This window comes from Paenibacillus sp. NPDC057934, from assembly GCF_042887565.1.
Taxonomy (GTDB): domain Bacteria; phylum Bacillota; class Bacilli; order Paenibacillales; family Paenibacillaceae; genus Paenibacillus_AQ.
Genome location: NZ_JBHVPB010000013.1, coordinates 115,343 through 173,013 on the forward strand (window position 1 = coordinate 115,343; position 57,671 = coordinate 173,013).

A 57,671-nucleotide genomic window follows, 5' to 3' on the forward strand; every position below is an offset into this window, starting at 1 on the left:
TTTACGTGTCAGTACTAACATCAGGACTCACCGCCTTCATCAGTTTGTGCAGAATCTGACCATAAAGGATGTCTAGTTGTGTATGCTGTGTTCTGAAGTACTATCTGCTTTGCCTTGCTATCGACTGTATTAAAAATAAGTGGAGCCAGCAGATTCACTGACACCTTAAGTCGATCACTATGCCAAGTAACTATACAGCGCACAGAGATCTGTTCTTCGTCCTCCACTTTAATCTCTTTCATAATATCCTCTGGAAGAACGAACTCGTAATCTGGATAGAACTCGAAGGGATTAACTGTAATAAAGGTTACTTCTGGTTGGTCTACTGCGCTTAGCAAGCTAAATGTATCGTTGTATTCCTTCAGTGAAAATTCCTTTAATTGTTCAAATCCGGGCAAGCCTTTGGAGAAAAAATATATTTGAATTATTTGTCCTTGTGTCATAATCTCATCCTCCTCGGAATACTAACAAAAGAAGCTATGGACTGCTAACTTGTCCATAGCTTCTCATCATGATTTCAAAGAATCAAGCCTATCTCATAAAATCCATCAAAGATGGCTGTAAAATTTGTGCGGATGATTTCAAGGCTGCCTCATATATAGTTTGTGCGGTTGTAGCCTTAATCATCAGACTCGCAATATCCGCATCCTCGGTCTTTGATTGTAGCGTGGTCAGATTCAGCTCCTGATCATTTAAGCGCGCTTGGACTAGTTCCACGCGATTTGTTCGCGCACCTACTTCAGATAAGCTAGCCTGCATTTTGACAGTTCTAGATTCTATTTTGCCGGATTGGGCAGCTATACCACTATAATTCCCACTTCCAAGTGCAGTTATCAAATCATCCATTAATTTGAAGACATTATCACTGTCCGTTGAGCCACCAAAAAACTCGCTCCCGGATGTACTTACCTGAAAGGTTGACTGATCGCCAATAGCATATTTCACTGCTCCTTGGTCTGTATCAATCTGCGCAAAGTTTGTTACAGTACCCGACAACTGGTAGGGAGGCTGATCATAATTTTGACCATTAAAAATATACTTCCCACGGATTTGGCTATTCCCTATGTTACCCAACTGTTCTTTTAATTGCTCCACTTCCAGTTTTATCGCATCTAGACCGGACTGAGGTACTGTTTCACTTGATGCCTGTACGGTCAGTTCCTTCAACCGTTTCATCACTTCGGAAGCTTGCTGCATCGTTGTATCTGTAAAATCAAGCCAACTCACAGCTGCATCCACATTCGTTTTAAACTGCTCATTAGATGCTAATTCAGCTCTGTAACGAAGAGCATACGTAACCCCAACCGGATCATCAGAAGGCTTGTTGATTTTACGACCAGTAGAGACTTGATTTTCTATATTGCTCATATTGCTATAATTCTTGTTTAGATTGTTGAGTGTCTGCATACTCATCATACCTTGGGTAACCCGTATAGACATATCATTGACCTCCTTTACTTAGATTAGAGACCTACCCGACCAGTTCCGTTGATAAGCTTATTAAGCATTTCATCAAAGGCAGTCATAAACCGAGATGCTGCACTATAGGCATGTTGAAATTTTATAAGGTCGGACATTTCTTCATCAAGCGATACTCCACTAACGGACTGCCTGCTCAGTTCAACCTGTTCGGTTAGTTCCTGTGCATTTTTGCTTTGACGCTCCGCTTCCTGGGTCTGAACACCCAACTGTCCTACAATCGATCTGAAGTAGTCATCTACAGTACCTGGTGCAGACAATGCAGTTCCAAAATCAAACTTGGCCATCTTTAACCCACTCATAATTAATGCCATATCGTTGTTACCGATGATCACCTTCTCATTAGGCGCACCAGGATTCTCAACTCGCATCGAAGTGGAGATTTTATTAGGATCCTTCTGAATATCTGGATTTAATGTAATGTTCCCTGCTGTAATTGGGCCACCATCCTTAGATGTGAAGAGAGGCAATCCCTTCTCAGGGGTAGCACCACTAACCGTATATCCTAATTGAAGGAGTCCGTTAATCCCTTTAACAGTCACCTTAGTATCACTTGCCAGCGTTCTGCCAGCGCCAGAATAGGTAACTCCGTTCAAAACCGTACCTTCTGGGAGAACTGATCCGGCAGGAAGTACTACTTCTACGTCCCCGTTCGCTATTGAATCAGCCAGCTGGTTCATTTGATTCTTATAGTCTGTAACATATTTATCTCTAGACATGAACATTCCAGCTACTTCACCGCCTGATAGCGTCCCACTATCATAGGCTGCTTTCAGTCCGTCAGCTGTCACAGGAGTTACTTCATTGCCTGTAACGACTAACTGCCCACCCAGTGTCACCTGATACCCATCGCTGAGCTGGTTAACCTGAACATTGGCGATTTTCGAGAGCTTGTCAATGGCTAGATCCCGCTGATCACGCAAATCATTCGGGTTTTGACCTAATCCTTCCAGCTTGATAATATTCGAATTAAGATCGGCTACCGTCTGCAATAATGAATTGGTTTCAGAAACCTTTAAAGTAATGTTACTAGTAAGGTCTGAAGTTAAAGCATCCAATTGTGTATTAACCTGGTTCATAGCGTCTGTAAGCGCCTGAGTAGTCTCTTTTACAATTTTACGGTTGGTAATATTCTCAGGATCCTTACTCAAGTCAGACCAAGCATTCCAAAAGTTATCTAGCACTTTGCGGAGGCCAGTATCGGAAGGCTCATTCATTATAGATTCAAGTTTCTGTAAAGAATCGTGACGGATATTCCAATTACCAAGATTAGAATTTTCATTGCGGTACTGATCATCCAAAAAACTTTGTCTTACACGCTCAATGGATTTGAATTCAACACCTGTACCCATTTGTCCGGCTGCAGTTGTGCGTAAAAACCCATAAGCCTCCATAGGGAGAGAAGCATTCATTTTTACAATTTGTCTGGAATACCCCTCTGTGTTAGCATTAGAGATATTATGCCCAGTTGTATTTAGTGCAGCTGTATGGGTATTCAGGCTTCGCTTAGCGGTTTCTATACTATGAAATGTCGAGGTCATCTTTTATTCCTCCATAATTAGGCACGGGTATCAAACAGTCCAGAGCGCTGTACTCCACCTGATTTTTCTGCCGGATGATGATAAGTTGCTTCGGTCTCTGAATAATAGGACATGCTTTCAATTGAAAAATCAATATAAGAGAGCGATTGTTGGATCAATTGTTGATTAAGCGCATTGGCCTCTTTCAACTGCTGAAGTGTTCCAGCAAGTTTCCTCTGAATATGTAACAGCCTTTGCTTCTCATCCAGATCGAACACAAGTCGCGACAGTTCGGACAGATTGAGGTTAAGATTCGAACGAATGCCTGCGCCCTGCAAAAATGCATAAATCGCTTGCGCACGTTCTTCTTCTAACTGCTCAATTGTTTTCATCTGCTTGGATTCCTTATTAATAATTTGAATCAGCATCTCAATCTTATTCTCCATAATTGCCTGCTTCTTGGTAGCGGCCAAATCCAGCATCTGGATATGCACCTCGTTCAGCCGCTCCAGCAGTTCGATCAATGTTGTCAATGCCATGGATGAATTCACCTAATTCTCGGAGGATTGCTTAAAATAGGGGGCGAGTTTCTCTGCGAGTTTGGCTGCGTCTACTTGATAAGTTCCAGCGGAGACCTGCTGTTTCAAGCTTTCAATCTTAACGGCGCGGTCAGCATCTACCTTACCGCTGTTCTGAGCCTGCAAGAGCTTCAAGGCTTCATCAGAAAAGGTAGCCTCATCCTTGCGCGAATTTTTCTTCATTTGTTCCTGCCTTTGCGATTCGGCACTCCGTTGATAGGGGTTAATCGCGTTAATTCGTCCGGTCTCGTTAATTTTCATAACTGCCACCTTCTTTCTAAAATAAAAAAGCCGATAATCTTTACTAAGTTTATCGGCGTGTGTTGAAACATTCTTTATAGCTGCAAACGTTTTTTTGCAGATTTAAGGCTAACGGAGCTTATCTATAGCGCGGTATGCACCCTCTTGAGAATGACCGGAATCTGCAGCGGCGCTTTCCTTGGCGGCATTAGTGAGATCCTTCCGCAGACGATTGCGGCAACTGTCACACATATGGCCTTCCCTAATCAGGGTTCCGCATACTTCGCATGGATACACCATATTGGGTGCGTTAGCTATGGAAATCCTACCTTCCCGAATAAAGCGGGTAATCTCTTTAATGGAAATCCCCGTGGCATCGGACAATTCCTGAATGTTAGTTCCTCTATTCTCTCGCAAGTAAATTACGCAGATCTCATATTCATGCTCCAGTTCCTTGATACAGGGCTGGCATAGCTCCATGAGATTCTTGACGTATAACCGGCCGCACCTTGGACAATTGTCGAGATTCATAAAAAGCAGCCGCTCCTCCCATACATTTTGTGCAAACATTACAATTCTTATGCTCCTAGATTACATGATTGAAGAGCATTCGTCCATCTCTTGCAATGGATATACAAAGAATTAGTTCCCTAGGAGCGGGCCAGAGTCAAACTGCGGATCTCCACAGCTACGCCACACTCGTCTGCAAGACGCTGCAGGGGCTCAGCACAGGCACGTAATGTGCTTCCTGTAGTGTAAATATCATCTACTATAATGACGCGCAGAGGAGCACCTTGGTTACGTCGTGTCTGTAGCCAGTCAGTGAATCTATCCGTCATCCCAGAATCAATGGCAAAGGCATGCTTCATGTCCGATAGCCGTTCGGCCCGGCTCTTAAAGCTCTGCTTTCCCGTATGATGAGTGCGAAGGAGCAAGGCAAGCTGTGGGATTCCCCTGCGCGTGGACAATACATGACCTAAACGTTCTGCCTGGTTAAAACCCCGCTCCTCCAGTCTGGCCCCACTGACCGGAACGGGAACCAGCAGATCCGCTCGCCACGGGTCTCCTCCTTTATAGCCTAGAAAAGAAAAGAGAGAGGTCCTTCTCTGTTCCCTTAGCTGAGACTGTCTTTCTCTATCCTGCTCCGCCTTCAGCAAACCATAAGCCCTGTCTAACATTAAGCCGAGGAGAATAGTGTATTTCTCATTCCCTCTATATTTATATTGCCCTATCAATTCACGCATCACCTCGTTATAAGCCACGGCACTACGGTTGCAAATCAGTGAGGTAGGTTCATTAGTTCGCGTACAATCCGGGCAGCCTACATGCCTTCCGCATGTGGTGCAGCGGGGAACCTGTATCCACGGTATCGTGACAGCACAGTTTGAACAGACTTCGGGCAAAGGCGACGGTCCCTGACTGTTCTTCCCGCAGATCAGACACCTGGTTAAGGGAGGCGCTAGCAACTGTTCTGCTTTTCTCAACCATCGTGATAGCATACTCATTAGAAACCCTCCTTATGAAGGTAACCCTTTTGACGAGCAATTCGGTTCATGGTACGAATCTGGTTGATGGCCCCCCGCTGCGAACGGTTCCACTGCGGAGAGATGAGGAAGGCCCTGCCCGCTGGATCATCCTTGGAACGCCCAGCTCGGCCGGCCATTTGAACAAGTGAAGCCTCATCAAAAAGAGAACTGTCCGCATCTAAGATAAACACATCGCTCCGCGGTACAGTTACCCCTCGCTCAAGGATCGTTGTCGTCACCAGTAGAGAAATGCTACGGTCACGAAATGCCGTCACTTTTTCCCCTCTTGCTACGTCCTGAGACGAGGTCCCTTCTATTGCCACACCTGGGAAGCGGCGACGCAGAAGCAGCAGCAAACCTTCGATGTGGGCTATACGGGATACAAATAAAAAAATCTGCGCGCTGCGGTCCAGCGATATTTGTAGCTCTTGAATCAGCTTCTTCGGCAAAGCGCCCCGTTTCAGACAGATTCTCACCGGGTCCGCAGCCAAATGCCGCGGTACAGGCAAAGGATGCCCGTGGAAACGAACCGGAACCCTGGCATGGGCCAGCTTCCCTGATTTGACTTGACGCTGCATGTCCATCGGCGGCGTGGCGGACAGGTAGATGAAACATCCGTCCGGCTTGCACGCCTGCCCTGCCGCATAGGCCAGCATCGGATCGTTATGGTAGGGATAGGCATCTAGCTCATCTATGATAACGAGATCGAAGCTGTGATAGAAGCGCAGCAGCTGATGGGTCGTCGCCAATGTCATCCGGGCGCCCACCCAGCGCTCTGCGCTGCCGCCGTACAGTACGGCGAGGCTCTCCGCCGGGAAAGCCCGTCCTAGCCGCGGCGCCAGTTCCAGTACAACGTCGCGCCGCGGTGTTGCTACGAGCGCCCGGCCTCCGGCGCCGAGCACGGCCTCCAAAAGCGGAAAAATCATCTCCGTTTTTCCCGCTCCTGTCACTGCCCAGAGCAGGAAACGCTCTGGGCTCGGGACGGCGGAGCGCTGCCGCCGCTCCGCCAGAAAAGCCAGCGCAGCTCCGGCGGCTCCCGCCTGGGCCGCGCTAAGCCCCCACCGGCGTGCCGCCACGGTGGGGTCAGAGCTGGCCGTGCATTGCACGGCCGGGGTCGCTGCGCTGCGCAGCAGCAGCGTACAAGCCCGGCTGCGACCAAGTGCGAGGCAGGCCTCGCAGTAGGCGCAGCCCGAGAGCCCGCACGCAGCACAGGGTGTGCGGGCAGTGGCAGCGCTGCCGCAGCGACGGCAGCGTGGGAGGGCGCGGCGCGAGGCGAAGCCGCGCTGGAAGCCTAGGTGCGGCGGACAGGCCGCGGCCGCACGCAGAGCGCCAGCGACCAACGGGAGCTGGCGTAGCCCTTGACGCGCGGCTCCGCCACGCGCGGCCTCACCCACACCAACAGCGGCTTCAATGCTCAGCCGCCCTTGCAAATGCGCCAGCTGGGCAGCGCGGCGCCAATGACCGCTTAATTCCGGGCTTTGATCCAGCAGCAGTGCTTCCAGCTCCGCTTCAAGCAGGGATCGCCCGGACACTGCATTTACCAACTGCTCTGCTTGGCTAGCCAGCAGGGCCAGATTCTCGATTCTTCCCCCAAGGAAAGTCACCTCTTCTCTGTCACTCCGATCTCTAAAGTTGCTATTCCATTCAAGAGCATCTGTCAATCTCCAGCTGTCACCCTCACATTTCCAAATCGAAATTCCGTCTACCAAACGCTTTGAGTGCCCTATGACACCGTCTTCCCCATCTGCCTTTAGTTCAGGCTGAAGAATATCCTTTATGTATTTACTCCACTCCTTGCTGCCCCAAGTGTGCATATGTTTTTCCGACCGGAATCGGTCATGAAGGAGTACCGCCCAAGCCAGGGGCATTTCCAGCGAGAGCAGAACCAGACGCTCCACCGCTTCGGCATGACTCCACTCTCCAGCTTTCTTCTCCTGATCTTGCCACCAATAAAAATCCACAACTGGCGCCAGAGAAATCCACATCCTCCATGTACCATTGCAATCCACAGCATAAATTGCAGCTTTCATCACAATCCCTCCTCAATGAGCTGACCCCATATAATCAGGAGATTCAACTGCCAATACTGAATTGCAGCACAGCAATGGCCTTCTATCTCCATCCTTTCTTTTCCAGATTCCATGACACAAGACATACAAAAAAGCACACTCCCCTATTTACCGGAGAGTGTGCTTCACCCATTACTTACATAGTTATTTAAATATCGCCATGCTTTGATTTTGATCCCCTACTTCCATCCACCTGCATCATAGGCCACCGGACGGTTTGCCCCGACAACCGCAAATCCAGTATAATTCCCTGCGATTTCGACATTTCTTCCTGGCCGAGAGCAGGCACAGCGGTTGCCATGTCAAGGGAGCAGCCGCTCCTGGCCATCCTGGATACGATCCCCATTGTTGTATCACTGGAGTTATCGTCCATCACAAGCACTCGTAAGGGCTTTCCTGTAAGAAAAGCATGAAACGTCAATGCCCGAATATACCATTCCACCACAGATTCGTGATTTCGAGTGATAAGAATATATTGAATCCACTTTCCGGATTCCCGTGCCTGACGGGACTTCTCCCGGATATGCAGCACGTGAACAAGGGCTACTGCGGATGAATAAACCGCTGCAATCCATATTAATTGAGCTACCATGGAGATGCACCTCCTCTGTATACCGACAATATATGCCGCTACTTAGGGGTCGGTGACAGCCCACATCATTTCATGTTACAAGCCGGATTCTCGGACGCTGCTGCCCCCTGGTTAATCATCCCTCATCTTTGCAGACAACAACCAGGGGGCAAAGACAGGCGTAACAGTTTCTTATTCTTCCGATCACCTTGGTATACAGACACCAGACTACCGGACATTTAAAATACTATGTAACGTAAGTCCCAGATACGTAACTACTCCAAAACGCTCTATTAAAACATCAGATAATTTACAAAGTTACCCAACCGTACTTGATCGAGTTAATTACAGCCTGCGTGCGATCATCCACTTCCATCTTCTGCAGAATACTACTGACATGGTTCTTGACGGTTTTCTCACTGATAAAGAGATATTCACCAATCATTTTATTGCTCTTGCCCTCTGCCATCAGACGCAGTACTTCGGCTTCACGACGGGTCAGCGGATTATTGTCTCCGGCAACGAATTTGACACCAGCTTCCTTCACCGTTGTCTCTGCCATTGCACCCGTTTCGTTCAGATAAGTCATGCGACGAAGTTGATTGATCAGCTTCCCAGTCACCTTTGGATGGATAAAAGCATGGCCGCCGCATACCGATCGGATAGCATTGATCAGTGATTCTGCTTCCATATCCTTCAACAGGTACCCGTTGGCACCTTTACGCAGCGTCTCAAACACATAGCTCTCATCATCATGAATGGATAAAATAATAACCTTTACATCAGGGAACATCTCCCGGAGCTTTTGCGTAGCCTCCACGCCGTTCTCAACTGGCATATTGATATCCATCAAGACAATATCCGGCTTGGTGACATTGCAAAATTCCAGGACCTGAATGCCATCGCCGCATTCTCCGATGACCTCGATATCTTCCTCCATGTTCAAAATCCTTTTGAGTCCTTCACGAAAAAGCTGATGATCATCCGCCAAAAGCACTTTTATAGACATTTTTTCAGAGCTCTGGTTCTCCATTGTATTACTCCTTTCCCTTCTCCACATTCGTCGGAATGTGAATTACGATTGTTGTGCCCTGGTTCTCGGCTGATTCAATTTCCATTCTTCCTTCCAGAAGCTCCACGCGTTCGCGCATTCCCAGCAAGCCGAAGCTTTCCCGGCTGCCCTGTTCTGTCTTCATTTTTTGCACATTGAACCCCAATCCATTATCTCTTACCACAATCTTCATTAACTGTGCCTGATAGGTGATCTCCACCAATACATAGCTAGGGTAGGCATGCTTTGCAGCATTGGACAGTGCTTCCTGGACAAGGCGATATACCGCCGCTTCCATGGCTGAAGAAAGGCGATATTCCTTGCCTCTGGTCTCAAAAGAGGTGCGGATCTTCGTCTTCTCCTCAAAATCATGCACATATTTCCGTAATGTCGGAATTAGTCCCAAATCGTCGAGCGCCATCGGACGAAGGTTAAAAATAACCTTGCGCATTTCCTCCAGGCTGTAACGAACCTGCCCTTTCAAGTCTATTACTTCGTCCTGCACCAGCCCAAATTCCTGCTTTACCAGCATTCTTTCAACAATTTCCGTCCTAAGGACTAGATTCGCCAGCATTTGAGCGGGACCGTCATGAATTTCCCGGGCAATTCTCTTCCGTTCCTCTTCTTGGGCCAGAATAATTTTGAGTCCAATGATCTGGCGATTCTTCGCCGATTCGACAATTCGGGTCACTTGTCCCAGTTCCCCAGACAAATATTCTAGGACTACACTCATTTGTGAACCAATCGATTCCGCACGTTCCACCGAATTTTCGACACTGCGGACACGCAATTGCAATTCATCACGACGGGTTCGCAGATAAGCCTCGCGCTCGCGTGTCATCATCAGCTCAAGCTGAAGTTCCGTTGCTTTTTCATAGGCAATGCGTATATCCTTCTCCGAATAACGGACAAAATCACGGCTGACTTCCGTCAGCCGGATACGGGAGCGGTGGTATTGCAGTTCCAGCTTATCTACCTTTTGCAATGTTTCATCCGTTTCTTCCATCACACGCTGCAGTTCTTTAGTGAGGGCAACAAGCTCGTCACGCGCTACCTGCAGGATTTCATATATCTGATACTTGCTGCTCTCCATCACGTCGATGGTGTTCTTGATGACGCGATCTATCGCATCGGCTTGAAATTCCACGGATGCTTGCCCCATTTCTATCGGATCGTTGTTAAAGGCTTGCCTTTATATTAACATATCACGATTCGATAGTTACGGTCTTCGTGTTCTGTTCCCATTTTACGGTTAATCCCAATTGTTCAGAAACCAATCTGAGCGGTACTAAAGTCCTGCCTTGTAGGAGTAAAGGAGCTACTTCAGCAATTTGACGTTTTCCGTTCAAGACATATTCCTTCTTGCCCAGCGTCAGATCGAGTACCTTCGACCCGCGCAGTACAAGAATTCTTTTGGTAACCGGATCCCACGTTGCAGTCCCTCCAAAGGCATCCAGTACGTAACGAATCGGCACATAGGTACTGTTGTCTTTAACAATCGGGGCCACATCTATCGGCTTTTTCTGACTGTTCACAGTAACTGTTTTGGAACCGATGACCATTGACGCTGTACCTTTCGGAAGACCCGCCTCACTTGATAGCGACGGCATCGTAAAAGTAATATTGTCAAAAGCTACCGTTCCTGTCTTCGACCGCTCATCCTGTCCCTCTTCTACATTCACAACATAGAGACGTTTAAGTGTCGCCGGGAATTTGATACCTGAACCTGTTAGATCGATGTTCAGACTCTTCCATCCCGTCCAATCAATCACCTTAGCCAGATCGACATATACGGTTGCACCGCTGTTATCCACGATTTCTGCTCGCATCCAATTTAGGCTCTTGTCACCCATGACATCCACAGACATCGAGGTAGCTGTAGCAGGGATTGCTTTGCCATTCGTTCCATTAAACTGTGCGTAAGCATACATTTTACCGCTGCCAGCAGTCATATCATAGCTCATGGACAACACCTTCGAGCCTACGCGATCAGGTCCTCCGTCCGTAACGACTGCCGTTCCCTTCACACCGGAAGCATTAGTGGTGAACGCGATTGGATAATTCACATTCTCAAAATCCTCCCAAGGCGTAGCCGCCGCCTTCGATAGCACAACAGCGGTACTGAAACCATCATATCGGGCAATTGCATAACCGGTAGTGACGCCTTCATCTACAGAAGCTACCGTCAGCTTACCATCCTGTACACTGCCTTTGAAACCAACAAATTCCCACTTCAATGCAGAAGCTGGAACTGCCACGGACGCCCCACTCTTTGTAACGGCTGTTACTGGAACCGAGACCGAAGCTCCGGCTGTTAGTGGCGCTGTTGCGGTTCCTATGGATAAGCTATTCAGGTCAATCCCACCCAGTACCGTCACCTTGGTATCTGCGCTTGCCCCACCGCTGGCTGCCGTCAATGTGACGGTTCCGGGCTTCACGGCTGTAACTTCACCTGCTTTGACAGTCACGCTGTCGCCACTGGATTTCCATGTAGGATTTCCAGCTGCAACGTCAATCGGGTTGTAATAAGTGTCATACCCCTTCAAAGAGTAAGTCGCCTTCTGACCGATCAACAATGTAGTATTACCACTAATCTTAATGCCTTTTATTTCACCCTGCGGAGCAGAGGTGTACACGCCGAGTCCATTAACGACACTTCTCTGCTCTGTACCATACTCTGTATTAAAAGTCAGTGTAGTGGAAGTTTCGGCAAGCGGACGGTCAACCATGGTTGTAGAACCGCCACCATCCAGATTAAGCCCTTTCCAGACTCCAATATTAGTCATGAAGGACTGAAGTTCGCTGAGTGACATTCCGGTGCTGTTGTTGTTCTTCTCTACAGCTATCACATACACATAACGACCATCCTGGGAATAACCCAGTGCCGTACGAGCACGGGTACCGTCAATGCTGCTCGTAGAGCGGGAGAACGACGATGCCTTCCCGTTATTTACGAGAATCGTATGTCCACCGATCATCGTTTGCAGCGTGCTCGGATCTAAAGCCTGCTGTGTTGTTTTGGAAATAAGTGAATAAGTGCTGGTTACGGGTTGACCAACCGTCAAATGATCCATCATAAACTTGGCTGCTTGTCCGTGTCCACGCAGAATAAAAGCACCCTTGGGGACAGCCATCGGCAGGGCAGCATTTTCAGAGAGTTTAGTAACTATACCGTTCTCTACCAGTGCCTCTGTCGGAGTAGTAGAACTATTCTTGGGCCGATCCAACGCCGTCCATACATCAGTATATATGTACAAGGCATTCGCATGGCTGTAGGTAGAAGTGCCGCCTTCCGGATTATAGGCCCCTTTGTTGACACCTGAGAGTGGGAATTGACTTCCATCCCCCGAGGATACCGTACCTTGGAAACTGAACTCATCAATGATCGGTTTCCGGTCTTTCGTCACGGCAAAAGCGTACATGCCATCCAACTGGGAAGGCGTGGACACCAGCACTCCACCAGATACTTGCCCACCAATAGGAGAACCCTCTCCTCCAGTATTGAAGTAATCTCCGTTTACCGCTGCGACTGCGCCCGTCTCCTTCGCCATACCCCCAGTACTTTGACGAGTGGTCAGCGTACCGCCCTTACCTGTCATGACATCCAGGGAAACATAAGGATTACTCAGGTCGACGCGGATCACATCTGCCAATCCGGTGGCGCTTTTTCCCGAGCGTACAGCTGTATATTTATACTTCATCATAACGGCTCCAGAGGTAATAACATCCTCACTGAGCTTGTTGACTGTTAGTGCCGTTGCCGCAGCTGCAATAGAAGCATTGTTCGCTGTCCATGGACTCATAAATTCACTACCGATTACCGGCATGATCCAAAGCACGCCTGCCAATGAGGCGGCGACCCATCTTTTTGCAGTCGTTGTTCTTCTCTCCTGCACAGACTCGTTACGTTGCTTACCCGTGAAAGCATTGTTCATTTCAGAATAACTCTCCCATCTCTTATTCTACTCTTCAATTCTATTCACAAAGTCTGGAAATCCATGTCCTATTTTCCTAGTATACATCAATAATAGACTTGATTTAGCCCGAAAAGTTGCGAAAATTGCGAGATTAAGAGCTTTCACAGTGGCAAATGTTCGTGCAGTGACGAACGGTTTCATGCTTGTGCCTACAAAAAAAGCCCGACTCTATGAGTCGGGCTTGAAACAAATTCTACCTCTTCTTCATCAATATTCAGTTATTACAAATATCCCACTTTGCTCAGCATCCGCTGTAGCATAACCGCACCTTCCGCACGAGTAGCATTACCCTGTGGCAGGAATGTACCCCCTGGCATGCCGAGAATAATGCCAGACTGAACTGCTTTGGCCACAAATTCGGCACTCATATTCTGAATTTTGGCCTTATCTTTGAAGATGCTCAGCGCTCCTGAAGGAGTACCCGTAAGCGTAATATAATTTCCAGTGTACTCCATAGCACGAATCATCATAATAGCCATTTGCTCGCGGGTAATATTGTCATTCGGCCGGAAAGTAGCATCTGTATTCCCGTTAATAATACCTGCTTTAGCTGCAGCACCAATATAATCGCCTGTTTGCGTAGATGGCTGAACATCACGGAAGCGTCCTGCGGCATCACGGTCTCCTTGCAATCCTAGTCCTCTGCTTAGCATCACCGCGAATTCGGCTCGTGTAATCTTCTGCCCTGGCTTGAAAGTAGAGCCATAGCTGTTATCGATGATGTTCTTTGCTGCAAGTTCTGCAACAACACTGTTGCTCCAATGATTGCCCATATCAGTAAAGGTACGTGTGGACAAAAACGTTCCCACAACTAGGTTACCTGGGGTAAGGGCACGGAGCAGCGTATAGTTTCCGGACTTGCTGACTTTAGTAGGCAGATACACGGCATCATAGTACGTCAGATCCAAGCGAGCCGCCGAAGTTTGGGCACTGTTTAAAGATGCTGTCGTACGGACTGTATACTCCCCTTTTACATTGACGGGCTGTGAATTGGCAAAGTTACTGCCTGTTACAGCTGTCATTCGAACATCCATCAAACCTGTGATCGGCTGCAATCCTTGGCCTTGAAGTTTTTGTTCAAACGGTGCGAAGGTTCCGCCTGGAACGCTCTCCATCCGTAGCACCAACGAGACGCTGCTGGCATCTGCGATCAAGGTGGTAACAAGATTGTTCATATCAATATCATTAAGTGCAATACTGTAGAGGTTCTCACCGAAACGAATAATGAGCTTAGCATTTTTGTTCCGGTTTACCGCATCAAGCAAAGGTTTCAGCGGAACAGATACATACGCTGAACGTTCAGTAGCAGGCACCTCAAAAGCAAGAATTGGACTTCCTGCCTTATCCAGATACTCGTAACTAGCAGCTACACGATCGGATGTCAGGCTGTATCTTTTAACAGATTGGTTATACAAAGAACGTTCATCGGCAACAGATGCAGAATCGCTTTTTAAGAGAGCATATTCCACACCGAACTCACTCGCCGCGAGTGTCCCCAGGTAAGCTGGACGATTACCATTTCCTGACGTAGTCCCTGTCAGATTCTGCACAGTCAATCCATTAAAGGAAGCAAGGCTATTCCCATTAAGGTCTTTGATCAATCCTGAACCAATCATGTAGGACATATCAACCTTCTGTCCGCTTTTTACAACCGTTGAGAGAACAAGTTTCAATGTTGTACCGGACAAGGCATAGCTTTGCACGCCTACAGTACTACCATCAACTCTCACTCCGAACTGATTATTATACAAGGTAGATGAAGCCTGCATATTCTTATTGAACGTCACAATAAGCTCATCCGCATTAACTGTCGCACTGGTAACCTCACTCACTGCGGTGGTTGATGACACCGTCACTGGCTGCAGGTTAATATAGGCTGCACGATTACCGTTCAGGTCGCTGATTCCCGATGTTCCTGGCACATATGAAATCGTCGCGTCTTTGTTTACTGCCAAAGCACTCTGTAGCGTCAAAATGACCTGTGAGCCGCTGACAGCTACATTGGTTACATAGTTAGGCGTATTTCCTACAAGCACTGAAAACTGACTGTTCATCGGCAGGTTTGTGGTAGAGAGCCCTTCATTATAGCTTAGCGTAATTTTATTTCCGGCACCCGTGGCACTTTGGAATTCTGGAGGAATGGTGTCATTGGTATTCCGAATAAAGAACTCGCTGAAGTCCGCTATATTTTGTCCAAATTGGTTTTGTAAAGGATACGAGGACGCATTATACGATACCCGGACTACCGTACCATTCCCTGCGTCACTGTTCACTGTCAGATATACAGTATTCCCGCTAGAGCTGATAGAACTAATTCCAAGCGAATATCCATCTGCTGTTACTGCGAACTGGCTATATGCGTAGGAATTTACTGGTTTAAGGGTATCATTAAAATTAAGCACCACTGACCGACCGGAGATTCTTCCGTCCTTTGGTGTCGGCATCGAAGATTCAACGGTATTCGTTACCTCTCTAGAAGAAAACGTACTTGCGGCATTCCCACTGGTGTCCTGTATAGTCCGCAATCCGCCGGAATACGTGATTCTAACAACCTGACCCACAGCAACGCCGGTGCTTAGGACTACAAATACACTGTCACCCTGAATATAGACACTATCAATAGGCCGTTTCTCATCATTTACGGTCACCGCAAAACTAGAGGTCAGTAGCGCAGCCGAAGAATTCAATGATTTATTGTATCTCAGCCGAATTGTCCGGTTATTTTCTAGCTGTGCGCCTGATAGCTGTGGCGCTGTTTTATCAATAACTGCAGTACGGAAGCTCCAAGAGCTCTTCCCGCTTAAACCATCATATAGAATTTTGGAATCTGTTGCATCGATAAAAGCACCTTTGGAGATATCAATATAGTAGGTCGTATCTCCATCCAATGTTGCTGCTGGCGTGATGAGATACTCTCTGGCCGTAGTGCCTTTAGTAACGGAAGCTGGAACTTTAACTCCGCTACTTTTAAATAAGGTGACACCATTCGCTATAGAACTATTGAAATTGACATCTCGGCTAAACGTAATTGCAAATGTTTTGTTGATCGGGACACCCTCACTGCGATCAGACGGATTTAGTGACGATACACTAGGTCCTGCCTGGGAGACTGTCGTAAACTTCCAAGTATATGGACCCGAAGCCGGAAACAAATTACCATCCTGATCGTAAAAAGAACCCTGAGGTATTGTGACTGTATAAGCAGTACCGTTCAGCAGTGGAGATGCTGTAGAAGCCGGATACAGCGTAATCACATTGCTCCCACCACCAGTGACCCCAGTAGAATTTACATCAAGCCATCTGGTGTTGCCATCAATGACCCCACCAGCAGCCACAATAATCACTCCGGACACTGGCTTCATCGGACGGTCAAAGGTAAGTGCAAGAGATCCGGTGGTAGATATTTCTCCCGCGTTGTTCGCCGGAAAAGGAGTCACCGGGAAGTCTGCTACTGCCTTGGTTGAAAATGCCCATGCACTGCCGTTCGAGATGCCTATGAACGTTCTGGAATCATCATCCTTGAACGCATAAGCATCAATTAATACATAATAATTCGCCCCAACCTTCAGCTTATTAGCCAGGTTTAAAGTGACTGAAGTAGCGTCCGCACTGCTCTGTATATCTACACCAGGTTCACCGTCCACCATCCTAAAGCTTTGAACGGTCGAATTGTCGGCTGAGGAGATCAGTTTCACAGAGCCACCGCCCGGTATCAGCTTCTTATTAAGCTTCAAACTGATCTGCGCCAAGGTGCCAGCATCTACTCTTGTATTATTGGCAGGAGAGAACGCACTGACTGTAATCTCATTATTGACCTCGGGAGCGGTTGTAAAATCCCATACAGTAAGTCCCGACTCATTGCCATCAGCGTCTTTAAATACGCCTTTTGGTATAGTAACTGTATAGGTTTTATTCGGGGCCAGTAGTTGTCCAGCTCCCCATTTAAGCTCGTAATCCTTGGAAGTACCTATTAATCCGTAACTGCCTATAGGAATCGTTACAAAAGGCGTACTGGCGCCTTTAGGGGTGATGCTAATTTCACCAGATTGGGGATTCACCAACCGGTCAAAGCTCAATCTAAGTGTAGTGGCTACATTTACAAAAGCTACTCCCTGTCCCGGGGAGACATTAATACCGAATTCAGAAGCAGCATACACTGCCGAACTCCCGATCCCGATTGATGTACTGACCGATCCTAATAACAACTCTCCTGCTAAAAAGAATGCCGTCCACATGGAGATTTTCTTTTTCATTCTTCGATAACTCCTCTCAAGCCGTACTTCACATTTTATCGTAGCGCATATACTCTTATATTTCGGTTGAAGGGCTTCCAAAGTTTAGTAGAGCTGTTTCAAGAAGCTCCTACATCTTCAACTCTTGTGCTGACAAAAAAACACCCCTAAATCTCCACTTCAATCGAAGTAGCAATTTAGAGGTGTTATATGATCAAAATATAATTGCTTGCAACAAATAGATTGCTAGGCCCATATCCAAATTCTGACTTAGATACCCGACAGAGATCTCAGCAATTCAGCCTTGTCTACGCGTTCCCAAGGAAGATCAACATCTGTACGTCCAAAGTGTCCATAAGCTGCTGTTTGTCTATAGATCGGCTTACGCAGATCTAGCATGGAGATTATACCGGCAGGACGAAGATCAAAGTTATCGCTGATCAGCTTCGACAGCTTTTCCTCACTGATTTTACCTGTACCGTATGTATCTACATTAATCGAAACAGGATTCGCTACACCAATGGCATAAGCCAGCTGGATTTCACATTTGTCGGCAAGACCAGCCGCTACAAGGTTTTTGGCTACATAACGTGCTGCATACGCTGCAGAACGGTCTACTTTAGTTGGATCTTTACCGGAGAATGCGCCACCGCCATGACGTGCATATCCGCCATAGGTATCGACGATGATCTTACGTCCAGTCAGGCCGGCATCACCTTGTGGTCCACCAATTACAAAGCGGCCCGTAGGATTGATGAAATATTTTGTCTCCCCGTCAAGCAACTCAGCAGGAACCACAGGCAGAATTACATGCTCCTTGATATCTGCTTGAATCTGCTCCAACGTGATTTCTTCCGCATGCTGTGTAGATACAACAATTGCGTCTACGCGTACAGGCTTCTCATCCTGGTATTCAATAGTAACCTGAGTCTTACCATCGGGACGCAAATAATCCAACGTACCATTCTTGCGCACCTCAGACAAACGACGAGCAATCCTGTGAGATAAAGCGATTGGAAGTGGCATCAGCTCTGGCGTCTCATTGGTTGCAAAGCCAAACATAAGTCCCTGATCTCCAGCACCAATGTTGGCAGTTTCTTCAGCAACCTGTGCAGGATCACGGTTCTCCAGAGCAGCATTAACCCCCTGGGCGATATCTGCTGACTGCTCGTTCAGAGAGGTCAGCACGGCACTAGTATTATAGTCAAAACCATACTTGGCATCTGTGTAACCAATTTCTTTAATAGTGTTGCGCACAATCGCCGGAATATCTACATATTCCGACTTGGTGCTGATTTCACCAATTACCAAAACTAGTCCAGTGGCTACAGCCACCTCGCAGGCAACACGGGCGTTTGGATCATTAGCCAAAAAAGCGTCAAGTACAGCATCAGAAATCTGATCGCAGATTTTATCCGGGTGCCCTTCCGTTACTGATTCAGAAGTAAATAAGTGGCGTCCTTTGATAGACATGAACATCAACCTCCTATACGAATGATATGAATATTTTAACAGATAAATAGTCCAAAAGAATATATTAGAAAGCAACTAAAATGTGTATGTCTTCAAAAAAATGAACCTTTTCCACAGGGAAAAGGTCGATTGCTTTCCTCAGAAGTCATATTATCTTATTTAAAAGAAGCTGTCAATTCCACCCGGTTTCGTTGGTACCTGGTAATTTATAATTAAAACAATGATTCTTGCGCTTGCTGGATGAGTCTCTTCGTAATTTCTCCGCCAACAGAGCCGTTATCTCTGGAAGTTAGATGACCCAGGTATTGACTTCGTGAAGATGCGTTTGTGAAGCCCAGTTCAGAAGCAAACTCCGTATCCGCTCCACCACCATAGGATGGCCCATATAATCCAAATTCCGCTGCAATTTCATATTGCATTTGCTTTAGCATTGTCCGACTTTCAGGTACGACTTTACGATTATTACGTGCCATGTACTGCACCTCCTGCATATTGTAAGAATACAGGTCTATTGTGCGCATACAGACATACCTTCAACCGGCTTAATGTTTGTTAATCCAGGAAAAGAGTGCCGCTTGAAACAAACGTTGTATGTTTAATTTTTAAGTGACGGATTGTAATATGAAGTGCGACACCTAAGAAAACAAAAGGCCCATGATCGAATTCGTGTAAAATGGAAGTTACCACACCACCATGATTACAGGAGAATCCAACATGAGCTACTCCCTTCTTAGCATAGTTGAGCGCGGACAACTAGAGATCTTATATCGACTAGGTTGGTCGGCTCGGGCAATCAGCCGCCAACTCGGACGTCATCATGCCACCATTTCCCGCGAGATCAAACGGTCTTGCTCTCAAGAATCGTATGAATCATTATCCTCAAAAAAAGCCTATAAGCAGCGCAGAGCAGCCAGCATACCTAACGGAAAGTTCACTCCTGAGCTTGCTGAGGAACTCCAAGAGAAGCTAAAGCAAACTTGGTCCCCCGAGCAAATAGCTGAGAAGCGAAGACGGGAGGGAAAGGTGTTCGCATGCTTCAAGACCATCTATAGATGGCTCTATGCAGGCCTTCTTGCAACAGTGGAAGTCAAGCACCTTCGTCATAAAGGAAAGCGTCGTAACCCACTGGAAACCCGTGGTCGATTTCTGGTTGGAACCCCAATAAGCGAGCGTCCCAAGGAGGTTCGCAAACGAGAAACCTTTGGTCATTGGGAGCTAGATACCGTTGTTTCGAGCCGAGGAAAGAGCCGCGCTTGTGCGGCTACTTTTATCGAACGTAAGACAAGGATGTACATGGCGCTAAAGATGCCAGACCGTACGGCCCACTCCATGGAGATAGCCTTTGGTGTGGCTGCCAGCCAGTACCCACCAGCCGCTTTTCAGAGTGCTACAACCGATCGCGGGAAAGAGTTTGCCTCTTATGCTGCATTGGAAAACGTTCACGATTTGAAAGTCTATTTCGCGGATCCTTACTCTTCCTGGCAGCGAGGTTCTAATGAAAACGGCAACGGTCTTTTGCGAGAATTCTTTCCTAAAGGACACGACTTCGCAGAGGTTACGGATGAGGAATTGGCCGACGCCATTCGCCTGATTAACGACCGTCCTCGAAGGTGTCTAGGTTGGATGACCGCTAATGAATCTTTCATGGCCGAAGTGTCGCACTTAGCTTGACAAACCGTCAAGTATAATCGTTTCTATTCATGGGCATAATTTAAGAAGAAATAACAGTTAACGTTGATTCTTTATTATTTCAAAGTATATCCACCACGAACCATAACTACAAGCCCCAGTGTTTGACCTTCCTGAACAGCAATGCCTCGTCCATCGCGGGGGAAGGATAATAAATGGTTGGTGGGAGCTGACACTCCATTACCTAAATCTTTACCATCCGTTAGATCAGCAACGCCATTAGCATCCTGTGAAAAGATAACCGCCTTACCTGCACGTACGATAAATTCTGCACCAGCCGAAGCAATTAAGCTTTGACCAGGCTTTACATCGACAATTACGGACTCGTTACTTGTTGTGTTAGCTGGGTTCGATGTTGCTGTAGGCTGTATAGGCGCTTGGGTTGCAGTAGCTGTGGGAGCAACAGTCGCGGTAGGTGCTACACCTATACCACCTTGCAAAGCTTTTTGAATCTGCTGGTCTACATAACTCTTTGTCACTACTGGATCATCTGCTGTTCCAGGCTGTGAGCCCACACCGGCTCCTTCGGCAGTAATATTCATCACCGATCCGGCCCATATTCCGCCAATCAATATCAGCGCTGCAAGTGAAGCTTTCCATACTGGTTTCATCAATGTCCTCCTTCATTAGATCTGAAATGGCTATAAAAAAAGCATAGCCTCCGAAGAGGCTATGCTTTGCTTCAGTAATCGGAGATTACTTAGCGGAAATTTCAGTACCGTCTTTGATGAGGTTGCCATCTTTGTCGTGTACTTGAGCTTTTTCAGCAATCTTAACGATGATTCTGTTAACTACATTGGAGTTCAAATCCAGTTCGGAATCTTTAGCTGCATCTGGATCAATAGCCTTCTTGGAGAAGGTAATAGACCATTTGCCTTTGTCAGTTCCGTTCTTAATTGGAGTTACAGTGTAGTAATCTTTGGAAACCACTTTGGAACCTACTACATCGTTATTGATGTAGAAATCCAAAGATTGGTTAGTCAAATCTACAACTTCTTTAGAGAATCCAAGGATCAACTCGAAAGAGTTTCCAGTGGAAACTACTGCGGAAGTCAGAAGTGGGCTAACTCTGCTAGTCAGTTTACCTTTCTCGCTAACCGCTTCAATAGCGTTACCAGCTACGTCAGTAATGCCGTTTACAACCAATTTGTAGTCTTCCTTAGTTTCAGTAATGGAAGAACTTGGAATATGGATGATTGCACGAGCATACTTCGGTTTTTCTGCGCTACCCGCTACCTCATAACCCTTATCATCAAGGATTTTAATTGTTACATAAGAACCGCTTGGCAATGCTTTGTCATTCAATGTGTAGCTGTTAGAATCCAACAGAGACGCATTGTTAAGACCACTATCAACATCCTTCAGATCAACAGTGATAGTAGCATCACCGTAAACGGCTTTACTTACTTCCACGCTGTCATAGAATTTGATGCCTCGACCAAACAATTCAGGAGCTTTGGTATCAGTAGTAACTGAACCGATAGATACAGTCAGTACAGTTGCAGCAAGTTTGTTACCAGAGAAAGACTTATCTTTGAAGAGTCCTTCTGGCAGACGCACTGTGTAATCACCAGCATCTACGTTTACAGCAGTAAATGTGTAAGATTTGCCGCTACCTGCAGGCGTACCAGAAATCACTTTAGGTTCACCAGTTTTATTGTTGATCAGAGTCACGACACCTGATTCAAAATTAACATCTTTAGAGAACTTCAAGTTCAGACCTTTAACACTACCTGAAGTTGTGTAAGTGATAGCTGTAACTGTAGGAGCTACAGTATCCTTAGTGAAAGTGATCGGTTGGCTAGAAGCAGTTCCTAAAGTATTACCCAATGTATCCTTAACAGTTGCTCCGAACACAATAGTTCCAGCAAATGTACCGGAGTTAGGGAAGCTAGTCAATGGAGTTTGCAGGGTAAATTTCTTACCGTTGTCACTAGTAACAACTGTAAATGTACCTTGGCTTTCGCCTACAGTGTTAAGCAGACGAACATTACCTACTAGCGAAGCACGATCAACGTTTTTGTCGAATTCAACTTCAACAAATTTGTCGCTGATAGCTGTTACGCTCTTAACAACTGGAGCAGCAACGTCAGATACTACAGTTACTGTAGTTTTGATTGGGTTAGGGTTAGCTACGTTACCAGCATAGTCAGTAACATTCAGCAAGGATACATCGTAAGTCTTGCCGCTATCCAAAGATACTCCGCTCAGTTTGAACTCAGTGTAAGTATCATTTTGTACAGTTACAGCAGAAGATGAACCATTAACAGTAGCAATAATACCAGTAGTTTTAACCGGCTCGCTGAAAGTTACATATACATCTTTAGTTGTTGCTTTAGCACTAGAAACAATAGATGCAACAGTTGGAGCTACTGTATCAGCTACGTTCAACAAGTTAGTGAATGCAGGAAGCTTCTCACCAGCAGTTGTCTTAACAGCGTCAGTTACAACTACTGTGTAGTCACCTTTAAGAGCTTTAACGCCTGGCAGAGTGATTGTAGCTTCTGTTTTGTCAGCGTTGAAGTGAACTACTGCATTAGAAACTTCGTCGTCTTTGCTTCCAACTTTAGTTACTTTTACAACACCATCAATTACTCTTCCACCGTCAGCAACAGTGTCAGCATCGATCGAACGGTTGAATTTAACAACTACTTGCTTAGCGTTTGGCGCAGTTACGGAAACAACCTTAGGTGCAGCCAAAGTTACTTTAGCAGTGTAGTCTTTATCTTGGTATTTGAAGTTGATTGTTGTTTCAGTACCTGCAACAAGTGCAGTTGTCAGCTCAACAGTTGTAGTTGCTTTGTCAGAGAACGTTACAACTACTTTAGTTGGGCTCAGAGCTTCAGCAGAAGCAACTGTCAGTACTGGAGTGCTGCTCAGTTGGTCAACCGCGTAAGCTGTTTCTACTACCAAAGAGCGAGTAGCGTTAGCTTTGAAGTTGGTGTTTTGAGCAACCAGACCTTTGTTGATGATCGCTTGAGCATAACCTTTAGCCCATGCAGATGCAGAGTTGTCAGTTGTAGCTGGAGCTTCCAGCTTCAATGCACGGAACAATACAGTTGCTACTTCTTCAACAGTTACTTTACCGTTGTAGTCGAAGATACCTTTAACAGTATCTTTACCTTCCATCAGCTTAGCTGCAGTAACAGCTTCAACGAAAGGAACTGACCAGTTAGTTGCATTGTAACCTTTGTCTTTGTAAGACAATTTGTTAGTTACTTCTGGAAGGTCGAACAATTTAGTAACGATCTTAGCGAACTCAGCGCGAGTAAGATCATATTCTAGGTGAGCTTTACCATCTGGGTACCCGTTAAGAATACCTTTTGCTGCCAAAGCGTCAAATTTTTGTTGCGGAGTTGCTGCTGCGTCACCAAACGCTACAGAGGCAAACATCGAGAATGCCATTGCTGTAGATAATGCTACGGATAAAATTTTCTTCATAACCTTTTTTTCTCCTCCTTGGACGTTCATGAACTCAGAATTTTCTTTAGTTGGGTAGCTCATGTTACTCATTAGCCGATGCACCCCCTTTCCCGAGTTGAGCAAATTAAGTATAAATAATGTCTGTGACGGGTATCACAGAAACTGGTAAACAAGTCAAAGGCATGATAATACTAGATTCCTAATTCTACCTAAGTATTATACAATGTGCCTCAAGTCACGTAAAGCTAATTTTTCCATTTGGATAAATTGCTTTGTGATCGAACACGGTCTTCAGTGCTCTGTGTAAGTGACTCTACACCTTAAACGCAGAAGGTTTGGAAAAGTTGCGGTTTCTAAAAAATATTTTCGAAATTTTCTTTCCGTCCCACCCCAATAGAAGCTACATATGTATGTATTACTAACTATTGCTAATGATGGGTGGCTACGGAAAACAGTATAACATAGCGCGTTTCAAGACGTCATTAAGCAATATTTACTAAGATATACTGTCGAAAACCCCTCCATTAGTTGTAGGGAAGAAATTCAAGCGAATAACAAATAGGGTGTCTAACAAAGTCACTGTGGACTGGCTAGACACCCTATAGCGCATAAGCGCCCTGTTCTATACATAAGCTTATCGAATCTTCATGGAGAGCTGAATCAGCTCTTGGCGTTTCTCTGGGCTAGAGTTCACATTATCATACATGGCATCAATGGCTACACGGTTCTCACGGTAACTCTTCTCATGCTTAATTGTAGAGTGAGACCATTCAATCAGGGCATTCTCGGCAATAACAAGTTCGTTATATGCATCATGGAAGCCAGTAGCCTGTACAAGCTCTTCCATCACTTCCTGGGTGATCTCCTGAAGCGCACGCTTGGCTGCAATTTCCTTCTCCAATACCTTAGCTCTATTCTCAAACATATTCTTGGCTTTCATGTAATCCAGTTGAGCTTTTGATAAAATCGGTTTCATCGATGGCTTTCACCTTTCAGAAAATAATATTTTCTACGCTATTGTATCGTAAATGGGAGCAGATTACAAAGTGAACGTAGCTGGTAAGTTAAGCTATTCTCCAGAAAAACGCAGTATTACTGCAAAATTCATGAACACCACTTAATTATGTGGGCTTAAGCATGGTCTGTCAAACTCCAAATATGGAAAAATAAAACGACCAATTCGCAAATACCTTCGCGGAATTGGCCGTTTCGTTACAGAATGATTTTAGTTAAAAGTCTTCGGGAAGATGCTTGTGCTCTTTTTCAGGAGCTCTACGGCAATTTTCCCAGCTTCGGCACGGGTTAGCTTACCCTTTGGATTAAAATTATAGGTAGGTTTCTTCTGCCCCGTTATAGTCACTGGTGTCCCTTCCATAATCTTGGCTTTCGATACAGCCTCAATAGCTGGTCGCGTATAGAAGTCCATATTACTGGTATCACCGAATGATTTGGAGAGGCTTGCTAAAAGCTTGTTATCGTTCATAGACATTTTTAGTTTCAGGGCACGCGCAATCATCACAGCACCTTGCTCGCGGGTCAGCGGCTGATCTGGTCCAAAGAAACCATCGCTCAGCCCTGTGACGATCCCCGCTCTGGCTGCTGTTTCAATATGCTTGAAGTCCCAGGTCGTTGATACGGCCTCTGGTACAATGTCAAAGAATGTCTGTTGGTTTGGATTAAAACTTAGTGGAATATTCAAACCTTTCACCAGTAGGGTTGCGAACTCCCCACGAGTTGTCGTGTCATCGGCTCCAAAGGCATCCGCACGAAGATTCGTCATGATCCCCTTTGAGTATAATCCATTCAGTATATTTCTCGCCCACGGATGATTAGTAATGTCCGTAAAGCCACGACGTAGCTTCATCACTGTGTAATAACCAAATTCATCGAATGGAACCGTAACGGTATGATTCTTGGTATCCACTTCCCCGCCAACATTCTCCCACTTTCCAGAGTCTGTGTAGCGGAATACTGTTATAGTAGACCCCACTTCATCCACAACGCTTGGGCTAAAGCTCAGTTTGAGCTCACCGCGCTGGGAAGGAACGATTTTACGAGTTTGGCTATACTGCGTAAAGTATCCCTCTATGGAGTACGGAGCAATCCCGTTTGTAGCCGGTACATAATTTGCTGTTCCTTTTGTACCTACTTCCCCTAGACCACCATTAAGCCAATAAATATCTGACACTCTTGAAAAGTTGTTCGTACTAGCTGTCGAAGTGAAGCGAAGCACTAGCTCCTGAGGAATTACAAGCGGGCTCTTTCCTTCAGGTGTTCTGGCGTCCGCAGCGCTGACGTTGATGATATTCCCGTAATCATTGACACGTTCAACGACACCATCAACTGGATCTACAATCCCGAACAACAATTTTGTATCTGGATAGTACTTGGCTGCCCCTGTACTGGCAAAGCCTTTCATAAGGGTTCCTTTAGGAAAGGAAAGCTCAAGTCCCTTGTTGAAAACGCTATATTTTGTTGCAACCTTTTCAGCCATGTACTGCGTGTCGACTTGGGTCGCACTTGCATAATAAACCTGAATGGTGTCATTGATGGTTGTGCCATTACGTACAATCTGAATCTTAATAGACGTAGATTTGTCAGGCTTGAGACCAACATAATCATAGGTGAAACGGTTCTGAAGATCATTCCGTTTCACTGCTTCGAATTTGTCGATCACCACCTTGGTAGCACCCTCGGCTTCAATATCAAAGCGGACAAAGTTTTTGTTCACTATGATTTTATCTCCCACTGTCGGCACTGGCGCTAGAACCCGGTACGGTAATACTTCGCGAACTACTTCAAGACGTTGTGTCGTTCTGGCACCTGTCTTGTTAATCAGTTCAAGAGAATAAACATGACTTCCAGGCGCTTCAAACTTGATGTCACGCAAGCGCAGAAGGAAATCTTTGTCACTACCATAGTAATCGTATATAAGTCCTGTTGTATCAGTCTCCGGAAACAGTGATTTGGGCTCATCTTTAAGCATGTCAGCTTTGCCTACCGATGTAAAAATCAATTCCGAACCCCGATAGAGATTCAAGATCGATGCCCCGCCACCTCGCAGAACGAGATCATATTTCTCTTGATTTGTAGTATATTTCTCATCCTTGTAAACAAACTCAGGCGGGAGCGCCAGAATTTTATTACGTTCAGTCTCATTAGACAAGGAGTTAGTTGTAAATGGTGTACGTCCTTCTCCTAACGAAGGATGAAACTGAGTAAGATTGGATACATTGGTATCAATGATATAGATACGCAGTTCTTTTGTAATTGTACGTTGATTTCCTCCACTGTTAGATACGCCAGTAAATACAATCTTATTCTCACCGTATACCAAAGGTCCCGACTGCGTAATAGGTAAGGTGAACTTGAATGTTGGGTTAGCTAGACTAATATTGCTCAGATCAAATTTTAAATCTGGTGGTAAGGAGGCACTATCGATACCATTGATCTGTACTTGAGCACTTTGAATGTTCTCAAACCCAAGATATTCACCTTCAAATGTAAGTTTGTTATTAGTATTGGAATTAAACTCATAAGTCTGTCCATCTTGTATATTATTTACATAAATATAATTCTTAGATACATAAGAGATATCAGCATTAAAGAAGGATTGAGATCCTGTATATTTAAATTGCACCTTTTGCTGTCCGTTAGCAAACTTGGTAATGTGATATACATATTCGTTTTGCCCTAGGTTAGCCACTGGAACTGGAGCTACATTTAATGGCGCTTTGCTCAAAGGCAAGTAATTAGCTGTTAGAGTAGCTGGATCTGTAACTGCTCTGTTAGTTTTAACAAGAATATAAAAATTGTCCTTTTCCATTTGCTGACCATTTAAAGGAAGCTTGGAGATATTGGTGAGGTCCCCGGTCCCCGTATAACCTGGCAAATAGGAAATATCGTTGATTACTGTCTCATTGAGCAAATACTTATAAGAATTCACCAACGAAGTACTGTATTGATCATAATCAAGAGCCAAAGTAAAGTCATTGGTGCCTGCGGTAATATTCAATTCAACCTCGGTTTTAAATTCAACCAGTTTATAAGCTGGAGTGACACCATTCGGTCCAGGAATGACGACTTCACTCGCAACATTTTGGATTGGAAGAACAACAGCATTGGTTGTTCCTTTATTAATAGTAAACTTAGCCCCTGTTAAAAAAGGAGTGGCGCTATAGGGCACAAGAATCTGCCCTTTCAGAGCTGCCTTTGTGTCAGGTGCGGTCAACGTAGGCGTATTATTCAAAAGGTTATATTCCACACCGTCATGAACAATATTCAATGAAGCATACGGCTGGTTTTTGTCAAAGAAATAGATCGTCCGGTCAATATTTATAGAATCCGAAGCATTTTGTACGGTGATTTTGATTTTGCTGAGTCCCGGCTTGATGGTCAGCGCAGGAGTGAAGAACGTGCCATCCTCAAGAAGTGATGTCTGCAGCACAGGTCCATCATTAACTGCTACACTTACTTTTGTAGCATTGGCTACTTTACCTTGAATGGTAATAGAAGAAACAGGAACTACTACCTGTGTACCTTCATTCAGATCCAAGGCTGCCGGACCACCCAAAACTTTAAGGGATGTTATAAACGGCACTTTGTCATAAAGTACATAAAAGGACTCGGAGCGCTGCAGGTTACCCTGGTTTCCCGAGAACGTAATTTTGTTATAGCCAGGATATAGAACAACTCCACTTGTTGTAAAACGGTTGTTTGGACTGTTGGTGTCAGGAGTGACAGTACCGGTGGTCAAGCGCGTAGGGTCTGTAACCCATTTCCCGGTTGTGTCTTGCGTAAGCTGTTCAACTACAACCTTCATCGTAGTCGATGTAACTTGTGAGTAGGTACCTGTAATCGTTAGCGTCTGATTGCTTGTTTTATAGGCGCTGGTACGGCTGATTAAACCCTCTGGATCGGTAGTATCAGCAGGTGTTCTCACAACGTCCTGTTTCAGGGAAATCGTGTTCCGCAGCAGGAGATCATCCGGACTAAAGTAAGTCGTGGATGCTGTTGCTGCTGTCGCAACGGGTGTGTACCGACCTGGGAACATGGTAACGAGCAAAGCCGCCAGCAGCAGCCATACGAATGGTCTCTTAAAGCGTTGCATGTGCATATCTCTCCTTTGAATAGGGGTTCTGGTAAAGCATCACTCTGTTCTTTATCGGTTCATGTAAGTGATATTTTTAGCAAAACAGTAAAAAACTCACCCAGAATCGGATGAGTTTTATCGTTTAGAAGAAATATTTACAATTTCATTATAATTCTTAATCAGGACTTGGAACTTCTCTCCGGATCAAGCTTCACACGCATTCTTAAGATAAAGTTAAGCAGTGGACGTTTGGTCTTACCCACCAATCCGGTAATCTCGGCGCCGATCTGCAGGAAGAACAGCATTACACAGATTACAACAAAGGTAACCCAGTTGGCCTCATACAGAGCTGCGGAGGATTGGATGACTGCCAGAATTCCGAAGAAGGTGGCAATACCGTAGATGATCAGCACCGTCTGGCGATGGCTGAACCCAAGTTCACGCAGGCAGTGATGCAGATGGCCTTTATCAGGTGCGAAGATCGGCTTCTTCTGTAGCTTCCGCCGCACAATCGCGAAGAAGGTATCCGACAGCGGCACTCCGATAATCAACAGCGGAGTAATGAACGAGACGACAGCAATCTGCTTAAACCCGAGCAGGGCCAGAAGCGCCAGGCTGAACCCCAGGAATAGGGAACCCGCATCTCCCATAAAAATTTTGGCCGGATGGAAATTAAAGAACAGGAAGCCAACAATACTGCCGAGAAGCAGAAGGCACAGGAGCGCAACCATAATGTTACCCATGATAAATGCCATTGCGGCAATGGTAGCTATTGCAATCCCGGACACACCCGCAGCGAGCCCGTCCAATCCGTCAATCAGATTCACGGCGTTGGTTACCCCTACAATCCAGAAGATTGTCAGTGGAATAGCAATCCAGCTTTCCAATGAGGAATACGTATTATTAAAAGGAATGTTTACAAAGTCAACAGTAATTCCGAAGCCGAATACAACGATACAGGCTGCGGCAATCTGGCCCAGTAGCTTCACCTTTGCCGATAATTCGAAACGGTCATCCAATCCTCCAAGAAGAACGATCAGTCCGCCGCCACTCAGCAATGCTTTGATGAAGTTGGCCTCCCGCGTAGTAAATTCATACGGTATGAACGGTAATACGGCAAGCAAGCCTACCACAAACGCCAGAAAAATACCTAATCCGCCAAGGCGAGGCATAATCTTCGTATGCACTTTGCGGGCATTCGGCACATCCGTTGCACCGATTTTGATGGCGAACCTCTTCACCAACGGTGTCAGACACAACGCTAGGCCCATGCACACGATAAATCCGGCGATGTATATGATTAACATTTGATCAGTCAACCCCCATTTCTCTACCGCATTGAATTATACGCTGTTACAAAAGAGATTTCCAATTCCGTTTCTAGGCTAATTATCCTAATTTATCGGCGAAAATCATCATTTTACTTCACTTTTGTTACTTTATCTTTCTCGCGCATCACTTTTATTGCGAATTTCGGCAGGGCAAGCATCCTCTTGTACCGAGTAGGCTCTTTGAGAAGACGGTATAGCCACTCGATACGCATTTTTTGGAAAGCTACAGGCGCCCGGCGGCTTTTACCGGAAATAACATCGAAGCTTCCTCCAACTCCCATCATGATCGGTACAGCCAGCCTTGATTTGTACTTGGCAATCCAGGGCTCCTGACTATCTGCGCCACGGGCGACAAACAGCATGTCCGGAGTGGCTTCGAGAATGTCAGCAATAACACCATCGTCTTCGGCGAGACCAAAGAACCCGTCACGGTAACCCACGATGACAATTCCGGGATACCGTGATTGTAACCGGCTGGCTGTCTCCTGAATCACTTCAGCAGTAGATCCCAAGAGATACACTTTCCAGTTATATTTTTCCCCAGCATGCAGCAATTCATGTAACAGGTCAAAACCCGCGACACGCTCAGCTACAGGCTGACGACAGTAATTGGCTGCCCAGACCACGCCTGTACCGTCAGGTACAACCAATTCTGCCGATTGCATAATCTTCATATAGGCCGGATCATCCAACGCTGCCATAACCATAATTGGATTGGCGGTAATGACCTGGTGAGGCTTACGGGCTTGCACAGCCTCAGTCAAATAGGAGACTGTTGCGGCCATGTCTACTTTGGATACCTGAATACCGAAAATGGGCACTGTAGGTATCACACTGTCTGCTTTCACTTTATATCACCCTTCGCGGTGTAAATATTCTGCAATGTGCCGGGCCGGCGACTCGGCGTCACTGACGAGAGAAGCAATAAGTGACTCCCGTTCCAGCCTCCAGTCACTTCCATTCTTCAATAGTTCAAGAACCTGAGCAGCCACCTTTTCGCTATCCAGCGAGACCGTTGCTCCGACTGGCTTGCAATTGATTCTATCCAGAAAGTGATCGATCTTGGGATCATAGGAAATGCCAATCAGCGGCACACGTCTACCTGCTGCGTAGATGAGGCTGTGCAGTCGCATTCCAATCAGTACATCACACCCTTCAACCTCTCGCAGCATTTGTAGCGGATGGAGCGCATCCTCACAAATACTGATTTTACTGCCCTGCAGTGCCACATCTTTAAGCTGATCCATGACATAACGGGAAGCCTCATTGTCAGATGGATGGTGGAAGGGTAGGAATTTGAAATGCAGCGGTGTTTTTTCAGCAGCCTTCAGTAAGCCACTCGCAATCGCATTCAACTCCGCACGGTTTCCTTCCCAGTAACGAACCGATATTCCGACTACTGGTAAAGAAATGTCGCTTCCTACATAGGCATCTTCAGTGTAGGCAGAGGCCCTCTTAGCAGTATGGGCAAACTTTGCTGCCGTTACGATAGTAGCCTGGCTGTCTGGCTCCTCAGGCAAAGACAATGCCATAACCGGATCTGGCACAACCTCAACAGTCTTCCCTCCAAGCCCCATCGTGTGCAGAAGCTGGCGGGACTGCTCGTCCCGCACAGAGATATAAGCACATTTGCGAAAAACTGATTTGATCAAAGGATGGAACAGCTTACGGTTAACCGGGCCAATGCCCTGGGCATAAATAAAGGTCGGCTTCCCCATCCACTGGGCAAGCTTGATAATACCCAGATAATAAGGAATGGTCTTACTACCGGTCACATCCTGGAGTAAGCTTCCTCCACCACTAATTAGACCGGAGCTTTCCGAGATCGCCTTCCGTACCTCTTGCAGTTTCATCCGGTGTACCGACTTCACTCCATAATTGGCCGTCGTCCATTCAGGATCGATGGACAAAACCAGAGGTTCAATAGATACGCCCGTAGCTGCCGACTGCTTCTGCAATGCATTCAGAATGGATTGCAGAACAGCTTCATCCCCGCTGTTCTGGAAGCCGTAATAACCTGAAATAACTATCGTTTGAGGAGTGGCGACCATCTTTTCCAACACCCTTCCCCAATTTGCCAAACAATAACAGCGATAATCCCAATGATCAATCCGAGTCCAAGACCGAGCAGACCACGAACCAGCGAGATCAGAGCCGGTGAATGGATGTGAGCAAAAGTATCGACCATAGAAAGTTGTGCAATAACAGCCACGATCATAATGAAGGCTGCATTCCGATATTTAAAGGCTAGGAATGCCCCAAGAATAAACAACGGGTGCCCAAGCATGAATTCCTTATTCCGTGGACGTACACCTACAGTGTTCTCCAGGAATGTACGGAATACCTTCTCAATTGGAGTTACACTGCCGCTGTTACCGGTACGACTCAAGTAATACATACCAACAATGCCAATAACACCGGCTGCTATTACCCAAAGTAGTGTGATCGGTGTACGCAGCAGCTTACCTGTTTTGTTAAAAGCAAACTCTCCCCGATATAGGAGCACATACAACGCCACCAGTCCAATCGGCGCAGTGTGCAGCAAGCTAACCCCGCGGAACTGATTCAATACCAGGCTGTAGGTGATGTTGTTAAGCAGAGCAATCATGAAGGGCACCGCACTCAGGGAAATCAACGCTGTCTTCACATACAAGACCAGACTGTGTGTCAGGCGCCGCTGAGGACTCATCACAGCATAGGTGCTGCTATTCTTGCTTAATTTGCTTCCAGTTTCGCTGCTGCGGACTGGAGGCCCCATTTGATTGATTTTACGGATGGCAAGCACAGTAGCCACGGTTGGCGCACTGATAGCCGCAGCAAGTGCCAAAGCCTGCTCGAACAGCTCAGGACGCAAGAGTCTCAATCCCGCGCCTGCTACCAGCCCCAGTGCCCAGACAGGGAGCGTAAGCCATGGCACAAAGTACGAGACCATCAGAGCGACCAGCGCCAGGGCGCCAATCACAGCCACCAGCTTGAGGTAACGCTGATAAGTCGAGTGCTGAACATCAAACGCTGTTGCCTGTCCTAATGTAAAACCATTATCCTTGATTTTATCAACTGCGCCTCCAGGCTCGCTGAGGCTCTTAATTAGATTATCTAACGTATCCGAGATCTGTGCCTTGGACGTATCTCTTGTGGAGATCGTATTCAGGTACAGCATACGGATATTGCGATCCTTGGTGGCCAAGGAGAACCGATCAGCAATAACATCGGGCTTCAAGGATGAATCGGCCTCACTGAGTGAATACAGACGCGTCACATTATAATCGAGCATATAAGCAAGTTTATTGAAGCCCTTCTGCTGTTTCTTTATATTCTCGATGGCCGCAATTCCAATTCCATGTTTCTTAAGAAGGTCCGCAAAGGCTGTGAGACTATGCAATTCCTCATCATCTTTAAAGCCTTTGACAGACTCCCCTTCGAAAAGAATCCGTTTTACGCCAAGCTCTGCATATTGATCCACCAGCTTTTTAACGGAAGCTTCATTGTACGGTAAGGAATCTACAAGCCGGGGTACGATGTTGAATCCCTTAGTACGAAGCATATCGAGGGTAATCGGGTCCGGTTGAATAGGCTTCATCGCAGCATTCTCAATCGGAGTTTCGATAATGAGCCCTTCCTGGCCGCGGAAGCTCCAGTCTCTTGTAGCAATCCCCAGTTCCGTGAACTTATCACGTAGCAGAGGTGCCAGAGCATCGTGATTCTTTGCGCTTGTAAAAAGAATATACGTATAGTTTTGATTTTCAGGGATAATCGTATCCGTCAGGTTGGCGATATCCGCTGCTCCCCACATCATCAAACGACGAGCCCGGCGAAAATCATCCAGCGTGCTTTCATAGATAGCCATGCTTTGCACGCCTGCTTCCTTCAGGCGATCCAGCTGTTCCGAAATATAATCCTGCGGATTTGATCGGTAGCTGGAGACTGCCACCAGATCCCGGTAATCAAATACAAATTCCACCGTCTTCGATGATTTCTCCGTTACCAGGCGATCGTAGACAACAGGAAGGGCAGCTATAAGGCCGACCACAACTATTATCCACAGCCACTTTCTCGAAGAAATGTTCCATCGCTGCCATTTTTGCTGCACCAAAAGTACCTCCTCTTTCACTTGAAAGACCTCTCTTCACAAATCAAAAGCCCGGCGTACCGGGCAAAGCTTCATGGAGGCTTAAGCATAACAGTACCTGTTATCCGGCCTAAGCCCCCGCTTTACCACATTATACCCGGGCTTTGATCACCAGGAGAAATCCAATTTCTTGTTTTATTTCCTATTTCCCATCCACACGAGTCATAACCTGTTCCGACAGAGCTGCTATCTTATCCTTAGCATTCTGTAGCGATTCGCCCCGCACTGCAAAATAAACCTTGATTTTCGGCTCTGTGCCGGAAGGACGCAGGCAGAACCAGGAACCATCAGCCAGCATATATTTAAGAACGTTTTCCTTCGGCAGTCCATTCAGACCGAGAGAGAAATCGAGAATTTCACTGACAGCCGAGCCAGCAATTTCTTGCGGCGGGTTACTGCGCCAGTCACTCATAATTCCCTGGATTTGTGCTACACCGTCTTTCCCTTTCAATGTGCGTGATTCCAGGCTTTCCAGGAAGTAGCCAAACTGCTCGTACAGCTCTTGAAGGACATCGTACAATGTTTTTCCTTGTGCTTTATAGTAAGCTCCAGCTTCTGCGATCAGCATAGCCGCTAGAACCGCGTCTTTGTCGCGCGCATAGTTGCCGGCCAGGTATCCATAGCTCTCTTCGTAGCCGAACAGATAGGTGTACTCGCCAGATGCTTCGAACTGGGTCATTTTTTCCCCAATATATTTGAACCCTGTCAATGTATTGAAAATAGTCGCGCCATAGTGTGCGGCAACAGCAGCTCCCATTTCACTCGTTACAACGGTTTTGATCACTGCACCGTTCTTCGGAAGCTTGCCCTGCTCCTGCAGACGGCTCAGATAATAATGAATCATGAGCGCGCCGGACTGGTTGCCGGACAACACGACGAACTTACCTTCGTTGTCACGAACTACAGCACCCATACGATCCGCGTCAGGGTCTGTTCCAATCAGCAAATCGGCGTTCAGTTCTTCACCCAGCTTGATCGCCAGCGTAAAGGCTTCGCGCTCCTCCGGATTAGGCGATTTCACCGTGGTGAACTCGGCGTCCGGTTGCTCCTGCTCTGGTACTACATGCACTTGCGTAAATCCGATTTTCTCCAGTACACGGCGGACAGGATGGTTGCCTGTACCATGCAGAGGTGTATATACGATTTTGAAATCACTGCCAAGCTTGGCTGCAATCTCCTCACGCGCTACACTGACCGCAGCGACGGTATCGGTGAAGGCTTCGTCTTCCTTCTCGCCCAGCCAATGTAGTAAACCTTGGCTTTCAGCCTCTTCTTGGGAGATACGTTTCACGGTATCGAAGGAGTCTACCTCCATTATGTAGGAAATGACCTTCTCCGCTTCATGCGGGACAAGCTGTCCGCCTTCAGAATTGTATACCTTATAACCATTATATTCGGGAGGGTTATGACTAGCCGTAATTACTACACCACCGGTTGCCTGTAAGTGGCGAACACTGAAAGACAACTGTGGAGTAGAGCGCAGGGAAGGATACAAGTATGCTTCAATCCCGTTGCCTGCCAGCACCAGTGCTGCCTCTAAGGAAAACTCCGGCGAGAAATGACGGGAGTCATGGGCAATTACGACGGAAGGATGGCCTTCTCCGGTGTGCTGCTCTAGGATATACTTAGCGAACCCTTGAGTCGCTCTGCCTACTGTGTAACGGTTAATCCGGTTACTACCCGCACCAATAACGCCGCGCAAACCGCCAGTACCAAATTCCAGATCTCTGTAAAAGCGTTCCTCAAGCTCCTGTGGGTCGTTCTCCAGCGCACGCAGCTCCGCCTTTGTAGATTCATCCACAGAAGGATCTTGCAACCAGTGTTCTAGCGTTTCTGCAGCTTTCGGGCTTAATTGGGTCATATGAGTCTCTCCTTCTCCATATATCATTTATAGGGTATCAATTCAGTGCAAACATAATTTCTCCGGATGCAACAACCTTGCCGTCCACTTTTGCCGTGGCCTGTCCCTTTCCGATGCTTCCCTTCAGGCGGGTAATCTCCACTTCAAGCACCAGCGTATCACCTGGAACCACCTGACCGCGGAAGCGGAAGCCGTCGAGACCGGCCAAGAAGCCGATTTTGCCACGGTTAGCTTCAAGACCCAAGATCGCCACTGCACCCACTTGAGCCAGCGCCTCGGTGATGAGCACACCTGGCATAACAGGATATCCGGGAAAATGCCCTGCAAAGAAAGGCTCATTCACCGTTACATTTTTGATGCCTACTGCACGTTTGCCCATTTCTATCTCGGTAATTTTGTCCACCAACAGAAATGGAGGCCGGTGGGGGATAATTTCCTGAATTTCATTAACATTCAACATTATGACAAAACTCCTTTCGGATATACCGCGTGTTTACACTAGCTTGCTGCTGCAGCCTCGTACACAAATCATACTTTCTTAAGCCGGACTGCATAAACTCAGTCCGCTTCGGCAAAAACTATATTATCCTTCACCACCTGCAGAAGTGGAGGTTCAGATAAGGGGCTTTCTCCACCGCACGCGGCAGCCTGGCGGAGAGGGCCCTTTTTGTTCACTTAGTCCCCCATCATTATACATTTTTCAGTATAAAAAAGAAAACTCCCTTGTCAACAAGGGAGTTCCCACAGTGCTCCTGTCAGGGAGCAAAAACTAGATCATAGACATGCTTCCATGTGCTCCACTGCAGCACATCACTGAATTCTTTTTTGCCTAGTACAACATACCCAGCGACCAGCCCGCCTGCAAGGGCGGCCACCAGTAGCAATGGAATCAGAAACCACTGGATAATGGTCCACTTCCGCACGCCCCGCTTCTTAACCGGTGTACGTTCTTCTTCCTGCTTATCGTGATTCTGACGACTCATTACTTCACCTACCCACGCATGTTATTGGCCAGGCCAAGCATCTGGTCACTGGAGGACAGGGCCCGGGAGGCCAGCTGATACGTGCGCTGAATCTGCATTAGTTCAGTCATTTCTTTGGTGAGATCCACGTTGGATTGCTCCAGCCAGCCAGAGCGCACCCCAACGGCCGATGCCTCATTCGCTGCTCTTGGAAGAAAAGCATCCGTTGCCGCTATACCATCCGCTAATTTATAATAGCTCCCGTCGATCGCCTGCAGCGCATCCTTGCTCCGCGGCTCAGCAATCATTATTCTCGGGCCCTTAGTCACAGGACCATCTTCCCGCTGCTTGGTAAGCACCTGTCCTGTCTCGTCAATCGCTGCAATAACGCCAGCGGGCACCGTAAGAGGATTGCCCTGTGCGTCTAATACAGAATGACCCTGATTATCCACTAGCAGCATATTCGCCGCATTATTGATATCCGGGGTAAAGTGAAAATCACCCTGGCGCGTATATACCGTATTTCCGTTCACCTGAATACCGAATACTCCATTCCCTTGAAGGGCCAAATCTGTTGGATTCCCCGTCTCTTTCAAGGGGCCTTCTTCCCAATTGTTTGCAACCTGGGACATACGCACGCCAAAACCAATATTGAAGCCAAGCGGTGTATTCCGTCCCGGCTGATTATAATCAGGCGATTGCTGCTGTACACGGGTCAATACATCCTCAAAGGAGCCCTGTCTGCCTTTGTAACCAATCGTATCCACATTGGCGACGTTATCGGCAATAACATCCAGACGCTTCTGAAGACTGGACATGGAGACCGCTGCACTGATCGTTGAGTTATTCATGAATCAATCCTCCTATACCCTGCCAACTTCATTAACAGCCTTCTGCAGGCTGCTGTCGTAGAACTGGATAACCTTCTGATTCGCTTCATATGCCCGATAAGCAGCGTTCAGATCTACAGTCACCTGAGTTGCATCCACATTGGAGTTCTCCAAAAAGCCCTGACGAACCTTCAGGTTATCTCCATTGTTAGCAAACCGGATACCGGCAGTATTGACATCCTCTGCATGAAATACCCCGTTACCATCACGTACCAGCTCCTGGGGTTTAGTGATGACACTGATGCCGATCTTCGTCCCCGAAGGCTGTCCTGTCTTAGGGTCCAGCAAATTTCCCTGCCCGTCCACTTTAAGGTTGTCCTGCGGTTCTGTCAAGACCAGCGGGTTGCCTTGGTCATCCAGCACCTTGAACCCGCCTGCACTAAGTACATTGCCCGTCGGAGTGACCGTGAAGCTGCCGTTACGTGTATATAGATTGTTGCCGTCATTATCCTGTACGGTAAAAAAGGCTTGGGGACGGTAGATTACCTCTCCCTGGGGACTGGTATACTTGCCTGATCCGTCAAACGTAACATTCTCGCCTGTAACGGGGTCTGCGACCTGCAAATTCGTGTCCAGTGCAAAATCGACCGATTTGCCGCTTTCAATCAAATCACCCTGCAAATATTGGGAAATGGATTGCTCTGCAAATACACCTGTGTTGATCCGTCCAATCGGCTTTGTGATGCCATTATTCATAGCGGAAATCAGCACATCAGGAAATGCATGGCTGACACTGTCAACCTGCTTGTACCCCGTAGTATTCAAGTTGGCGATATTCTGCGTTGCCGTATCATGCCGGCGTTGTTGTGTAACCATGCCGGCAGCAGCCGTGTACAGTCCTCTTAACATTAAAGGATGTCCCCTTCCTAGGTCTTCTTCTATCCTTTATTATCGGCTGCCTAGAATTTTTTCTTAACGACCTTGTCCAAATTATCCAGCAAGATTCCGGTCCCCTTAACAACACAATGCATGGGATCTTCGGCAATCCAGACGGGTACATGCAATTGTTCTGCCAGTAGCTCGTCCAATCCGTTCAGCATCGCACCGCCTCCGGTCAGGACAACGCCCCGATCGATAATATCTGCCGACAGCTCAGGAGGTGTACGCTCAAGCACCGATTTGGCAGCAGCAACTATAGAAGAAACTGGGTCCCAAAGGGCTTCCTGCACTTCACTGGAGGATATGGTTAAGGTCTTGGGCAGTCCACTTACCATGTCACGCCCGCGGATATCCAGTTCCGCCTGCATGCCACTTGGTCGTACCGTACCGATGGAGACTTTGATATCCTCGGCAGTGCGCTCTCCGATCAACAGTTTATATTTTTGCTTAATATATTTTAAAATGGCATCGTCGAACTTGTCCCCTGCAATTTTAATCGAAGAGGCGGTAACGACGTCGCCCATGGACAATACGGCTACATCCGTCGTTCCGCCGCCAATATCGACGACCATGTTTCCACTTGGTTGATAAATATCCATTCCCGCACCGATCGCTGCGGCCTTCGGCTCTTCTTCCATGAATACTTCCTTGGCCCCACTTCGTTCTGCCGCTTCACGAATAGACTTCTGCTCGACAGAGGTAATATTCGTAGGCGCGCAAATCAGAATGCGGGGCCGTGCGTACCAACTGCGGCCGCCCACGCGGTCGATGAAATATTTCAGCATCATTTCCGTAATTTCAAAATCGGCGATAACCCCGTCCCGAAGTGGACGGATGGTCATGATATTCCCGGGTGTGCGGCCAACCATCCGCCGGGCCTGCTCTCCCACCGCAAGGACTTTCTTCGTATCACTTTCAAGCGTGACCACAGAAGGTTCATCCAGAACGACTCCCCTTCCTTTAACATGAATGAGCACATTGGCCGTGCCGAGATCGATTCCGATATCCTTGCTAAGCATAATGAAAGAGCCCCCAAAGTGTTATTTTAGAATAAATTAGAAATTATATAGACCAAACCAAAGAATCATACGACCATTTTCGAACCTACGAAAAAAGTAGGCAATTGGACTTATTTCCTTAGTTCAACATATATAGTACCAAATTTAAAAATACCATACTTTAGGGGATGTATACAATGTGTTAAAACTTAAATATTCCTTAAAATTCCGAAAATGTTATGGCTTTGACGCTACAGCAACTTCACGCTTTTTTCCAGTGGTCTTTTTATATTTGATCTTTGTGGCTTCTCCCCCCCGAAGATGTCGGATGGATTTGTGATATTCGAGAATGTGCTTCACCTGATCGGCCAGATCAGGGTTGATCTCTGGCAGACGCTCCGTCAAGTCTTTATGCACCGTGCTTTTGGAAACACCAAATTCCTTGGCTATGGTTCGGACCGTGTGCCTGGTTTCCACGATGCAGCGTCCGATTTTGATCGTACGTTCCTTGATGTAGTCGTGCACGCTCCCGCCTCCCAACTGTGGATAGTTTGGTACATTATATGAGTGGCGGGCCTATATATTCGCGCTTTCAGGACATGACAAGCCATGGGAAGCTCATTTTATTTGGTGGACAACCGTAAAACAGCGCACAATCGCTCCTGATTATCCGTGCCAGCGGACAATGATTACCGGGCCACTGTAGGACTTCTAAAGTCCTGTATGCAAAAAAAGCAGAGGGCACCAGCCCCCTGCCTTTCGAAAAAAATAATTATTTGCGCTCTGGCAGCAAATCCGAAGGATTCACAAGCTTACCGTCTTCGTACACTTCAAAGTGAACATGATTGCCGAGCGTTTTCTCGACTTCATTGCGTCCGGCAACAGCAAGTATATCCCCTTGCTTGACCTCGTCGCCTTGTTTCACTTTAGCTTCGCCCAAGCTTTGATACACTGTCTTCAGGTTACCAGCAGAAGTAATTTCCACCACCGTACCGTTGACCGGATGATTCTCTACCCGTGTCACTTTACCACTCAGTGCAGCCTTGACATCAAACGGCTTGTTGTCTTCACGGGCGATATCAATTCCCGTATTAGGCGTAAAGGTGTCGTTATATTGCACCATCGCTTCTACGTGATTCTCTTCGGTCCCATTCTCGTCATAATACGGCTTGACCACTTCGATCTCGCCGGGATTGCTCACCGGCCAAGCAATGTCTTCTGCTGAAGCCACAACTTCCATGGCATCGGGATTTCCATTCGCTGCAATCGCCTGATCCGCTCCGGCTTCCTTGTTGACAACGGCGGCGGTGTCCTGAGTCAGCGGTTTAGTACCCGCGTCCTGATAGACCCACACCAAGGTTAGTATGATTGCCGCTGCCGCCGTGTAGACTGCCGGAAATACCCACCGCTTGGATAACAGTCTGTTCCATGAAGAAGGCTTCGCACCTGAATCTCCCTGCTTATTTTTGAGAGATTCATCATGGTTTGTTTTGTTTTTGTCTTGTTCATTCATAGTTTATCACCTCAATAACCAGTGTTACCGGGCGATCTGCTTTTATACGTATCTTTCAATTTATTTTTCCAAAAGAGTTGAGACTTGAGCGAAGGTGATGCCAGTATAATAGTGTTTGAGAATTCGGGTAGCCGTTCCACCCTCCTTGGCCATCCCGTTCGCCCCCCACTGACTCATACCCACACCGTGTCCATTGCCATAGGTGGTGATTAGTATCTGGTCACCCTTGCGCCTCCAACTGAACTGGCTGGATCGCAGTCCTAGCTTCTCCCGCACTTCACGCCCGGTAAACACTTGACCACCAATGGAAATCTCTTTGATTCGATGCCCTGTTGTAAGAGACAGTACCTCCATCGGCAACGCTGACGGAGAGGATACCGAAGTCCCGTCCTTGACGGACGCCGATAGATCTTTGATTGCCGGAACAGCCCCCCTACCAGTTCCCAGCTTCGATATCAGCTCCTGAACTGTGAACGTTGATGTTACTGCATAATTGGGGGTAATCTCTTTATCCCATGGACTGGCTACGCTGCGCAAATAGGGCACCGTCCCCTTCCAATACTCTTCTGAATTCTCGGTATATCCTCCACTGGAAGCAAAAAAGGAGGCTGTGATCGGCTGTCCGTTATACGTCATTATCACGCCACGGGTCTCCAGAACCGCGCGGTGAATCTTCTCCTGCTGAACTGGCGTAAAATCCGCCTTCAGCTTCTTGGACGACACGTAAGCCTGGTGACTCACTGTGTCGGTAACATTCGCGCCCGGAACGGGCACGCCGCTGACGTCGCCAGCTACGAGGCGACGGGCAATAAAGGTGCGGGCCGCCACAGCCTGCGCTTTGAGCGCTTCCAGCTCAAAGTCAGCTGGCATCTCGGCGGCCACCACGCCGCTGACGTAGTCTTCCAGCGGCAGGGTCTCTATTTGTCCGCTACGCGACAAATAGACAGAGACTTGCGGCTGCGGAGCGTTCTCCGCAGCCGGGGCCTGCGCCGCCGGAGCCGCCCTGTGCTGCGGCGGTGCAGGCGGCGGGGCTTGGCCGTGCCGCGGAGCGACCACGGCCAAAGGCAGCAGCAGCGCCGCCAGGAGAGGCGCTGCCAGCCAAGCGGCCGGCGCTAGGCGCTTCGCATACGGCGCCGCGCGCCGCAAAATGAGGCGCGGATTCTTCCAGCGCCGGGTGTAACGGGAATCTTTCATCTCTATGGCTCCTTCCTGTGCTTCACTGGCTGATTCTTATAGATATGAATCTCAGCCAACTGCTAGAACAGGAAATGAGAGAAAGAGAGTCGGACAAAAAAGCCAAGCGGCAGGAACGCCACTTGGCTTTTTTGTGCAAATTAGTTCGAATTATACCCAGGTCGGTTGAACTTGGAAGCGGGGTTTCACTTCTTCATTCTTGAAAGTCTCGCTTTTGGAAGCCTCAGATTTAGCAGCTTCGTCCTTCTCGGCAGCAACGTCTTCCATGGAAATACGCCAGATATCCGCACCAAGTCCCGACAGCTTCTCTGCCAAATGAACATATCCACGGTCGATGTGATGCGTTCCGGATACCTCTGTAGTTCCTTCAGCTACAAGGCCTGCCAGAATCAACGCAGCTCCTGCACGCAGATCGGTGGCGCACACTTTGGCGCCTACGAGACGGGCGTTGCCTGTCACGATAGCGGAGCGGCCTTCAATCTTGATCTCTGCATTCATGTTGTGGAATTCATCCACATGCATAAAGCGGTTCTCAAATACCGTTTCAGTAACCACGCTGGTGCCCTCAGAGCGAAGCAGCAACGCCATCATTTGCGACTGCATATCCGTTGGGAAACCAGGATACGGAAGAGTCTTCAGATCAACAGCTTTCAGTGGTTTGTCACTGATGACGCGCACACCGTTCTCATCCGGAATAATGGTTACGCCCATTTCTTCCATCTTCGCAATCACCGGTCCCAGGTGATCAGCAATGGCACCTTCTACATATACATCGCCGCCTGTAATCGCCGCAGCAGCCATGTAGGTGCCTGCTTCGATACGGTCAGGAATAACATGATGCTTCACGCCATGCAGAGACTCAACGCCTTCAATGCGAATCACGCCTGTTCCTGCACCACGAACGATAGCGCCCATTCCGTTCAGGTAGTTGGCCAGGTCAACAATCTCAGGTTCCTTGGCCGCATTCTCAATTACGGTCACGCCCTCGGCAAGAGTTGCCGCCATCATTATGTTTTCGGTCGCGCCTACGCTGGCTACATCCAAATAAATCTTGGCTCCGCGCAGCCTCCCGTTGCTTTTCGCTTCAATGTAGCCTTGGCCGAGACTAATCTCTGCACCAAGCGCCTCAAATCCTTTTAAATGCTGATCAATGGGACGAGTACCGATTGCGCACCCGCCTGGTAAAGAGATTCTTGTACGTCCCAATCGGGACAACAATGGCCCCATCACTAGGAAAGAAGCCCGCATTTTGCGCACCCATTCATAAGGTGCTTCACATGAGGAGATACTTCTGGCATCAACCTCAATAATATCGTTCTGGTATGTAACCCCTGCTCCCAGAGATTCCAGCACTTTGCTAATCGTCATTACATCGTCAAGCGGAGGTGCGTCCACAATGACGCTAACTCCTTCTTCTGCCAATAAAGAGGCGGCTATGATCGGTAGTACGGAATTTTTTGCGCCGCTAACTTTCACGCTCCCGGTCAATCTGTTGCCACCGCGGACGATAAATTTGCTCATTTCGGTTTCCCTCCGCGTCCATTATTTCTCGAAATAAATGTTTTCATCTTAATTTAAGTACCACTGTCATATTATCGCATATTCCGTCATTTCATCCTGTTTTTCGAGTACATCCCTTAAAATTCAGTGTTGACATAATAAAAAGTTATTATTCGATGTCTTACTGCAACTTATGGCCTACGAACTTATAACCAAACCCTTACGTCTTAAAACATATGGCGGATCTGCGAGCTCCAGCCCAGATAATCCAGCAGGAACCCCGCCACGAAGTGCCCTAGAACAATGGCTAGTAGCAAATGCAGCAACCTGCTTTGCGGGCTCTTGGGATATCTTATGATGAGATCGAGCTTAAGGTTCTGCAATGCCCACCAAGATAATACAACGCAGAGCAAAGATACAACCATTGAGACCAAACCGCTGCGGCCGATTGCGCTAGACAACTCCGCGGTCAACATTTCGTTCATGTTTACCCCCCGTGTAACCTTACTCGGAAATCGACTCTTATATCATACTTGCGTAGGGGAAAAGAATCCAGTACTTTTACAAATTTTTAAACAATATAGCTCCAATATCCTAGGATATCACTAGATGTTCACTTTAACAACCTGCATAAGACCTTAAATCATGCTTTTAAGCAGAATCCATTAATTTACTCGATGTCCAGCTGATAGATACAAAAAGGCGGCCAAGCCCATAAGCCTGACCGCCATACTATTACTGTTGTCCTTTTCCAGTGGACACTTTGATCCGTGTAACGGCGCGTTGCAGCGCCAGCTCCGCACGGCGGTGATCAATATCGTCCTGTTTGCTTAGTGACTTCAGACGACGTTGTGCCCGTTCTTTAGCCGCTTCGGCGCGTTCAACATCGATATCCTTAGGCAGCTCGGCACTTTCGGCGAGCACGGTTACCTTGTCTTTGTGCACCTCAACGAAACCGCCGTGTACGGCGATTGAGATCGTAACACCGTCCGATTTAACGGACAACGGAGCAACCTGAAGTGGAGTTACAAGCGGAATGTGTCCGGGTAAAATGCCGAGCTCGCCTTCAACTCCGCGTACCGTCAGGCTATTCACCTGTTTCGAGTAGACGAGATGATCCGGCGTGACAATTTCCAACAGAAAGGTGTTCACTTCCATTCCTCCTAAAAGCTTTACCAAGTAAAGCTCGCATCAAAACTCTAAGCTAGCAGGCAACTCTCGAAGCTTGGAGTAGATAACATCCGCCGCGAGAGTTCCCTTAGAGTTACAGAGATTTCGCCTTTTCAACTGCTTCTTCAATCGTACCTACGAAGAGGAACGCTGCTTCTGGAAGATCATCATGTTTTCCGTCCAGAATCTCTTTGAAGCTGCGAACCGTTTCTTTAATCGGCACATATTTGCCTTTGAAGCCTGTGAACTGCTCTGCCACGTGGAAAGGCTGGGACAGGAAACGTTCAACTTTACGAGCACGGGCTACAATCACCTTATCTTCTTCACTCAGCTCGTCCATACCCAGGATTGCAATGATATCCTGAAGCTCGTTATAGCGCTGAAGCAGTTGCTTAACGCCTTGAGCCACGTTGTAGTGCTCATCGCCAACAACTTCAGGAGCAAGAATCCGGGAGCTGGAAGCCAAAGGATCAACCGCTGGGAAAATCCCTTTCTCGGAGATTTTACGCTCCAAGTTGGTTGTAGCATCCAAGTGGGCAAACGCCGTAGCCGGAGCCGGGTCAGTATAGTCATCCGCAGGCACGTAGATCGCTTGAATGGAAGTTACGGAACCTTTTTTCGTCGAGGTAATACGCTCTTGCAATTGACCCATTTCGGTTGCCAGCGTAGGCTGGTAACCAACGGCAGACGGCATGCGTCCGAGCAAGGCGGATACTTCAGAACCCGCTTGAGTAAAGCGGAAGATGTTGTCGATAAAGAGCAGCGTATCGCGGCCTTCTACATCACGGAAATATTCCGCCATGGTCAAACCTGTCAATGCTACGCGCAGACGGGCGCCTGGCGGCTCATTCATTTGTCCGAACACCATCGCCGTTTTCTTGATAACGCCAGAGTCCGTCATTTCATGGTACAAGTCATTACCCTCACGGGTACGCTCACCCACTCCTGCGAATACGGAGATACCACCATGTTCTTGAGCGATGTTATTGATCAATTCCTGGATCGTTACCGTCTTACCTACGCCGGCACCGCCGAACAGGCCGATTTTACCGCCCTTGGCGTAAGGAGCAAGCAAGTCAATAACCTTGATTCCAGTTTCCAGGATTTCCGCTTGTGTCGACAGCTCATCGAACGTCGGAGCCAAACGGTGAATTGGGTTTCTTTGCTCAACCACAACTTCTGCACCATTGTCAATTGGATTTCCGAGTACGTTAAATACACGGCCCAGTGTCACTTCGCCTACAGGAACCGAGATCGGTCCTCCTTGGTCGACAGCTTCCAGCCCGCGCACCAGACCGTCTGTAGTTGACATAGCGATACAACGTACCAAATTGTCACCCAGATGGTTAGAAACCTCAAGCGTCAGATTGATCTTGCGGTCATTCCCCACGCTGGCCTCAATTTTGATGGCGTTGAATATCTCGGGCAACTGGCCGCGTTCAAATTCAATATCCACAACCGGACCCATAATGCTTACAACGCGTCCTTTGTTCATCTTAGTTTCCCTCCTCGAAAGCTGTTACATTAAGAAGAAACGACAGTGCCGTTCTTTAAGAGTGAATACTCCTGAAGCTAGCGACACTATGTATCGCTTATACGGCACCGTTTCTCGTGAAATATAAGGCAAGTTAAGGATTGCTTAACCCTTCTCATATTCTAAGACTGCGCATTCGCTCCGGCCACGATCTCGGTAATTTCCTGCGTAATTGCCGCCTGACGCGCGCGGTTGTACGTAAGGGTAAGGTCTCCGATCATTTTCGACGCGTTCTTCGTTGCACTGCCCATCGCTGTCATCTTCGCACCCAGCTCGCTGGCTTTGCCATCCAGAATAGCGCTGTAAATCAACGTCTCGGCGTACTTCGGAAGCAGAACTTCCAGCACACCCATAGGTGAAGGCTCATATTCATAGTTCGCGCTGGCTCCATGATGCCCTTCATTGCCTACAGTCTCCATCGGCAACAGCCGGTCAACTGTCGGTACCTGAGTAATCGCATTGACGAAACGGCTGTAGCAAACGTACAGTTCGTCAAATTCACCATCTACAAACTTCTGAACAGCCGAGTTGGCGATAGACTTGATATCCGCAAACTTCGGCGTATCGGAGAGCTCGGTAACAGTTTCGATAATCGGGTATTCACGACGACGCAAGAAGTCACGACCTTTACGACCAATGACGAACAAAACATACTCGTCTTTCGACTTGTGCCGCTCTGCGATAAGCATAGTCACCTTACGCAAAATATTGGCGTTATAGCCACCGGCCAGACCTCTATCCGAAGTAACGATGAGATATCCGGTCTTCTTCACAGGACGCGTGACCAGCATAGGATGCTGGATGCCTTCTGTACCCGAAGCAATGCTGGATACGACCTCTTTCAGTTTTTCTGAATAAGGACGGGCAGCTTCCGCTTTCTCCTGCGCTTTTCTCAGCTTGGAGGCAGCAACCATCTCCATCGCTTTCGTGATCTGTCTGGTGTTCTTAACGCTCTTGATTTGACGTTTAATATCACGCATGCTTCTTGCCATGATTTCACCACCTTAGAGCTTTGACATAGTCAAAGCTAACTTCGTAAGCATGATCCTTAGAGCTTTGACATAGTCAAAGCTAACTTCGTAAGCATGATCCTTAGAGCTTTGACATAGTCAAAGCTAACTTCGTAAGCATGATCTTTTGAGCTTTGGCACAGCCAAAGCTATCTTCGCAAGCATAATCCGTGAGCTTTGGCACCGCCAAAGCTCACTTTAAAATCGTTCTATTCATTTGAAACTTCTATAGACTTATCTCTTATGTTAGAGCGCCTAGGAATCAAGGTTTAGCTAGTAGCGAAACCTCTCTTGAATTTCTCAATAGCTTCTTTCAAAGCGGTCTCGTTATCTGCAGTCAGATCCTTCGTATCCGTGATAGACTTGAGGATTTCAGAAGCACTGCTATCTACAAATGCCAGGAACTCCTTCTCAAAGCGCTTAACATCTTTGACCGGAATATCATCCAGATGGCCTTTGACAGCTGTGTACAAGCTCACTACCTGATGCTCAACGGACAGTGGCTGGTTAACGCCCTGCTTCAGAATTTCCATCATACGTGCACCGCGGTTCAGACGGGCCTGCGTAGATTTGTCAAGGTCAGAACCAAACTGCGAGAATGCCTGCAGCTCACGGTATTGTGCCAGATCCAAACGGAGTGAACCGGCAACCTTCTTCATGGCCTTGATTTGTGCAGACCCCCCTACACGGGATACAGAGATACCAACGTTAATCGCTGGACGCTGACCGGAGTAGAACAGATCAGACTCCAGGAAGATTTGACCGTCAGTGATCGAGATTACGTTCGTAGGAATGTAAGCTGATACGTCAGAGGCCTGTGTTTCGATGAATGGCAATGCGGTTAATGAACCACCACCAAGCTCATCGCTAAGTTTAGCCGCACGTTCCAAAAGACGGGAGTGCAGATAGAATACGTCACCAGGGAATGCTTCCCGACCCGGTGGACGACGAAGCAGCAAGGACAATTCGCGGTAAGCAGAAGCTTGCTTGGAAAGGTCATCATAGACAACCAGTACGTGCTCGCCTTTGTACATGAAGTACTCACCCATTGCGCAGCCTGCATACGGAGCGATGAAGAGCAGCGGGGACGGCTCGGAAGCCGAAGCTGTTACAACGATAGTATACTCAAGCGCACCATGACGGCGGAGTGTTTCAACTACTTGCGCTACTGTGGATTGCTTTTGACCAATGGCAACATAGATACATTTCATGCCATTGCCCTTTTGGTTGATAATCGCGTCGATCGCGATTGAGGTTTTACCGGTTTGACGGTCACCGATGATCAACTCGCGTTGTCCACGGCCGATCGGTACCATGGCGTCAATCGCCTTTAAACCTGTTTGCATCGGCTCATGAACCGATTTACGGTCGATAACGCCTGGTGCATTGTTTTCTACAGGACGGAATTCAGTCGTTGCAATTGGACCTTTGCCGTCGAGTGGCTGTCCAAGTGCGTTCACAACGCGGCCCAGCAGGGCTTCGCCAACCGGAACCTGCATGATGCGGCCCGTACGCTTCACTTGATCGCCTTCACGAATTTCCGTGTACTCACCCAGAATAACAACACCGACGTTGCTTTCTTCCAGGTTGAGTGCCATGCCTACTACTCCGTTGGAGAACTCCAGCAATTCGCCTGCCATCGCGTTTTCCAGACCGTAGACACGGGCGATACCGTCGCCGACTTGAATGACGGTGCCAATTTCGGCAACTTCGATATCGGCTTTATATTGCTCAATTTGACTTTTGATCAAAGTGCTGATCTCTTCAGGTCTGATGCCCAATATCCTCACCCCTATCTTCTATGCTTATCGTTAAAAGATTTCTCGAGACGTTCCAGCTTGCTGGACAGGCTACCGTCATACAGCGTATCGCCGATAACCACTTTTAGTCCACCGAGCACACTCTGGTCAACTACGTTCGTCACACGAATGGTACGATTCACCAATTGGCCAAATTCAGCTGCCACCGCTGTCTTCTCATCCTCGCTAAGAGAATAAGCAGAATACACCGTAGCATCGCCGATACCTAGAGCGTCTCCTTCAATTTTGATATACGTTTCTAGCAGATCGGCAAAAATGTCGGTTCTGCCTCGTGATACAAGCAATTCCACCGTATTGAGCACTGTTGGAGAGAGCTTATCTTGAAGCACAGAACGCAGCACTTTCAGTTTGTCGGATTGCGAGATGCGCGGAGCCAGGATAAAGCGTTTCACTTCCTGGTCGTTATGAAGAACTTCGACTACCGTCTTGAGCTCCTCTTCAACCTGAAGCGTAATCCCTTTCTCTACTGCAGCACTATACAGCGCTTTAGCATAGCGTCCCGCAACTACCGTATCGCGGCTCATGATCTGCCTCCTACCTCTTTGAGGTATTGATCAACAAGCTGCTCCTGTTCGCCACTTGCGCTTACTTCTTTCTTGATCAGCTTGGAAGCAATCCGAACGGATGCTGTGCCAATCTCGCTGCGAAGTTCTTCGACAGCTTTGTTCTTCTCGTTCTCGATATCCCGGACAGCCTCGTCCTTGATGCGAGAAGCTTCGGATTTGGCTTGCTCCAGAATCTTGTCCATTTGTTGATTGCTGGTGATTTGAGATTGCTGGATGATATTCTGAGCTTCCTGGCGTGCATTGTTCAAAGCCTGCTTTTGCTCCTCCACATACGCGACCGCCTGCTCTCTGGTCTTCGCTGCCTCGTCCATCTGCTGCATTACCAGTTCGCGGCGTTTTTCCATGATCCCAAACAATTTACTGAATGCAAACTTGCTGAGCAGGAAATACAGAAGCGCAAATGCGACAATTGAAAAAACGATATTTGTCCAAACGATATCCACTGAGGTCACTCCCTTCCATTACCGCGTCTTGCGGACGTATACAAAAGTAAGGCGCGGATGGCACCTTGCCCTCCCCGCCAAACCGTAGGTACGGTTTATTAAGAAAACATGATCAGGAATGCAATAACTGTTGCGGCCAAAGGAATAACTTCGACGATACCTACACCGATAAACATTGTAGTTTGCAGGGCGTTACGAGCTTCCGGTTGACGAGCGATAGACTCTACCGTTCTACTAACGATCATACCGTTACCAAGACCTGCGCCCAGTGCGCCCAAACCAACCGCGATTGCTGCTGCTAAAAATTCCATTTGTAAATATCCTCCTTTAATTTCGGTTCATTTTGTGTTTAATGATATAACATATCTCCCGCGAAGCGATTATCGGCGGCTGCCGTTTGTCTTCACGACAGCTCATTAATGTGCTTCTTCTTCGTGAATCGTCATCTGCGCGATATATACCATCGTCAGAATCGTAAAGATAAACGCCTGCAGTGCGCCGACGAATATACTGAAGCCCTGCCATACGGCCAGGAACGGTATACTGAGAACTCCAAGCTTCAGAATAACAGTGATCAGAACCTCACCTGCGAAGATATTCGCGTAAAGCCGGATTGCCAAAGCGATAGGCTTGGCCAAGTTCTCAATAATGTTGAGCGGCAGGAAAATCGGAAACGGCTCAATATAGTGCTTGAAATAATGCTTGCCGTTGAGCTTAATGCCCAGGTAGTTCATCAGTACAAACACGATGAGTGCTAATCCCGCAGTGACATTGATGTCCGCTGTCGGCGATTTGTACCACAGAATCTCAATGTGGTCGCCATGTGCAAGGTTCTTCGTAGCTTCAATCACATGTCCGAATACTGTAACCGGCTCATGTGCCTTAGTCACGACTGAAAACGGCAGTCCGAGCAAGTTGGATACGAAGATGAACAGGATTAACGTCAGCCCCAAAGATATATAAGGCTTCCCTTTCTTCAGATCCATTGCACTTCCAATGACTCCCTGCACAAACTCCACAACCCATTCCATAAAGTTCTGTAGTTTGGAAGGATTCTCAACGGACAGATTGCGAACGGACAGCATGACCAGAACGAATACCACTGTACAACTGATCAGGAGCATCAGTACGACGGACAAGTCTATCGGAATTCCGCCTAGCATGATTTTCGGCATAGCATGCATAGCATCCCCCCCCTTTCTCTTTAATCTGGTTACATTTTTTTCTTGATGCTCAGATATATTCCCGCAGGAATAGCGAGAAGCTGGGGAATGAAAAGGCCGGCTATCGTTGCTTCCAGCGAGAAATGCTCGATTTTGACCGAGAACATGGTGACCAAAATGGCGAAGCAAATCCGTGTGACAAAACCGAGGCTGAAGGCATTCCCTTCCTTGTTCGCAATACTCTGCGTTACCCGTCTGACCTTAACGGCCAGGTATCGGAAATTTACCAATCCCGCCACCAGCCCCAGAGCCATGCCCAGAGTAATAGTCCGGGTCTCGTGATGAAGCGCCCATCCCATTACCAGTCCTGCCATAAGGACAAGGGTCACTCTGGTGACAGTATTGATCATGGGAGTCATATTATCCATTCTGCTCCCCCAAAAATTTTTTGATTAACAGGACCACATTCACAATCCCCAAAATCATACCGGTGATCGTGCCTATAGCCAGCCAATAATTGTGTCCGTCCATCAGGTCTCTCAGCCATTTGGCGAGAAAAAAACCTATGATAATGTAAGCGGCTAACAATGTTCCTGCACTTCCAATGACAAGAGCAGTACGTCCAAGGCTTTCCCTGTCTTTTTCCTGTTTCATGGCTACAATCCCAACTAATTTTACTGAATTCCCAGACTCTTTGTCAATTCATTGAACATTGCCCAAAAACCCTTGAAAACATGAAAATAATCACAGCAAAACGTTCCAAAACCATATAAACCGTACAGTTTCACTGTATGTTGATTTCAATTCATTCAGAATATTAGTTTTAATGATTTTATTTATTTTTTGTGAACATTCTGTGAAACTCTTCCGGACGCTCCTCAACCACTCCAAAATGATGCAAAATCGCATTGACAATTCTCTCGGATGCCTTGCCGTCTCCGTATGGATTTGCGGCCTGACTCATGGATTGATAGAGCTCCTGATCAGTTAACAGAGCATGTGTCCGTTGATACACCTTCTCTTCGTCCGTCCCCACAAGCTCCAGTGTTCCAGCCTCGATCCCTTCCGGGCGTTCCGTAGTGTCACGCAGCACTAGCACAGGTACTCCGAATGAAGGAGCTTCCTCTTGCAGGCCGCCGGAATCGGTCAAAATCAAGTGGGTATGCGGATAAAAATTATGCAAGTCTACGACATCCAGTGGATCAATCAGCTTGATTCTCGGGTGTCCGCCCAGGATCTCATGCGCCGGTTCCTTGACTGCCGGACTCGGGTGCACAGGATACACAATGACTACATCTTCGAATTCATCAGCGATTCTTTTGACAGCACGGAAAATATGACGGTGCGGTTCGCCTTGTGATTCCCTGCGGTGCGCCGTCATCAAAATAAGTCTTTTTCCTGACGCAAAATCCAGTACAGGATGCCGGTAGTCCGGCTGTACGGTATATTGAAACACATCAGTAACCGTATTGCCTGTGATATAAATACTTGATTCTTTTTTATTCTCGTGTCTCAAGTTGTCTGCTGACTTGTCTGTTGGAGCAAAATGCAAATCGGCCAACACACCAGTCAACTGACGGTTCATCTCTTCGGGATAAGGGGAAAGTTTGTTCCAGGTCCGAAGTCCTGCTTCCACATGCCCGACCTGAATTTGCTGCAGGAATGAAGCATAGCTGGCCAGGAATGTAGTCAGCGTGTCACCATGTACCAGCACCAGATCAGGCTTGGCCTCACGAAGCACCGGCTCCAATCCTTCCAGTACCCGAATGGTAATCTCGTTCAGGGTCTGGCGGTCTTTCATAACATCCAGATCATAGTCCGGTGTAATCTTGAACACCTCGAGCACCTGATCCAGCAATTCACGATGCTGGGCCGTCACGCACACGATAGATTCGATATGTTCGGGATGTCTCCCCAGCTCAAGAACCAGGGGTGCCATCTTGATCGCCTCGGGGCGCACTCCGAAAATCGTCATCACTTTAATTTTGGACATATCCCCTACCCACTTTCTCCATAGTTGCAATTCTTTCTACATAAGTATTCTTGATTACTTAGTTCCGTACAGGCGGTCACCAGCATCCCCAAGTCCCGGGATGATGTAACCATGTTCATTCAGATGGTCGTCCAAAGCAGCCACATAGATATCTACATCCGGGTGAGCTTCGTGCACAGCGGCAACACCTTCCGGTGCGGCGATCAGGTTCATCATCTTAATCTGGGTACAACCACGATTCTTCAGTGAAGTAATAGCAGCAATGGCAGAACCGCCTGTAGCCAACATTGGATCAATGACAATCAGTTCGCGCTCCTGGACATCTGTAGGAAGCTTGACGTAGTACTCAACAGGCTGCAGTGTATCCGGATCGCGGAAAAGGCCCACATGACCCACCTTAGCCGCAGGCAACAGCTTCAGAACGCCTTCCAGCATACCCAGTCCGGCACGAAGGATAGGAACCAGTCCCAGCATTCTTCCGGAGATTACCTTACTTTGTGTCTCAGCAACCGGCGTTTGCACAGTTATCGTTTCCAGTGGAATATCGCGTGTAATCTCGTAAGCCATCAATGTGGCAACTTCATCAACGTGTTCTCTGAACTCCTTAGTGTTAGTCCGCACGTCGCGAATAAATGTCAGTTTGTGTTGAATCAAAGGATGATCGCAAATCACCAATTTTCCCATTAACTTGTCCCTCCGGTAATTATAAAGTCTTTAGTCTCAAGCCCTAGTAAGCGCTTTGCACCTGTTCAGTGGCTAAATCTCATCTATTATATCATCACCGCCGCTGCTTTTCACCCTACGACAGAAACTGCAACTATACTCTTCGAAAATAAGTCGATTATCACATTATTATCCAATAGCGTAATCTAAAAACGCACCTAGGGTTTATTGAAGCCTGTTGAAAACGTGTTTTAGTCTGCTCATCTTCAGCATTTTCATACTTTTCACAATTTCATCACGCTTTTTATTGAAATTTCCATGAACTTTCATGATTAATTTCATTACATTTCAATCCATAATCATTCTTCCAGTTGTGAACATTATGCAACAAAAAACCTCCGTAAAGCCGGAAGCCCGGCCCACGGAGGCAGAAAGACAGCACAAATACTGAAATTATAGAGATTAGTATTTCAATTCAGGGTACAGCGGGTATTGATCCGTCAGCTCAGCCACTTGGCGGCCAGCTTCGGTCAATGTCGCTTCATCCTTCGGATTCTTGAGCACATTTGCAATGATGCGGCCAATAGTACTCATCGCCTTCTCATCCATGCCACGAGAAGTAACCGCAGGTGTACCCAGACGGATACCGCTAGTTACAAATGGGCTAGTTGGGTCGAATGGAATGGCATTCTTGTTCACGGTAATGCCAATGGAATCCAGTACTTTTTCCGCTTCTTTACCGGTAACGCCCAGGCTGCGTGTATCAATCAACATCAAGTGGTTGTCTGTTCCACCAGAAATAATGTTAATACCTTCAGCAAGCAACGTCTCGGACAATACTTTTGCATTCTTGATTACATTCTCAGCGTAAGTCTTAAAAGATGGCTGCAACGCTTCACCGAAAGCAACCGCTTTGGAAGCAATCACGTGCATCAGTGGTCCACCTTGCGTGCCCGGGAATACAGCTTTATCAATCGCAGCAGCCCATGGTTGTTTGCAGATGATCAAGCCGCCGCGTGGTCCGCGCAATGTTTTGTGTGTTGTCGTTGTAACAAAGTGAGCATGTGGAACTGGGTTCGGGTGCAGACCCGCAGCTACCAGACCTGCAATGTGGGCCATGTCTACCATGAACAACGCACCTACATCATTGGCAATGGCAGCGAGTTTTTCAAAATCAATAGTACGTGGATAAGCACTCGCACCAGCTACGATCAATTTAGGACGGTGTTTGAAGGCTGCTTTACGCACTTCATCATAATCAATAAGGAAAGTATCCTCTTGCACACCATAAGCCACGAAGTTATAAAGCAAGCCGGAAGCATTAACCGGGCTACCGTGCGTCAAGTGACCGCCATGAGCCAGGTTCATACCAAGTACAGTATCGCCAGGTTTCAGGGCTGCCAAATAAACGGCCATGTTCGCTTGTGCACCAGAGTGCGGCTGCACATTGACATGCTCTGCGCCGAACAGTTCCTTAGCACGCTCGCGCGCCAGATCTTCGACGATGTCTACATCTTCACAACCACCATAAAAACGCTTGCCCGGGTAGCCTTCAGCATATTTGTTAGTAAGCACCGAACCCATAGCTTCAATAACGGCTTCGCTGACGATATTCTCAGAGGCGATAAGCTCAATGTTCGCGCGCTGACGTTTCAGCTCCAATCCCATCGCTTCCAGTACTGCCGGGTCACTCTTACGCAATTGTTCCATGTTCTTAGTTCCTCCCTAGTATTGTGTTTATGTTGTATTTAATGAAAACCATTAAGTTATTCGCAGAGCTGGGCTCCACTTTGTTCCTGTGTCCGGTAGACAGCGCGCTCGCCGCCGATCAAGGCAGGTCTACTCCATGCAGCGTTCACTCTGGCCTCTCCAATATAACGCAGGCTAGGACGAAAAGGTACGGCCACACGCCGTAAATGCATGCCGATCAGCGTCTCACCGATATCAATGCCAGCATGAGCCTGTACGGTTTCTGCCAGTACAGGGTCTTTCATGGAGCGATAGGCAGCAGTAGCCATAGAACCTCCCGCGCCGGGAATCGGCATGGCTGCAACCTCCTGCAATCCTAACCCTTCAAGCAAAGAACGCTCCATAACCAATGCACGGTTCAAATGCTCACAGCATTGATAAACCGGATGGAATCCGAATTCATCAGCGACCTGAGTAATACCTTCAAGCAGTTGCTCTGCCACAGCTAGCGCTCCGCCAGTCCCAATCCGGGCACCGGCCACCTCACTGGTGCTAGCTCCTACGACAAGAATCTTGCCGGGACCCAGCTTCCCTGCTACCGCAAGCTCTCGAACTACAGTAGCCGCAGCCTCAGACAGTAAGAGCTCACTGGCAGACGGCGGATCTTCTTTCCCATCAGGTCCTACTGGGCTAGCCGCACGCTCTTCCCAAGACTTCTTCTGCTCCACCACTTCATCCATTGCTCTACCTCCTAAAATGTTATGACGAAACCCTCATCATCACCATTTTCGCGTTAGGGACAGATACGGCTGTACCTCTCCAGGAAGCGAAAGTCCAAGACTTCCGGAGGCTGGCAGATACTCTTGATTACGCGATAAATCGCCCATATCTGTAAGTAAGAAAATATGGATTGTTACCTAACAGTCAGATAATTCCATATATTTCAAACAAAAAAGAGCAGTCCGCAGGTAGCTGCGGATTTGCTCTTTTGCCCAGGCGACCGGCCGTTTATTCCGATGCTCCATCGTGGTTTGATCCACAGTTGTCGCCAGTTACACCGGAACCGATATTTCTTACATCTTAAAGCAAAGGGAGCCGAAAATCAACCATCTTTACAATCGACGCAGCGACTCCAGCTTATCAAGCAAGCCATGAAGCGCCTTGCGAATCTCAGCAGCCGTCATTTCATAATCATCACGGGTGCCGCCGAAAGGATCGGAGATATCGAAGCTTGGAATCCGCTGACGGATCTCAATGATCCGCTGCAGTGCAGCCGCATCCGGTTCTCCTCCAAGAGCAATACTCATTTCTGCATCGGCGTAGAGGCTATCCAGTTCCTGAATGTCTTCAATGATCGACGCTTCATCATGTACATATTCTTTCAGCGTATACGTCTTCGCCACGGCATCCGGGAAATATTGTAGCAAATGCCGCTTGTGACTC

General features: G+C 47.5%; 51 protein-coding genes and 1 riboswitch (2 of these 52 running past the window's edge). Of the genes, 1 reads left to right on the top strand and 50 read right to left on the bottom strand.

The annotated features are described in order from the left end of the window. The 16 genes from csrA to ACFVRY_RS25975 form a co-directional block, all read right to left on the bottom strand. On the bottom strand, nt 1-21 hold the 5' portion of the coding sequence (csrA, locus tag ACFVRY_RS25900; protein WP_387503179.1) for a carbon storage regulator CsrA. Its footprint begins 204 nt before the window's first position; only the first 21 of its 225 coding nucleotides appear in the window; it begins with the start codon at nt 19-21; the stop codon falls past the left edge of the window. After that, nucleotides 21-443 carry a flagellar assembly protein FliW gene (locus ACFVRY_RS25905; protein WP_387503181.1) on the bottom strand — a complete coding sequence of 141 codons (423 nt, stop codon included), beginning with the start codon at nt 441-443 and terminating at the stop codon, nt 21-23. Before ACFVRY_RS25905 ends, csrA begins: the two co-directional genes overlap by 1 nt. 88 nt (nt 444-531) lie before the next feature. Continuing rightward, complete coding sequence (flgL, locus tag ACFVRY_RS25910; protein WP_387503182.1) at nt 532-1,440, bottom strand: flagellar hook-associated protein FlgL; 909 nt, start codon at nt 1,438-1,440, stop codon at nt 532-534. A 23-nt stretch (nt 1,441-1,463) separates the two neighbouring features. Then, entirely contained in the window at nt 1,464-3,020 is a 1,557-nt protein-coding gene (flgK, locus tag ACFVRY_RS25915) for a flagellar hook-associated protein FlgK (RefSeq protein WP_387503183.1), read from the bottom strand. Nucleotides 3,021-3,037: 17 nt separating this feature from the next. Then, complete coding sequence (locus ACFVRY_RS25920) at nt 3,038-3,538, bottom strand: flagellar protein FlgN (protein ID WP_387503184.1); 501 nt, start codon at nt 3,536-3,538, stop codon at nt 3,038-3,040. A gap of 12 nt (nt 3,539-3,550) precedes the next feature. After that, the gene (gene flgM, locus ACFVRY_RS25925) at nt 3,551-3,838 is read right to left on the bottom strand and encodes a flagellar biosynthesis anti-sigma factor FlgM (RefSeq protein WP_387503185.1); all 288 of its coding nucleotides are present in this window, start codon (nt 3,836-3,838) and stop codon (nt 3,551-3,553) included. 108 nt (nt 3,839-3,946) lie between these two features. Further along, complete coding sequence (locus tag ACFVRY_RS25930; protein WP_387503244.1) at nt 3,947-4,348, bottom strand: TIGR03826 family flagellar region protein; 402 nt, start codon at nt 4,346-4,348, stop codon at nt 3,947-3,949. A 119-nt stretch (nt 4,349-4,467) separates the two neighbouring features. Then, nucleotides 4,468-5,322: a ComF family protein gene (locus tag ACFVRY_RS25935; protein ID WP_387503186.1), complete on the bottom strand. Its 855-nt coding sequence runs from the start codon at nt 5,320-5,322 to the stop codon at nt 4,468-4,470. Then, nucleotides 5,322-7,373 (bottom strand): helicase-related protein, encoded by a 2,052-nt coding sequence (locus ACFVRY_RS25940; protein WP_387503187.1) that lies wholly within the window; start codon nt 7,371-7,373, stop codon nt 5,322-5,324. Before ACFVRY_RS25940 ends, ACFVRY_RS25935 begins: the two co-directional genes overlap by 1 nt. A gap of 187 nt (nt 7,374-7,560) precedes the next feature. Further along, a complete protein-coding gene (locus ACFVRY_RS25945) occupies nt 7,561-8,004 on the bottom strand; it encodes a glycosyltransferase family A protein (protein WP_387503188.1) in 444 nt (147 codons plus the stop codon). A gap of 289 nt (nt 8,005-8,293) precedes the next feature. Beyond that, nucleotides 8,294-9,016, bottom strand: coding sequence for a response regulator transcription factor (locus ACFVRY_RS25950; RefSeq protein ID WP_066378934.1), 723 nt, complete (start codon nt 9,014-9,016; stop codon nt 8,294-8,296). A 4-nt stretch (nt 9,017-9,020) separates the two neighbouring features. After that, entirely contained in the window at nt 9,021-10,181 is a 1,161-nt protein-coding gene (locus ACFVRY_RS25955) for a sensor histidine kinase (RefSeq protein WP_387503189.1), read from the bottom strand. A 58-nt stretch (nt 10,182-10,239) separates the two neighbouring features. After that, on the bottom strand, nt 10,240-12,969 hold the full coding sequence (locus ACFVRY_RS25960; RefSeq protein WP_387503191.1) for a stalk domain-containing protein: 2,730 nt from the start codon (nt 12,967-12,969) through the stop codon (nt 10,240-10,242). Nucleotides 12,970-13,232: 263 nt separating this feature from the next. Beyond that, the gene (locus tag ACFVRY_RS25965) at nt 13,233-17,264 is read right to left on the bottom strand and encodes an Ig-like domain-containing protein (protein WP_387503192.1); all 4,032 of its coding nucleotides are present in this window, start codon (nt 17,262-17,264) and stop codon (nt 13,233-13,235) included. A gap of 249 nt (nt 17,265-17,513) precedes the next feature. Beyond that, on the bottom strand, nt 17,514-18,716 hold the full coding sequence (gene metK / locus ACFVRY_RS25970) for a methionine adenosyltransferase (RefSeq protein WP_387503193.1): 1,203 nt from the start codon (nt 18,714-18,716) through the stop codon (nt 17,514-17,516). 212 nt (nt 18,717-18,928) lie between these two features. After that, nucleotides 18,929-19,189 (bottom strand): alpha/beta-type small acid-soluble spore protein, encoded by a 261-nt coding sequence (locus ACFVRY_RS25975; protein ID WP_387503194.1) that lies wholly within the window; start codon nt 19,187-19,189, stop codon nt 18,929-18,931. 241 nt (nt 19,190-19,430) lie between these two features. Between ACFVRY_RS25975 and ACFVRY_RS25980 the strand changes: the two genes are divergently transcribed. Next, nucleotides 19,431-20,387 carry an IS30 family transposase gene (locus ACFVRY_RS25980; RefSeq protein ID WP_387503195.1) on the top strand — a complete coding sequence of 319 codons (957 nt, stop codon included), beginning with the start codon at nt 19,431-19,433 and terminating at the stop codon, nt 20,385-20,387. 74 nt (nt 20,388-20,461) lie between these two features. Here ACFVRY_RS25980 and ACFVRY_RS25985 read toward each other — a convergent pair whose 3' ends face one another. The 34 genes from ACFVRY_RS25985 to ACFVRY_RS26150 form a co-directional block, all read right to left on the bottom strand. Then, a complete protein-coding gene (locus ACFVRY_RS25985) occupies nt 20,462-21,016 on the bottom strand; it encodes a hypothetical protein (RefSeq protein WP_387503197.1) in 555 nt (184 codons plus the stop codon). Nucleotides 21,017-21,101: 85 nt separating this feature from the next. Then, nucleotides 21,102-23,909: an Ig-like domain-containing domain gene (locus ACFVRY_RS25990; protein WP_387503198.1), complete on the bottom strand. Its 2,808-nt coding sequence runs from the start codon at nt 23,907-23,909 to the stop codon at nt 21,102-21,104. Nucleotides 23,910-24,462: 553 nt separating this feature from the next. After that, nucleotides 24,463-24,804, bottom strand: coding sequence for a hypothetical protein (locus ACFVRY_RS25995; protein ID WP_387503199.1), 342 nt, complete (start codon nt 24,802-24,804; stop codon nt 24,463-24,465). Between the two features lie 249 nt (nt 24,805-25,053). After that, a complete protein-coding gene (locus ACFVRY_RS26000) occupies nt 25,054-28,938 on the bottom strand; it encodes an S-layer homology domain-containing protein (protein WP_387503200.1) in 3,885 nt (1,294 codons plus the stop codon). 161 nt (nt 28,939-29,099) lie between these two features. Continuing rightward, nucleotides 29,100-30,227 (bottom strand): glycosyltransferase family 4 protein, encoded by a 1,128-nt coding sequence (locus ACFVRY_RS26005; RefSeq protein ID WP_387503202.1) that lies wholly within the window; start codon nt 30,225-30,227, stop codon nt 29,100-29,102. A 113-nt stretch (nt 30,228-30,340) separates the two neighbouring features. Next, nucleotides 30,341-31,099, bottom strand: a complete 759-nt coding sequence (locus ACFVRY_RS26010) for a WecB/TagA/CpsF family glycosyltransferase (RefSeq protein WP_387503203.1) — start codon at nt 31,097-31,099, stop codon at nt 30,341-30,343. 6 nt (nt 31,100-31,105) lie between these two features. After that, nucleotides 31,106-32,302, bottom strand: a complete 1,197-nt coding sequence (gene csaB / locus ACFVRY_RS26015) for a polysaccharide pyruvyl transferase CsaB (RefSeq protein WP_387503245.1) — start codon at nt 32,300-32,302, stop codon at nt 31,106-31,108. Further along, complete coding sequence (locus tag ACFVRY_RS26020; protein ID WP_387503205.1) at nt 32,278-34,341, bottom strand: DUF5693 family protein; 2,064 nt, start codon at nt 34,339-34,341, stop codon at nt 32,278-32,280. Before ACFVRY_RS26020 ends, csaB begins: the two co-directional genes overlap by 25 nt. 181 nt (nt 34,342-34,522) lie before the next feature. Then, nucleotides 34,523-36,241, bottom strand: coding sequence for a phospho-sugar mutase (locus ACFVRY_RS26025; RefSeq protein ID WP_387503206.1), 1,719 nt, complete (start codon nt 36,239-36,241; stop codon nt 34,523-34,525). A gap of 37 nt (nt 36,242-36,278) precedes the next feature. Beyond that, nucleotides 36,279-36,701 carry a 3-hydroxyacyl-ACP dehydratase FabZ gene (gene fabZ / locus ACFVRY_RS26030; protein ID WP_066379019.1) on the bottom strand — a complete coding sequence of 141 codons (423 nt, stop codon included), beginning with the start codon at nt 36,699-36,701 and terminating at the stop codon, nt 36,279-36,281. Between the two features lie 295 nt (nt 36,702-36,996). Beyond that, nucleotides 36,997-37,224, bottom strand: coding sequence for a DNA-directed RNA polymerase subunit beta (locus ACFVRY_RS26035; RefSeq protein ID WP_066379025.1), 228 nt, complete (start codon nt 37,222-37,224; stop codon nt 36,997-36,999). A gap of 8 nt (nt 37,225-37,232) precedes the next feature. Beyond that, entirely contained in the window at nt 37,233-38,054 is an 822-nt protein-coding gene (locus tag ACFVRY_RS26040; RefSeq protein ID WP_387503208.1) for a flagellar hook-basal body protein, read from the bottom strand. A gap of 12 nt (nt 38,055-38,066) precedes the next feature. Continuing rightward, nucleotides 38,067-38,942 carry a flagellar hook-basal body protein gene (locus ACFVRY_RS26045; protein WP_387503209.1) on the bottom strand — a complete coding sequence of 292 codons (876 nt, stop codon included), beginning with the start codon at nt 38,940-38,942 and terminating at the stop codon, nt 38,067-38,069. Nucleotides 38,943-38,992: 50 nt separating this feature from the next. Further along, nucleotides 38,993-39,991 carry a rod shape-determining protein gene (gene mreB / locus ACFVRY_RS26050; protein ID WP_066379037.1) on the bottom strand — a complete coding sequence of 333 codons (999 nt, stop codon included), beginning with the start codon at nt 39,989-39,991 and terminating at the stop codon, nt 38,993-38,995. Nucleotides 39,992-40,207: 216 nt separating this feature from the next. Then, on the bottom strand, nt 40,208-40,495 hold the full coding sequence (gene spoIIID, locus ACFVRY_RS26055; protein WP_019915029.1) for a sporulation transcriptional regulator SpoIIID: 288 nt from the start codon (nt 40,493-40,495) through the stop codon (nt 40,208-40,210). A gap of 247 nt (nt 40,496-40,742) precedes the next feature. Next, nucleotides 40,743-41,483, bottom strand: coding sequence for a peptidoglycan DD-metalloendopeptidase family protein (locus ACFVRY_RS26060; RefSeq protein WP_387503211.1), 741 nt, complete (start codon nt 41,481-41,483; stop codon nt 40,743-40,745). Nucleotides 41,484-41,543: 60 nt separating this feature from the next. Continuing rightward, nucleotides 41,544-42,677, bottom strand: coding sequence for a stage II sporulation protein D (gene spoIID / locus ACFVRY_RS26065; RefSeq protein WP_387503212.1), 1,134 nt, complete (start codon nt 42,675-42,677; stop codon nt 41,544-41,546). Between the two features lie 150 nt (nt 42,678-42,827). Continuing rightward, nucleotides 42,828-44,198: a UDP-N-acetylglucosamine 1-carboxyvinyltransferase gene (murA, locus tag ACFVRY_RS26070; protein WP_387503213.1), complete on the bottom strand. Its 1,371-nt coding sequence runs from the start codon at nt 44,196-44,198 to the stop codon at nt 42,828-42,830. Nucleotides 44,199-44,404: 206 nt separating this feature from the next. Next, entirely contained in the window at nt 44,405-44,662 is a 258-nt protein-coding gene (locus ACFVRY_RS26075; protein WP_066379048.1) for a DUF1146 family protein, read from the bottom strand. Between the two features lie 250 nt (nt 44,663-44,912). Continuing rightward, nucleotides 44,913-45,329, bottom strand: coding sequence for a F0F1 ATP synthase subunit epsilon (locus ACFVRY_RS26080; RefSeq protein WP_387503214.1), 417 nt, complete (start codon nt 45,327-45,329; stop codon nt 44,913-44,915). A gap of 112 nt (nt 45,330-45,441) precedes the next feature. Beyond that, nucleotides 45,442-46,842 (bottom strand): F0F1 ATP synthase subunit beta, encoded by a 1,401-nt coding sequence (gene atpD / locus ACFVRY_RS26085; RefSeq protein WP_387503215.1) that lies wholly within the window; start codon nt 46,840-46,842, stop codon nt 45,442-45,444. A 161-nt stretch (nt 46,843-47,003) separates the two neighbouring features. Next, a complete protein-coding gene (gene atpG, locus ACFVRY_RS26090; protein WP_387503216.1) occupies nt 47,004-47,873 on the bottom strand; it encodes an ATP synthase F1 subunit gamma in 870 nt (289 codons plus the stop codon). Nucleotides 47,874-48,160: 287 nt separating this feature from the next. Further along, nucleotides 48,161-49,672, bottom strand: coding sequence for a F0F1 ATP synthase subunit alpha (gene atpA / locus ACFVRY_RS26095; RefSeq protein WP_387503217.1), 1,512 nt, complete (start codon nt 49,670-49,672; stop codon nt 48,161-48,163). Nucleotides 49,673-49,683: 11 nt separating this feature from the next. Beyond that, on the bottom strand, nt 49,684-50,235 hold the full coding sequence (locus tag ACFVRY_RS26100) for a F0F1 ATP synthase subunit delta (protein WP_387503218.1): 552 nt from the start codon (nt 50,233-50,235) through the stop codon (nt 49,684-49,686). Continuing rightward, entirely contained in the window at nt 50,232-50,720 is a 489-nt protein-coding gene (gene atpF, locus ACFVRY_RS26105; RefSeq protein WP_066379081.1) for a F0F1 ATP synthase subunit B, read from the bottom strand. The genes ACFVRY_RS26100 and atpF overlap by 4 nt, the downstream gene beginning before the upstream one ends. Before the next feature lie 98 nt (nt 50,721-50,818). Beyond that, complete coding sequence (gene atpE, locus ACFVRY_RS26110) at nt 50,819-51,031, bottom strand: F0F1 ATP synthase subunit C (protein WP_039877624.1); 213 nt, start codon at nt 51,029-51,031, stop codon at nt 50,819-50,821. Between the two features lie 105 nt (nt 51,032-51,136). Beyond that, on the bottom strand, nt 51,137-51,904 hold the full coding sequence (gene atpB, locus ACFVRY_RS26115) for a F0F1 ATP synthase subunit A (RefSeq protein WP_387503219.1): 768 nt from the start codon (nt 51,902-51,904) through the stop codon (nt 51,137-51,139). Between the two features lie 29 nt (nt 51,905-51,933). Beyond that, nucleotides 51,934-52,311 carry an ATP synthase subunit I gene (locus ACFVRY_RS26120; RefSeq protein ID WP_066379087.1) on the bottom strand — a complete coding sequence of 126 codons (378 nt, stop codon included), beginning with the start codon at nt 52,309-52,311 and terminating at the stop codon, nt 51,934-51,936. After that, the gene (locus ACFVRY_RS26125) at nt 52,304-52,537 is read right to left on the bottom strand and encodes an AtpZ/AtpI family protein (RefSeq protein ID WP_066379089.1); all 234 of its coding nucleotides are present in this window, start codon (nt 52,535-52,537) and stop codon (nt 52,304-52,306) included. Before ACFVRY_RS26125 ends, ACFVRY_RS26120 begins: the two co-directional genes overlap by 8 nt. 178 nt (nt 52,538-52,715) lie before the next feature. Next, a complete protein-coding gene (wecB, locus tag ACFVRY_RS26130) occupies nt 52,716-53,876 on the bottom strand; it encodes a non-hydrolyzing UDP-N-acetylglucosamine 2-epimerase (protein ID WP_175370375.1) in 1,161 nt (386 codons plus the stop codon). 54 nt (nt 53,877-53,930) lie between these two features. Then, a complete protein-coding gene (upp, locus tag ACFVRY_RS26135) occupies nt 53,931-54,560 on the bottom strand; it encodes a uracil phosphoribosyltransferase (protein WP_066379093.1) in 630 nt (209 codons plus the stop codon). A 441-nt stretch (nt 54,561-55,001) separates the two neighbouring features. Continuing rightward, nucleotides 55,002-56,249 (bottom strand): serine hydroxymethyltransferase, encoded by a 1,248-nt coding sequence (locus tag ACFVRY_RS26140; protein ID WP_387503220.1) that lies wholly within the window; start codon nt 56,247-56,249, stop codon nt 55,002-55,004. Between the two features lie 56 nt (nt 56,250-56,305). After that, complete coding sequence (locus ACFVRY_RS26145) at nt 56,306-56,968, bottom strand: TIGR01440 family protein (RefSeq protein ID WP_387503222.1); 663 nt, start codon at nt 56,966-56,968, stop codon at nt 56,306-56,308. A 243-nt stretch (nt 56,969-57,211) separates the two neighbouring features. Further along, nucleotides 57,212-57,294: riboswitch (ZMP/ZTP riboswitch) on the bottom strand. A gap of 46 nt (nt 57,295-57,340) precedes the next feature. Next, on the bottom strand, nt 57,341-57,671 hold the 3' portion of the coding sequence (locus tag ACFVRY_RS26150; RefSeq protein ID WP_387503223.1) for a low molecular weight protein arginine phosphatase. It continues 257 nt past the right edge of the window; only the last 331 of its 588 coding nucleotides appear in the window; its start codon lies beyond the right edge, outside the window; the stop codon is at nt 57,341-57,343.

Coding starts and splice junctions, on each gene's coding strand:
- flgK (WP_387503183.1), bottom strand. CDS start 3,020: ATGACCTCGACATTTCATAGTATAGAAACCGCTAAGCGAAGCCTGAAT.
- upp (WP_066379093.1), bottom strand. CDS start 54,560: ATGGGAAAATTGGTGATTTGCGATCATCCTTTGATTCAACACAAACTG.
- ACFVRY_RS25985 (WP_387503197.1), bottom strand. CDS start 21,016: ATGAAACCAGTATGGAAAGCTTCACTTGCAGCGCTGATATTGATTGGC.
- ACFVRY_RS26005 (WP_387503202.1), bottom strand. CDS start 30,227: ATGTTAATCATATACATCGCCGGATTTATCGTGTGCATGGGCCTAGCG.
- ACFVRY_RS26075 (WP_066379048.1), bottom strand. CDS start 44,662: ATGAACGAAATGTTGACCGCGGAGTTGTCTAGCGCAATCGGCCGCAGC.
- ACFVRY_RS26040 (WP_387503208.1), bottom strand. CDS start 38,054: ATGAATAACTCAACGATCAGTGCAGCGGTCTCCATGTCCAGTCTTCAG.
- ACFVRY_RS25980 (WP_387503195.1), top strand. CDS start 19,431: ATGAGCTACTCCCTTCTTAGCATAGTTGAGCGCGGACAACTAGAGATC.
- spoIID (WP_387503212.1), bottom strand. CDS start 42,677: ATGAAAGATTCCCGTTACACCCGGCGCTGGAAGAATCCGCGCCTCATT.
- mreB (WP_066379037.1), bottom strand. CDS start 39,991: ATGCTTAGCAAGGATATCGGAATCGATCTCGGCACGGCCAATGTGCTC.
- flgM (WP_387503185.1), bottom strand. CDS start 3,838: ATGAAAATTAACGAGACCGGACGAATTAACGCGATTAACCCCTATCAA.
- ACFVRY_RS25995 (WP_387503199.1), bottom strand. CDS start 24,804: ATGAAACCGATTTTATCAAAAGCTCAACTGGATTACATGAAAGCCAAG.
- ACFVRY_RS25945 (WP_387503188.1), bottom strand. CDS start 8,004: ATGGTAGCTCAATTAATATGGATTGCAGCGGTTTATTCATCCGCAGTA.
- csaB (WP_387503245.1), bottom strand. CDS start 32,302: ATGGTCGCCACTCCTCAAACGATAGTTATTTCAGGTTATTACGGCTTC.
- fabZ (WP_066379019.1), bottom strand. CDS start 36,701: ATGTTGAATGTTAATGAAATTCAGGAAATTATCCCCCACCGGCCTCCA.
- flgL (WP_387503182.1), bottom strand. CDS start 1,440: ATGTCTATACGGGTTACCCAAGGTATGATGAGTATGCAGACACTCAAC.
- wecB (WP_175370375.1), bottom strand. CDS start 53,876: ATGTCCAAAATTAAAGTGATGACGATTTTCGGAGTGCGCCCCGAGGCG.
- ACFVRY_RS25930 (WP_387503244.1), bottom strand. CDS start 4,348: ATGAATCTCGACAATTGTCCAAGGTGCGGCCGGTTATACGTCAAGAAT.
- atpB (WP_387503219.1), bottom strand. CDS start 51,904: ATGCATGCTATGCCGAAAATCATGCTAGGCGGAATTCCGATAGACTTG.
- ACFVRY_RS25935 (WP_387503186.1), bottom strand. CDS start 5,322: ATGAGTATGCTATCACGATGGTTGAGAAAAGCAGAACAGTTGCTAGCG.
- metK (WP_387503193.1), bottom strand. CDS start 18,716: ATGTCTATCAAAGGACGCCACTTATTTACTTCTGAATCAGTAACGGAA.
- atpG (WP_387503216.1), bottom strand. CDS start 47,873: ATGGCAAGAAGCATGCGTGATATTAAACGTCAAATCAAGAGCGTTAAG.
- ACFVRY_RS26045 (WP_387503209.1), bottom strand. CDS start 38,942: ATGTTAAGAGGACTGTACACGGCTGCTGCCGGCATGGTTACACAACAA.
- ACFVRY_RS26000 (WP_387503200.1), bottom strand. CDS start 28,938: ATGCAACGCTTTAAGAGACCATTCGTATGGCTGCTGCTGGCGGCTTTG.
- ACFVRY_RS26025 (WP_387503206.1), bottom strand. CDS start 36,241: ATGACCCAATTAAGCCCGAAAGCTGCAGAAACGCTAGAACACTGGTTG.
- ACFVRY_RS26035 (WP_066379025.1), bottom strand. CDS start 37,224: ATGAGTCGTCAGAATCACGATAAGCAGGAAGAAGAACGTACACCGGTT.
- ACFVRY_RS25960 (WP_387503191.1), bottom strand. CDS start 12,969: ATGAACAATGCTTTCACGGGTAAGCAACGTAACGAGTCTGTGCAGGAG.
- ACFVRY_RS25950 (WP_066378934.1), bottom strand. CDS start 9,016: ATGGAGAACCAGAGCTCTGAAAAAATGTCTATAAAAGTGCTTTTGGCG.
- ACFVRY_RS25940 (WP_387503187.1), bottom strand. CDS start 7,373: ATGAAAGCTGCAATTTATGCTGTGGATTGCAATGGTACATGGAGGATG.
- ACFVRY_RS25975 (WP_387503194.1), bottom strand. CDS start 19,189: ATGGCACGTAATAATCGTAAAGTCGTACCTGAAAGTCGGACAATGCTA.
- ACFVRY_RS25965 (WP_387503192.1), bottom strand. CDS start 17,264: ATGAAAAAGAAAATCTCCATGTGGACGGCATTCTTTTTAGCAGGAGAG.
- ACFVRY_RS26145 (WP_387503222.1), bottom strand. CDS start 56,968: ATGGATGAAGTGGTGGAGCAGAAGAAGTCTTGGGAAGAGCGTGCGGCT.
- ACFVRY_RS26120 (WP_066379087.1), bottom strand. CDS start 52,311: ATGGATAATATGACTCCCATGATCAATACTGTCACCAGAGTGACCCTT.
- ACFVRY_RS26140 (WP_387503220.1), bottom strand. CDS start 56,249: ATGGAACAATTGCGTAAGAGTGACCCGGCAGTACTGGAAGCGATGGGA.
- murA (WP_387503213.1), bottom strand. CDS start 44,198: ATGAGCAAATTTATCGTCCGCGGTGGCAACAGATTGACCGGGAGCGTG.
- ACFVRY_RS25990 (WP_387503198.1), bottom strand. CDS start 23,909: ATGAGCTACCCAACTAAAGAAAATTCTGAGTTCATGAACGTCCAAGGA.
- ACFVRY_RS25905 (WP_387503181.1), bottom strand. CDS start 443: ATGACACAAGGACAAATAATTCAAATATATTTTTTCTCCAAAGGCTTG.
- atpE (WP_039877624.1), bottom strand. CDS start 51,031: ATGGAATTTTTAGCAGCAGCAATCGCGGTTGGTTTGGGCGCACTGGGC.
- atpD (WP_387503215.1), bottom strand. CDS start 46,842: ATGAACAAAGGACGCGTTGTAAGCATTATGGGTCCGGTTGTGGATATT.
- ACFVRY_RS26060 (WP_387503211.1), bottom strand. CDS start 41,483: ATGAATGAACAAGACAAAAACAAAACAAACCATGATGAATCTCTCAAA.
- ACFVRY_RS26125 (WP_066379089.1), bottom strand. CDS start 52,537: ATGAAACAGGAAAAAGACAGGGAAAGCCTTGGACGTACTGCTCTTGTC.
- ACFVRY_RS26100 (WP_387503218.1), bottom strand. CDS start 50,235: ATGAGCCGCGATACGGTAGTTGCGGGACGCTATGCTAAAGCGCTGTAT.
- ACFVRY_RS25920 (WP_387503184.1), bottom strand. CDS start 3,538: ATGGCATTGACAACATTGATCGAACTGCTGGAGCGGCTGAACGAGGTG.